At 57.7% G+C, this 56,511-nt stretch carries 57 protein-coding genes and 3 pseudogenes (1 of these 60 only partly in view); 28 read left to right on the plus strand and 32 right to left on the minus strand.

The window, feature by feature from the left end:
* Positions 1-341: 341 nt before the first annotated feature.
* From J7U39_RS31290 to J7U39_RS31310, 5 genes are all read right to left on the minus strand, one after another.
* Entirely contained in the window at positions 342-782 is a 441-nt protein-coding gene (locus J7U39_RS31290) for a thermonuclease family protein (RefSeq protein WP_210633851.1), read from the minus strand.
* A gap of 68 nt (positions 783-850) precedes the next feature.
* Positions 851-2,128 (minus strand): plasmid replication protein RepC, encoded by a 1,278-nt coding sequence (gene repC, locus J7U39_RS31295; RefSeq protein ID WP_210633830.1) that lies wholly within the window; start codon positions 2,126-2,128, stop codon positions 851-853.
* A gap of 431 nt (positions 2,129-2,559) precedes the next feature.
* Positions 2,560-2,994 (minus strand): type II toxin-antitoxin system VapC family toxin, encoded by a 435-nt coding sequence (locus J7U39_RS31300; protein ID WP_210633831.1) that lies wholly within the window; start codon positions 2,992-2,994, stop codon positions 2,560-2,562.
* Positions 2,995-3,234 (minus strand): type II toxin-antitoxin system VapB family antitoxin, encoded by a 240-nt coding sequence (locus tag J7U39_RS31305; protein WP_096771613.1) that lies wholly within the window; start codon positions 3,232-3,234, stop codon positions 2,995-2,997.
* A gap of 232 nt (positions 3,235-3,466) precedes the next feature.
* Positions 3,467-5,389 (minus strand): ParB/RepB/Spo0J family partition protein, encoded by a 1,923-nt coding sequence (locus tag J7U39_RS31310; RefSeq protein ID WP_210633832.1) that lies wholly within the window; start codon positions 5,387-5,389, stop codon positions 3,467-3,469.
* A gap of 544 nt (positions 5,390-5,933) precedes the next feature.
* Between J7U39_RS31310 and J7U39_RS31315 the strand changes: the two genes are divergently transcribed.
* The 4 genes from J7U39_RS31315 to J7U39_RS31330 all read left to right on the plus strand — a co-directional run bounded on the left by J7U39_RS31315 (position 5,934) and on the right by J7U39_RS31330 (position 9,092).
* The gene (locus J7U39_RS31315; RefSeq protein ID WP_097596244.1) at positions 5,934-6,167 is read left to right on the plus strand and encodes a hypothetical protein; all 234 of its coding nucleotides are present in this window, start codon (positions 5,934-5,936) and stop codon (positions 6,165-6,167) included.
* 91 nt (positions 6,168-6,258) lie between these two features.
* Positions 6,259-7,524: a type VI secretion protein ImpB gene (locus J7U39_RS31320; RefSeq protein WP_210633833.1), complete on the plus strand. Its 1,266-nt coding sequence runs from the start codon at positions 6,259-6,261 to the stop codon at positions 7,522-7,524.
* A complete protein-coding gene (locus J7U39_RS31325) occupies positions 7,521-7,775 on the plus strand; it encodes a hypothetical protein (RefSeq protein ID WP_097596242.1) in 255 nt (84 codons plus the stop codon). The genes J7U39_RS31320 and J7U39_RS31325 overlap by 4 nt, the downstream gene beginning before the upstream one ends.
* Before the next feature lie 483 nt (positions 7,776-8,258).
* Positions 8,259-9,092: a hypothetical protein gene (locus J7U39_RS31330; protein WP_210633834.1), complete on the plus strand. Its 834-nt coding sequence runs from the start codon at positions 8,259-8,261 to the stop codon at positions 9,090-9,092.
* 403 nt (positions 9,093-9,495) lie between these two features.
* Here the strand turns inward: J7U39_RS31330 and J7U39_RS31335 are convergent, their stop codons facing one another.
* From J7U39_RS31335 to J7U39_RS31355, 6 genes are all read right to left on the minus strand, one after another.
* Entirely contained in the window at positions 9,496-9,693 is a 198-nt protein-coding gene (locus tag J7U39_RS31335; RefSeq protein WP_097596239.1) for a hypothetical protein, read from the minus strand.
* A 492-nt stretch (positions 9,694-10,185) separates the two neighbouring features.
* The gene (locus tag J7U39_RS31340; protein WP_247241829.1) at positions 10,186-10,401 is read right to left on the minus strand and encodes a hypothetical protein; all 216 of its coding nucleotides are present in this window, start codon (positions 10,399-10,401) and stop codon (positions 10,186-10,188) included.
* 11 nt (positions 10,402-10,412) lie between these two features.
* On the minus strand, positions 10,413-10,772 hold the full coding sequence (locus tag J7U39_RS32135; RefSeq protein ID WP_247241830.1) for a hypothetical protein: 360 nt from the start codon (positions 10,770-10,772) through the stop codon (positions 10,413-10,415).
* Positions 10,773-10,783: 11 nt separating this feature from the next.
* On the minus strand, positions 10,784-11,230 hold the full coding sequence (locus J7U39_RS31345; RefSeq protein WP_210633835.1) for a hypothetical protein: 447 nt from the start codon (positions 11,228-11,230) through the stop codon (positions 10,784-10,786).
* Positions 11,231-11,263: 33 nt separating this feature from the next.
* On the minus strand, positions 11,264-12,262 hold the full coding sequence (locus J7U39_RS31350) for a hypothetical protein (RefSeq protein WP_247241831.1): 999 nt from the start codon (positions 12,260-12,262) through the stop codon (positions 11,264-11,266).
* Positions 12,262-12,717 carry a protein psiB gene (locus tag J7U39_RS31355; RefSeq protein ID WP_210633837.1) on the minus strand — a complete coding sequence of 152 codons (456 nt, stop codon included), beginning with the start codon at positions 12,715-12,717 and terminating at the stop codon, positions 12,262-12,264. Before J7U39_RS31355 ends, J7U39_RS31350 begins: the two co-directional genes overlap by 1 nt.
* A 702-nt stretch (positions 12,718-13,419) precedes the next feature.
* On the opposite strand from J7U39_RS31355, the gene J7U39_RS31360 reads away from it, so the two are divergent.
* Together J7U39_RS31360 and J7U39_RS32140 are read left to right on the plus strand one after the other, a co-directional pair.
* Positions 13,420-13,935, plus strand: coding sequence for a helix-turn-helix transcriptional regulator (locus J7U39_RS31360; protein WP_210633838.1), 516 nt, complete (start codon positions 13,420-13,422; stop codon positions 13,933-13,935).
* A gap of 95 nt (positions 13,936-14,030) precedes the next feature.
* Positions 14,031-14,234, plus strand: coding sequence for a hypothetical protein (locus J7U39_RS32140; protein ID WP_097596233.1), 204 nt, complete (start codon positions 14,031-14,033; stop codon positions 14,232-14,234).
* A 68-nt stretch (positions 14,235-14,302) separates the two neighbouring features.
* Here J7U39_RS32140 and J7U39_RS31365 read toward each other — a convergent pair whose 3' ends face one another.
* Together J7U39_RS31365 and J7U39_RS32225 are read right to left on the minus strand one after the other, a co-directional pair.
* Complete coding sequence (locus tag J7U39_RS31365) at positions 14,303-14,776, minus strand: hypothetical protein (protein WP_210633839.1); 474 nt, start codon at positions 14,774-14,776, stop codon at positions 14,303-14,305.
* Positions 14,777-14,909: 133 nt separating this feature from the next.
* Positions 14,910-15,035 (minus strand): hypothetical protein, encoded by a 126-nt coding sequence (locus tag J7U39_RS32225; RefSeq protein WP_259665404.1) that lies wholly within the window; start codon positions 15,033-15,035, stop codon positions 14,910-14,912.
* A gap of 150 nt (positions 15,036-15,185) precedes the next feature.
* Between J7U39_RS32225 and J7U39_RS31370 the strand changes: the two genes are divergently transcribed.
* A complete protein-coding gene (locus J7U39_RS31370) occupies positions 15,186-16,358 on the plus strand; it encodes a Shedu immune nuclease family protein (protein WP_210633840.1) in 1,173 nt (390 codons plus the stop codon).
* 30 nt (positions 16,359-16,388) lie between these two features.
* Here the strand turns inward: J7U39_RS31370 and J7U39_RS31375 are convergent, their stop codons facing one another.
* The 5 genes and pseudogenes from J7U39_RS31375 to J7U39_RS31395 form a co-directional block, all read right to left on the minus strand.
* Positions 16,389-17,042 carry a hypothetical protein gene (locus J7U39_RS31375; RefSeq protein WP_210633841.1) on the minus strand — a complete coding sequence of 218 codons (654 nt, stop codon included), beginning with the start codon at positions 17,040-17,042 and terminating at the stop codon, positions 16,389-16,391.
* A 91-nt stretch (positions 17,043-17,133) separates the two neighbouring features.
* A complete protein-coding gene (locus tag J7U39_RS31380) occupies positions 17,134-18,165 on the minus strand; it encodes a PIN domain-containing protein (RefSeq protein ID WP_097596229.1) in 1,032 nt (343 codons plus the stop codon).
* Between the two features lie 201 nt (positions 18,166-18,366).
* Positions 18,367-19,428 carry a non-homologous end-joining DNA ligase gene (gene ligD, locus J7U39_RS31385; protein WP_210633842.1) on the minus strand — a complete coding sequence of 354 codons (1,062 nt, stop codon included), beginning with the start codon at positions 19,426-19,428 and terminating at the stop codon, positions 18,367-18,369.
* A gap of 84 nt (positions 19,429-19,512) precedes the next feature.
* A complete protein-coding gene (locus tag J7U39_RS31390) occupies positions 19,513-20,535 on the minus strand; it encodes a dienelactone hydrolase-related enzyme (RefSeq protein ID WP_210633843.1) in 1,023 nt (340 codons plus the stop codon).
* Positions 20,525-22,134: pseudogene (locus J7U39_RS31395) on the minus strand (hypothetical protein). Before J7U39_RS31395 ends, J7U39_RS31390 begins: the two are co-directional and overlap by 11 nt.
* A gap of 131 nt (positions 22,135-22,265) precedes the next feature.
* Here J7U39_RS31395 and J7U39_RS32315 point away from each other — a divergent pair.
* Complete coding sequence (locus tag J7U39_RS32315; RefSeq protein WP_311043535.1) at positions 22,266-22,745, plus strand: hypothetical protein; 480 nt, start codon at positions 22,266-22,268, stop codon at positions 22,743-22,745.
* A 136-nt stretch (positions 22,746-22,881) separates the two neighbouring features.
* Here the strand turns inward: J7U39_RS32315 and J7U39_RS31405 are convergent, their stop codons facing one another.
* Positions 22,882-23,676, minus strand: a complete 795-nt coding sequence (locus J7U39_RS31405; RefSeq protein WP_210633845.1) for a hypothetical protein — start codon at positions 23,674-23,676, stop codon at positions 22,882-22,884.
* 554 nt (positions 23,677-24,230) lie between these two features.
* Here J7U39_RS31405 and J7U39_RS31410 point away from each other — a divergent pair.
* The gene (locus tag J7U39_RS31410; protein ID WP_210633846.1) at positions 24,231-24,455 is read left to right on the plus strand and encodes a hypothetical protein; all 225 of its coding nucleotides are present in this window, start codon (positions 24,231-24,233) and stop codon (positions 24,453-24,455) included.
* Positions 24,455-26,953 (plus strand): AAA family ATPase, encoded by a 2,499-nt coding sequence (locus tag J7U39_RS31415; RefSeq protein ID WP_210633847.1) that lies wholly within the window; start codon positions 24,455-24,457, stop codon positions 26,951-26,953. Before J7U39_RS31410 ends, J7U39_RS31415 begins: the two co-directional genes overlap by 1 nt.
* Positions 26,954-27,009: 56 nt before the next feature.
* Here J7U39_RS31415 and J7U39_RS31420 read toward each other — a convergent pair whose 3' ends face one another.
* Genes J7U39_RS31420 through J7U39_RS31440 form a run of 5 tightly spaced genes read right to left on the minus strand, consistent with a single transcriptional unit; the run spans position 27,010 to position 36,338 of the window.
* On the minus strand, positions 27,010-29,985 hold the full coding sequence (locus J7U39_RS31420) for a DEAD/DEAH box helicase family protein (RefSeq protein ID WP_210633848.1): 2,976 nt from the start codon (positions 29,983-29,985) through the stop codon (positions 27,010-27,012).
* Positions 29,982-31,253: a DUF262 domain-containing protein gene (locus J7U39_RS31425; RefSeq protein ID WP_311044008.1), complete on the minus strand. Its 1,272-nt coding sequence runs from the start codon at positions 31,251-31,253 to the stop codon at positions 29,982-29,984. Before J7U39_RS31425 ends, J7U39_RS31420 begins: the two co-directional genes overlap by 4 nt.
* Before the next feature lie 12 nt (positions 31,254-31,265).
* Positions 31,266-33,287: a site-specific DNA-methyltransferase gene (locus J7U39_RS31430; RefSeq protein ID WP_210633850.1), complete on the minus strand. Its 2,022-nt coding sequence runs from the start codon at positions 33,285-33,287 to the stop codon at positions 31,266-31,268.
* An 11-nt stretch (positions 33,288-33,298) separates the two neighbouring features.
* Positions 33,299-36,148: an SNF2-related protein gene (locus J7U39_RS31435; protein ID WP_097596282.1), complete on the minus strand. Its 2,850-nt coding sequence runs from the start codon at positions 36,146-36,148 to the stop codon at positions 33,299-33,301.
* Complete coding sequence (locus J7U39_RS31440; RefSeq protein WP_210633805.1) at positions 36,111-36,338, minus strand: helix-turn-helix domain-containing protein; 228 nt, start codon at positions 36,336-36,338, stop codon at positions 36,111-36,113. Before J7U39_RS31440 ends, J7U39_RS31435 begins: the two co-directional genes overlap by 38 nt.
* 247 nt (positions 36,339-36,585) lie before the next feature.
* Between J7U39_RS31440 and J7U39_RS31445 the strand changes: the two genes are divergently transcribed.
* Together J7U39_RS31445 and J7U39_RS31450 are read left to right on the plus strand one after the other, a co-directional pair.
* The gene (locus J7U39_RS31445; protein ID WP_210633806.1) at positions 36,586-37,212 is read left to right on the plus strand and encodes a recombinase family protein; all 627 of its coding nucleotides are present in this window, start codon (positions 36,586-36,588) and stop codon (positions 37,210-37,212) included.
* Between the two features lie 63 nt (positions 37,213-37,275).
* Positions 37,276-38,061: an NYN domain-containing protein gene (locus tag J7U39_RS31450; protein ID WP_210633807.1), complete on the plus strand. Its 786-nt coding sequence runs from the start codon at positions 37,276-37,278 to the stop codon at positions 38,059-38,061.
* Positions 38,062-38,067: 6 nt separating this feature from the next.
* On the opposite strand, the gene J7U39_RS31455 is transcribed toward J7U39_RS31450, so the two are convergent.
* Positions 38,068-38,232, minus strand: a complete 165-nt coding sequence (locus tag J7U39_RS31455) for a hypothetical protein (protein ID WP_210633808.1) — start codon at positions 38,230-38,232, stop codon at positions 38,068-38,070.
* A 548-nt stretch (positions 38,233-38,780) separates the two neighbouring features.
* On the opposite strand from J7U39_RS31455, the gene J7U39_RS31460 reads away from it, so the two are divergent.
* Positions 38,781-39,050 carry a hypothetical protein gene (locus tag J7U39_RS31460; protein ID WP_210633852.1) on the plus strand — a complete coding sequence of 90 codons (270 nt, stop codon included), beginning with the start codon at positions 38,781-38,783 and terminating at the stop codon, positions 39,048-39,050.
* Positions 39,051-39,120: 70 nt separating this feature from the next.
* Here the strand turns inward: J7U39_RS31460 and J7U39_RS31465 are convergent, their stop codons facing one another.
* From J7U39_RS31465 to J7U39_RS31490, 6 genes and pseudogenes are all read right to left on the minus strand, one after another.
* Positions 39,121-39,537 carry a hypothetical protein gene (locus tag J7U39_RS31465; RefSeq protein WP_210633809.1) on the minus strand — a complete coding sequence of 139 codons (417 nt, stop codon included), beginning with the start codon at positions 39,535-39,537 and terminating at the stop codon, positions 39,121-39,123.
* 11 nt (positions 39,538-39,548) lie between these two features.
* Positions 39,549-40,130 (minus strand): hypothetical protein, encoded by a 582-nt coding sequence (locus J7U39_RS31470; protein ID WP_210633810.1) that lies wholly within the window; start codon positions 40,128-40,130, stop codon positions 39,549-39,551.
* The gene (locus J7U39_RS31475) at positions 40,127-40,537 is read right to left on the minus strand and encodes a hypothetical protein (protein ID WP_210633811.1); all 411 of its coding nucleotides are present in this window, start codon (positions 40,535-40,537) and stop codon (positions 40,127-40,129) included. The genes J7U39_RS31470 and J7U39_RS31475 overlap by 4 nt, the downstream gene beginning before the upstream one ends.
* A pseudogene (locus J7U39_RS31480) lies at positions 40,538-41,230 on the minus strand (thermonuclease family protein).
* Positions 41,227-41,763, minus strand: coding sequence for a thermonuclease family protein (locus J7U39_RS31485; protein WP_210633812.1), 537 nt, complete (start codon positions 41,761-41,763; stop codon positions 41,227-41,229). The pseudogene J7U39_RS31480 and the gene J7U39_RS31485 overlap by 4 nt, the downstream one beginning before the upstream one ends.
* A complete protein-coding gene (locus J7U39_RS31490) occupies positions 41,760-42,368 on the minus strand; it encodes a hypothetical protein (RefSeq protein ID WP_210633813.1) in 609 nt (202 codons plus the stop codon). Before J7U39_RS31490 ends, J7U39_RS31485 begins: the two co-directional genes overlap by 4 nt.
* Positions 42,369-42,527: 159 nt before the next feature.
* On the opposite strand from J7U39_RS31490, the gene J7U39_RS31495 reads away from it, so the two are divergent.
* From J7U39_RS31495 to J7U39_RS31560, 15 genes and pseudogenes are all read left to right on the plus strand, one after another.
* The gene (locus J7U39_RS31495; protein ID WP_210633814.1) at positions 42,528-43,487 is read left to right on the plus strand and encodes a lytic transglycosylase domain-containing protein; all 960 of its coding nucleotides are present in this window, start codon (positions 42,528-42,530) and stop codon (positions 43,485-43,487) included.
* 11 nt (positions 43,488-43,498) lie between these two features.
* Positions 43,499-43,846: a TrbC/VirB2 family protein gene (locus J7U39_RS31500; protein WP_097596271.1), complete on the plus strand. Its 348-nt coding sequence runs from the start codon at positions 43,499-43,501 to the stop codon at positions 43,844-43,846.
* Between the two features lie 2 nt (positions 43,847-43,848).
* Positions 43,849-44,148, plus strand: coding sequence for a VirB3 family type IV secretion system protein (locus J7U39_RS31505; protein WP_210633815.1), 300 nt, complete (start codon positions 43,849-43,851; stop codon positions 44,146-44,148).
* Between the two features lie 2 nt (positions 44,149-44,150).
* Positions 44,151-46,610 (plus strand): VirB4 family type IV secretion/conjugal transfer ATPase, encoded by a 2,460-nt coding sequence (locus J7U39_RS31510; RefSeq protein WP_210633816.1) that lies wholly within the window; start codon positions 44,151-44,153, stop codon positions 46,608-46,610.
* Positions 46,607-47,695: a lytic transglycosylase domain-containing protein gene (locus tag J7U39_RS31515; RefSeq protein WP_210633817.1), complete on the plus strand. Its 1,089-nt coding sequence runs from the start codon at positions 46,607-46,609 to the stop codon at positions 47,693-47,695. Before J7U39_RS31510 ends, J7U39_RS31515 begins: the two co-directional genes overlap by 4 nt.
* Positions 47,696-47,706: 11 nt before the next feature.
* Positions 47,707-48,411 (plus strand): type IV secretion system protein, encoded by a 705-nt coding sequence (locus J7U39_RS31520; protein WP_173514206.1) that lies wholly within the window; start codon positions 47,707-47,709, stop codon positions 48,409-48,411.
* Positions 48,401-48,628: a hypothetical protein gene (locus J7U39_RS32145; protein ID WP_097596267.1), complete on the plus strand. Its 228-nt coding sequence runs from the start codon at positions 48,401-48,403 to the stop codon at positions 48,626-48,628. Before J7U39_RS31520 ends, J7U39_RS32145 begins: the two co-directional genes overlap by 11 nt.
* Before the next feature lie 12 nt (positions 48,629-48,640).
* Positions 48,641-49,669 carry a type IV secretion system protein gene (locus tag J7U39_RS31525; protein ID WP_210633818.1) on the plus strand — a complete coding sequence of 343 codons (1,029 nt, stop codon included), beginning with the start codon at positions 48,641-48,643 and terminating at the stop codon, positions 49,667-49,669.
* 37 nt (positions 49,670-49,706) lie between these two features.
* Entirely contained in the window at positions 49,707-50,402 is a 696-nt protein-coding gene (locus J7U39_RS31530; RefSeq protein ID WP_173514132.1) for a type IV secretion system protein, read from the plus strand.
* Positions 50,399-51,208 (plus strand): P-type conjugative transfer protein VirB9, encoded by an 810-nt coding sequence (gene virB9 / locus J7U39_RS31535; protein WP_173514131.1) that lies wholly within the window; start codon positions 50,399-50,401, stop codon positions 51,206-51,208. Before J7U39_RS31530 ends, virB9 begins: the two co-directional genes overlap by 4 nt.
* Positions 51,208-52,413 carry a type IV secretion system protein VirB10 gene (gene virB10, locus J7U39_RS31540; RefSeq protein ID WP_210633819.1) on the plus strand — a complete coding sequence of 402 codons (1,206 nt, stop codon included), beginning with the start codon at positions 51,208-51,210 and terminating at the stop codon, positions 52,411-52,413. The genes virB9 and virB10 overlap by 1 nt, the downstream gene beginning before the upstream one ends.
* A complete protein-coding gene (virB11, locus tag J7U39_RS31545; protein ID WP_210633820.1) occupies positions 52,394-53,416 on the plus strand; it encodes a P-type DNA transfer ATPase VirB11 in 1,023 nt (340 codons plus the stop codon). The genes virB10 and virB11 overlap by 20 nt, the downstream gene beginning before the upstream one ends.
* Complete coding sequence (locus J7U39_RS31550; RefSeq protein WP_210633821.1) at positions 53,413-55,515, plus strand: type IV secretory system conjugative DNA transfer family protein; 2,103 nt, start codon at positions 53,413-53,415, stop codon at positions 55,513-55,515. The genes virB11 and J7U39_RS31550 overlap by 4 nt, the downstream gene beginning before the upstream one ends.
* A 63-nt stretch (positions 55,516-55,578) precedes the next feature.
* Positions 55,579-55,923, plus strand: coding sequence for a hypothetical protein (locus J7U39_RS31555; RefSeq protein ID WP_210633822.1), 345 nt, complete (start codon positions 55,579-55,581; stop codon positions 55,921-55,923).
* 106 nt (positions 55,924-56,029) lie between these two features.
* Positions 56,030-56,445: pseudogene (locus J7U39_RS31560) on the plus strand (helix-turn-helix transcriptional regulator).
* Positions 56,446-56,504: 59 nt separating this feature from the next.
* On the opposite strand, the gene J7U39_RS31565 reads toward J7U39_RS31560, so the two are convergent.
* Positions 56,505-56,511 carry the 3' portion of a hypothetical protein gene (locus tag J7U39_RS31565; protein WP_097596258.1) on the minus strand. Its footprint extends 206 nt past the window's final position, so 7 of the gene's 213 nt are visible here — the last part of the coding sequence; its start codon lies beyond the right edge, outside the window; the stop codon is at positions 56,505-56,507.

Raw genomic sequence — 56,511 nt, forward strand, 5'->3', positions numbered from 1 at the left:
GCGGTGCGCACCGTAGGCCGGAGCGTGAGCGGAGGAGGCGAGAGGACGCAAAAATTTGTATCGCGAGGAAGCCGAAGGCGGGGAAATTTTTGTGTCGTCCGCTTTGCGCTAACCGCGTCGACGTGCGAACGAGCGTCAAAAGCAACCGCCTTGGAGGGGTGAGACCTGACCGATTCTGGCAACGCGCCTCCTGTTCGTCATCAGCCTAAAGCCGCAAAGGCTGCGCCAATATTATTCAGAAATCCGGCCAGATCAACGAAAAATCCGGCTTTTCGCCCGAATCGTGAAGCAATATGGCTCGCAACCCGTCCGATGCCATCGCGCTATGCCGGCTATTTCCGTCACGGAATTCTGGAAGATTTCGACCGGCGGTAGTCGTACGGACTTTCGATCTCTGCAGCCCACATGCCAAAACCGTGATCGCGGGCGCTGTTTTCGGCCTGGCCGTACTCGACCTCGCTGATTGAGTGGGCAGCCGGCAGATACCGTAGCATTGCTTCCGCCAGTCCGACCTTCACCATCGCAAGGCCGATATCGGTGTCCCCGATGAAGCACTGCCCCACGAGGCGGCGATACTGATCCTGGTCGATGATGTCGCAGCGGACATGCTGACCGTCGATCATTTTTCCAAGATAGCTGCGGGCCGCGGCGCCACAGCGCCAGACCTTGCCATCCTTCAAGCCGGTCTGATCGCGCTCGCAAGCATCGATGGCCGCGATCCTGATCCGCTGCTGTCTGATGCTGATGGTATCGCCATCAATCACACGGGCTCGGCCGGACATATCGGCGGCCTCGACAGTGCTGTGGCTGATCAAAAGAGTTACTAAAAACGTCGATAGGGCATTGCGTCTCAATGTGTAACCTCCATGGAATTTCGGGCGGCAAGCCCATAGATGGAGCGGGCGAGATGCAATTCGCCCGCTCTTGCGCGGTCCGTCATGGCCCGTAAATAGCCTCCCGGCGAGCTGACCTCCTGCCGCTCGTATTTCTCGAGCGTCACCGCAACTGCGACGGCCGCTTGCTGTTCGCCCATCTCCTCGACAGCGCGGCGGTGGGCATCATCGGAGATCCCGGCAAACCGGCATATCAGGGGCACGGTGCGCGCAAGGTCGGCCCAACTGGTGGGGGCAAAGCCGTAGGTCTTCAGCGCTGGCACCGCCCGCAGCACGTCTTGCAGCGCCACCAATACCCGCGGCAGCTGCTGCGGCTGGTTGCTTTCGCTCCGGCGTCGCCCCAGGCTTTCTTCAAAAGCCCTCTTGCTGGCGGAGCCAGCCTTAAGCAAGCTGAGTTGTTCGGCGGTAGCCGAACGCCTTTCATCATTACTCTCTGCAATTGGATCAGGGGTTGTAATCTGTTTGTGCATGTCGTTTTCGACATACGGGCATGTCATATTCTGCGAATGAACCGCTTCTTTCGATCGGCACGGAAGCTGCATCAAGCGCTCCACCAACCACTCCAGAAGGGCTGTTGCTCGGCGCAACATCCGGCTTGAGGCCTTGCCGGCAATCCCGACAAGATCGCTGACGCGATCAATGCGGGCGGCAAGACGGGCCAAAGCGCGTTCGGAATGCCCTGCGGCGACCGCGAGGGCCTGGCGCGCTTTGCGCAGCGCGCCCCGATAGCGCCGCAAAGCCGTATCTGCGGCCTTCTTCTCAGCGCGCGCCTGCCTGACCGATTCATCGAGTTCGGCATATCGGACGATCAGAATTCGCAGGTCAATCCCGCATCCGTCCGTGATCTCGCCTTCGCCGTTGCGTATGGGATAGCGCTTGTAGTTCCCGCTGTCCTGCATGGTGATAAGGCCAGCGTCGAACAGGCGCGACAACATGCGGCTGACGCGACCGACCGACCGGCCGATTTCAAACGCCAGTTGTTGGTTGGACTTAAACACGATCGGACGGCCCGATTTGTCGAATGTATCGGCCTGAGCCGTGTTGATCAGAGCTACCAGCAAATGGCTTTCGGTTCCATTGATCAGGCCAATGCACGGAAGGCTTTGAACAAGTACGGCCAATTGGGCGCGCGTGATCGTCCCGACTCGTGCCGACTCTGCCAGCCGGCAGAAGTGGGCACGCCGCGGCGTTATCCGGCGGCCGCTTAGCCGCTGATTCGTTTGGGTATTCCCCATTCCTTGTCTCCGTCTTGAGACCAGGGAAAGCTTCGCCGTTCACCGAAAAGGTGCTTTCATTATTGACAGGGAAGGGAGGGTCTGCGAGAAGTGACTTGGCTAATTTATCGACTCACAGACCGCTTCCGGATTTCTTCGGGAGCGGTTCTTCTTTTCTGGTCGGTGTGTCTTCTCCGTAAATATGGTCAGAATGTCAGATGCGGAATCACGCTGATTCCGCTGATTGGTAAACATAGCGCCATAAAGCATAATGGCGCAACAACGTGCTACACGCATAACCGGTTAAGGTGCGCGTCTGCAGCAGCAATGTATTGGTTTTTCGGGGTTTCGCGCTTAGTGCCGACACCGAATAGGCTGCCTCTGGCATATCATGTTGAAGCAAAACGATGCAGGATGCGACCGACTGGAGGAATCGGGGATCTTCAGTGATTCTACCAGCCTAGATCGGTCTGGCCGAAATCATCGCCCTTGTAAGCAATCCGCATGCGGTAAGCCTTGGCGCAGGCATAGGTGAAGCAATCACCCATATTCAGCTTTGCCGGATGATTCACAATTTTTCCAAACTGCTGAGCGGCATCGAGAGCTTTGCTACCTACATCGCCGGAAATCATTGCCTCTCGCGCTTCCAGATCGGCAACAAATTGATCGACCAGGCGGCGGGCGATCTCCATCATTTCGGCGGTGGCGGGCTTGTCCTTGCCGGCTGCCTCGGCCAACCTGCGCGTCAGCGACAGGGTGGCCTCCATACGGACCACTGCTGACATGTAATAAGGACCGCCGTCCCGCTCTAACCGGCCCATGAGTTCGGCGGCGTCTTGCTCCTGGGCGAGGATGGCGACGACGACTGAGGCATCAACGAACAGCATTCAGTCTTCGCCCCACATTTCATCTGTTTCGCGTTTATGGTCGCCGGGAGCGAACGGGCCAGCTTCGCGGGCCATGGCGAGGGACTTGGCAAGCCGCTCGCGCATTGGCAAACTACCTCTGTGGTTGGCGATCTCATGCTTGAGCGCGGCTTTGACTGCTTCAACCTTGCTGGATTTCGTGAGACCGATAAGCTCCTCGGTGAGCCTGTCCACCTCGGGATCCTTGATGTAGAGCGGCATGGTGGCATATCCTTTCTAGGATATTATCATATCCTCTTTTTCATATCCTCATCAACACAAATACGAAATCGCGCCGTCCGAATCCGGGCGGGAAGGGGAGTTTGAGGGGAGGGGGATTTGGGCCTCCCCTCAACATGATTGCGGGCAGGTCGATCCTGCCCGCAATCATCGGTGCGCTCCAAACAGCGGGAGGGCCGATCACGTGGGTAACGTGACCGGCCCGCGACTGACGTTACTCAGCCGCTTGGGGGAACTGCTCGTCTTCGGCGGAGCTTTTGCCATCGTCGGTCTGTTCGGGGGAGAATATCCGAACAGGGGCCGGTAGCCAGCCGCTTCCGGTAACAAGACGGTCCGCGATCGTCACCGCCTCGGACTTTTTGGTCGCGGCTCTCACCGACAATTCCGCTTCACCGCCTTTCGCCTCGGCCACCGCAAGTTCAATGGTCGTCCGGTTGACGTGCTTGAAATAGCTGTCGCCGGTCGTCTCGAACCAATCCGGCATATGCACCTTGAGCGCGTGGCCCAGCTGGTTCGCCTGCTCGATACCCTTTTTCCGGTCCGTGAACTTCTTCTCCACCGCATTGACTGCGTGCGCCGCGCCGAATGCCAGCAGCGCAAGCACGCTGTCCTGCGGCTGATCCAAGAGCCAATCGAACAGATCGGCAGGATTGCCGGGCAGGTGATGGCCGTAGTTGTCCGCAAGGTCATTGAAGGCGGCCAGCCCTTTGCAGCTTTCGGCGTCCTTGATCGACGGCTCCAAACGCTCGTGTGTCAGCGACAATTGAAGGGCGCTCTGCTCCGTATTATACGGGTAGGCCACGCGCAACAGCATCGCATGAACGACGGCAACAAGGGCGACCTCCGAATTGTTCGCCAGTTCGATGCGCAACGCGGCAGTCTTATGAGCCGTCAGGTCCTCGATCAGAGCAGCCGAATGGCTGATAGACGGGACCTTAGGCGCTTGCGTATCCTTACCGCTCGGCTGGCCCTCGCCATCATCATCCTCGTCCTCCGTCTCGGCGCTTTCGTTCGGCTTTACGAAACCGCGCTCGATGGCAAGCCGACCGTAATAGTCAAGGAAAACGAGGGTTCCCGCCTGTTCCAACGCCTCAGGGCTGTACCCTTCCGTCCGGGCGTTGAGCGCGTCTATCCGTTTTTCGGTCTCCGCCAGCTTTGTCTCTGCCTCGTCGTCGGCCACGCCGTTTTCGATCAACTCGGCAAGCTCGTCATATTCAGTCAGCGCGGCATCAAGCGCGGCCTGATCTTCCTCGGAAAGAGCAACCGGCTCCGGATAGTGGCGCTTCATGGCATGATAGCCAGCGGGGGCTGTTGCGGAGCACTCCACCCATTTCCAGCCTTCGGCGCGAACGCTGGCGGCGGTCGCCTCGAGCTTTTCCGCCACGAGCTTTTCGACCAAGGCGGCATCCGTCGCATATCCGGCGTTGCGGTCATCGAACAGGTCACGTTTGACTGCTCCCCCGGCTTCCTCGTAAGCCGCCAGTCCGCCGATGAATTGCACGCGCTTATCCGTCGCGGCAATCATTTCCTCGGTGAGTGCTCGCCGGATCGATTGCGCATCGCGGTTCCAAGAGGGAAGCGCGTTCCAAACCGCCACCTGCCTTTCGTGATCATCGCTGACTGTAAAGGCCGATAGCTGCGCAAAGCTCATGTCCTCACCACGGTAAAGCTGCAACAGCACCGGAGCCACGCGGGCGAGCGCCAGCCGCTTGCGAACGACCATTTCGGTCGTGCCGAAACGGGCCGCGATGTCAGCAACGTCCTTGCCTTGCTTGGCAAGCACGTCGAATGCCTCGTACTGGTCGAGCGGGTGCATGTCCTCGCGCAAGATGTTCTCGGCAAGGCTGATTTCCGTGGCGATCTCGCCTTCGCGCTCCTTGCAATCGACGGGGAAATCCTTGGCAATCTCCCTCGCCTCGGCCAGCAGATTAAGGGCGGCAAGGCGTCGGCCGCCCGCCGTCACGAAATAGCGGCCCTTCTTGTCGCCCTTGCGAACAACGAGGTTCTGCAACAGCCGGTAGCCGTCTTCTCTAATGTTGGCGGCCAGCGCCTCGACGCCCTCGGCGCTGTAGGTCTTGCGGACGTTCTTCGGATCGGCGTCCAGCTTGTTCAATGCGATGATGATGATCTCGGTCATAATATTTCCCTTTTCCCTTTTTCCCGCGAAGCGGTCTCGTGCCCGAAGGGGCAGGAGCCCCGCTCCTGCTCCCCGAGCTCGTGCGGAACAGCGAGGGAGAGGGGGCAAGGGGACAAATCGGAGGGGGATCACCCGCCCGAAGGGGCGACGCAAAATCCGCGGATGCGGATCCGTGTCGATCCTGCACAAAGCGAGCCGAGCGAGCGGAGGAAGGACGGGGAGGCCGATTTTCCCCTTGCAGGGGAGAGGGAGCAGAGCACCCTTTCCCCGCTAAAGGAAACAATGAGCATACCAGGCGAAGGCGGCGCAGCGGCCGAAGTCAGTTCGCGCACCGTTTGACCGGTTAAAAGGGCAGCCGCAGGAGGTTTAGCATAGCGCCGACCGCAGGGCGGAAACCGGGAACGACTGCCCCCGGCAAGCGGTTCCGTGTAGTATCGACCGAAGAGAGCCCGTTCGCCATCGCCGCCCCGAGTATGGAGCGCTCCGCGTCGCCGGCGAACTCCGCTGACAATCATGGCCTATCGTAGGAACCTGGAGGTATCGTATGAGCATAGTCGATCAATATGAAGCGCCGCCAATGACAGAGCCTCAACGCCGCGATGCCATGGCCGACATGACGGCGATCGTGCGTGGCGAAGAACTCGACGTACCGTGGCGGCGCATCCGCGTCCTGCTCGATCATAAGCTTGCGATGGTTCAGCATCCTGTGTTTACGCAAGGAAGCTTGACGTCTCTGGGGCTGACGGACAAGGGCTTGCGCTTCATGGGCGAGATCTGATCGAAAATTCATATTGCGCATAAGAAAATATTCCTCTTGACGACGAACACATGCGGGTGTTCTGCTTTTGTTCTACTCACCAGGAGCAAACATGCGCAAACCGGAGACGATCGAACGCCTCTATCTGGATTTCGATGGCTTCTTCGCGTCGGTCGAACAGCAATGCGACCGACGTTTGAGAGGTCGGCCGGTCGGCGTCGTTCCCTTCGAGGGAACGGACCGGACGGCCGTGATCGCATGCAGCCGTGAGGCCAAGGCATATGGCGTCAAGAATGTCATGCCGATCAACGAAGCGAAACGGCTTTGCCCTGAGCTCGTTCTGGTTCCACAAAAGCCGGACCTCTATCGCCGGGCGCACAATGCGCTTCTGTCGGAAATCGAAACCGTTATTCCGATCGACACGGCCAAGTCGATCGACGAGCTGACGTGCCGCCTCGATGAGGCCGGCCGGGCGGATCCTCGCGGCCTGGCCGCCGCGATCAAGGCGACGATCGCGGAGAACGTCGGCCCGTGGATCACGTGCTCGATCGGCTTTGCCGCCAATCGCCAGCTCGCGAAAATCGCTTGCAAGGAAGGCAAGCGGAACGGAGGCCAATACGGGGACGGGCTCGCCATCTGGCGGCCTGAAGACATGCCGGCGCCTTTGCTTGTGGTGGCAATGGAAGATATTCCGGGCGTCGGCGGCAATATGGCGAAGCGGCTTTACCGGTCGGCGATCTACACGACCGAACAGCTCTATAACCTTCAGCCGAAACACATGCGTAAGCTGTGGGGCAACGTCACCGGAGAACGGCTCTGGTACGCGTTGCACGGTTACGACATTCAGGCCCCGGCATCGAACCGCGGGATGTTCGGACATGGCCGCGTCCTTCCACCGGAGGCGCGGACGCTTGCCGGCGCACGCGAGATCTCGCGCCTGCTTCTGATTAAGGCGGCGCGGCGGCTGCGCCGGGAAAACTTCTATGCTGGCGGCTTGTGGTTATGGCTGTCGATCCGCGACGGCTCATGGATGGGCAAGCGTCATCTACAGGTTGTCAACGATGACCAGGCCATCCTTTCGGGACTGGCAGAACTGTGGAACCAGGTTCGCCGCGATCACCCGCGAGGAATAACGATATTCCGGATCGGGGTTACTCTTTACGATCTGTCTCCGTCGCACGAGCGGCAGCTCGACTTACTCCTCAATGACGATCGCACGCGTCGGCGCTGGGAAAACGCCAGCAAGGCGACCGATAATCTGAATACGCGATACGCCGGCACGGTCGTCAGTCTCGGCCAGTGGCGGCCGCCGGCTGGCGGCCATGTCGGCGGCAAGATCAGCTACACGCGCATTCCATCCGCGGAGGATTTCTGGTGAAAAGCTGGAAGCAGAATATCCGTGTCGGCGATCTGGCCGACAATCAAAGGCTGGAAGCGCGCTGCAAGAAATGTGGCCACGTCCATTATCTGACGCGGGCGATCGTCTGCTCGTCGCCAGAGCGAGAATTTCTCTACATCGACGAGCTGGAGCGCGAAACCGTGTGCAGGGCGCGCGGATGTCGCGGCGGAGTGCTCCTGTCGATGGTCCGCCTCGATGAGCTGACCGGGTTTGTCGGTGGACTTGCCTGATCGATCTTGCCCTCACGCCTGCTGTGAAGCATTCTCGCCATCGTGGCACCGAGGAGGAGGAGCGGGCGGAGATGGCTTTTCGACAGGATACGTTATCCGACTGGGGCGCATCGGAACGTTATGACAGGCAATAATCATTACCCCGATTGTTCATGCGGATGGTGCGTCAATTACGGGCGATCAAGGATCAACAGGATCGATCTTACCGAGAGCATTCGGTATCGAGATGCAAAAGTGCTGTTAAAGCAGAGCGGCGCGAATTCCGTCTCCGCATGCTACGTCATTCCAAACGCTCGCTGCCCCGTTTGCAGAGAACCAGTCTTTTTCTACGCAAATACCGCCGGTAGCAGGGTTTTCTTCAATCACCCTGGTCCGCCGTGGCCAAAACACGGATGCACAGATAATTCGCGGCGCAAGATATTCGCTGCTGCAGTCGAAGCACCCGCCGTTCCTACGCGGCGGGCGCGAGGCCAAGTCATCGAGTTGCTCGACGCTGCGCAAATCGTGGGTTTATCCGGGCACAAAGTCTTCGGGCGAAGAAAGCCCGAAGAGTGGACACTCGTAGTCGTTCAATCCGTCGACAGGCGCGGCGACGAAAATAAGGTTGAGGGCGAGTTTCTCGACTCCGATACAGGCGAACAGTTTCGCTTTACATGCCGATCGGCAAAGCCGCTTTTTGAGGCAGGGGACTTTGTGAGCGTTCGCGGCAACCAGATTTCATTCGTTGATCGTGACACATTGCAGCCGGTTGCTTTCCTCTCCGGCGCGTGGGTCGAAACGACAGCAGAGCCTCCTCGGCAAAACCCCACTTCACCTCCCATCGCCACGCCCAAGGCAGCGCCGAAATCGGCCAGAAGAACCGACCACGCGCAATTGATTCGAAAGAAGAAGAAGCCCGCAAGCAAAACCGAAGCTTCAAAATACGACATGACGAAAGTGGAGATGGTTCACTTTGATACCAAAAAAGTGCCGTTTGCCGCGCTCTTTGGGAAGCTCGAGCCTATCGTGAAATCCTATGCGCGGGAGAGTACCCGAAAGCCAAGGGATGTGGCAGCGCGCCTTAACATTGATGGTCATCGGACGGCCGTGGGCGAAAAATGGACCCCGCGGCTTGTCTATTTCCTGTTGGCGTTGATGTTCAACGACTCGTCTGCTTCTTCGAATGAAAATGGCCATCGGAATGACGGGGAGCGGAGGAAGCCGGCTTGCCCAAAGCCTCAGCCGACAACTGCACCCCCCGAACCGTTAACCGCGGAGATTATGGCTGAACGGCTCTCCCGATTGGGCAGGGTGGTCCGGAGCGGAAAAGCGGGCTGACAGGTACATTCGGCTAGGTCCAGGAGACGTGGGTGCCCAAGTTGGAGCCCCGTCCTCAATGTGTGCTGCTGGTTGCCGGAAGGCCCGTTAGGCGACTGAATACATTGACCCAGAACTTATAGTCATCGTCTCGCCTTTCGGTCCAAGCATCGAGGGCGCAATACGCCACTGCGGTACCGGCCTCGTTGCCAAAAAGTTCGATCGCGGCTGTTGCCGCGCTCTCGGCGTCAAATGAATTTGCGAAGATACTCTTCATACCCGCGGACCCCCGACGAATTTTTGAAGCGAAGCGAAGTTACAAATGAGTTCCTTAAGGTTGACGCATAATACTGGCCTCTTCAACCAGCAATTTCAAGCATCAGCCACCGGGGCCACCCTGCTTTTGGCAGGGCGCAGCTTGCGGTCACTTCGGCTTGTTGTCGTTGTCGGCTTTCCCCTCGAACTGCACCTGATAGCTGACCTCGACCTTGGCGAGGAACGGAAGCGAGAAGGCGACGGAGATTTTCAACTGGCCCTTATGGGACAGTTTGGCGATTTGCCGATTGATGTACTGACGAAGGCGGCGGCCGGTCTTTTGGCAGAAGGTTACGAGCGTTTTCATGAGGGTGATCCTCCTTAGTGGTTGTGCGTAATCGCGAAGCTCGAATACGGCTGGGACGGCCGAGTGCACCGCGAAGCGGTCGCAACGGAGCGAAGAGGAGAGGAGAGGAGAGGAGAGGAGAGGAGAGGAGAACCCTTTAGGGTTGCACGCCAAGGCCGGCCCTGACGTATCGTGCGCAGCATCAGATTGCGGACAGCCACCTAAGGAGAGGCCGGAAAACGCGGCCTTCGTAGCCTCAGCCGCCGCCTTCGCCGTCAATCGGCAAGTCGCCATCCGGCCTTCAGGCCGGATCTCGGTCGCGGTTTTGCTGTAGCGGGGTCCAGGTTGGCAACTGTGTTCGACGGCCGACAACGACAACAACGCGAAGTGAGCCGGCTCGTGACAGCGGGGCGGCCGCCGTGGATGGGGAGGGGAGTACGAGGGGAGGGGCTTCGGGGCTCCCCTCGTATCAGCCTTGGTCCGCTCGATGCGGATCAGGCTGATTGAGGCGCGCTAACGGACAAGTCCAAGGCGTTTACCAAGGCTCGGCGGAGAAGGCGGCCCAGCTTCCTTGATCATTGCCAGTATCATTTCGCGCGTGAGGCCGTGAACCTCGTAGCCTTGCACCCGCGCGGCTTCGATAATGGCTTCCAAGCTTGGATATTCCTCAAGAAACCCGCCCAGCCACAGGGCGCATTCGTCGGTTTCGCGGTCCGGAAACGCCTCCAAAAAGAAGGTCCTTAAAGGCCGGTCATAGCCGATCGTGGCTTCCGGGTCGGCCTTGGTCGCGGATCACTGCAACAGTATAGCGGCTCAATGCTGGCTCCTGTCGTGGCCTGTTCGGTGAAGGCCGCGCCGTCGGCGCGGCCTCGTTCTGAAAAGCGGCATAGTCCCTGGTTGGTGAGGGCGGCTCGCTCCGCCTCGAAAGTGTAGCCATCCCAATCCTTCCAAGCCTCCCAACCGAGTGCGGGTGCGCGTCCGTACCAGACGCGCACCCGCACTCTATCGGCAGCAACCTCCTCGACAACGGAAACCGTGAAGCTTCCGCCCGTACCCGACGGCATGTCGAAAACGTCGACGCTGCGGCGCTCGAGTCGCATGTCCGCGCCCCCTACAGCCGGAAGTGAGCGACAAGCGCCTGATTGGCGCGATGGCAGGCAAGGGCATAGGCGACAATTTGCGCCACCATGTCAGAATCGGTTGCACCCGCCCGTTTCGCCCTGTCGGCCATATCCTCTGCAAGGTCGCTATCGTCCTCGCCGACGTGCTTGTTGCCGACAATCCATGAAATCTGCCCGGTTGGCAGGTCGGGCCGTAGCTTGGCTGGAAGAGCGGAAATCCGCCCTTTCCGTGTGCTCGCTTCGGTTCCGGCCTGTTCTGCCTCCGTCGTGGTCGGATAATAGGCCGTGACCAGTTTCCGGCGCTGCGCGTCGGCGGCGCTGATGAAAGCGTGCCCGCCGTCCTCGGTCTTGTAGACCGCCCAATCGGCAGCGGTTCCGCCGAAATAGGGGTCGCCCGTGCCATGAAACTCCATGACGAAATAGATTGCCTGGGTCATCGGAATGTCCTTCCTTCGAATAGGGGCGGTTGATCAGGCGGCGTTGGCGCCGCTGATCGTCTTCAACACGCGCTGGGCGGCGTAGCGTCCGGACTCGTTCAAGTGCCGTTGCCAAGCTCCTTGCGACGGCGACCAGCGGAAGCCGTTCGCCTTCAACACGCGTCGCGTCGGGTCGTCCGGCTTGCCGGGAAAGATCAACTGGATACGCGCGATATCGGCGTTCTCCTTGACCTCGACGGCTCCAGCGTCCGTCTCGACCTCCTGGCTTTGGGTGCCGCGCTCCTTCATCCTTGCGAGGACAGCAAGGCGCTGCTGCAGGCGGCGAAGCTCGGCACGGCTGTTGGTCGTGGTGAAACCGCGCCGGGACTGCCACGGTGCTAGTTTGACGCCGCTGGCTGCGGTTTCGGCGGAAAGTCCGGTGTTCGCGGCGACGGTGGCAATCATGTCCTCTTCGCTGGCGAGGTCCTTTTCCATCCGCCGGATGATCGCGTTCGCGGCTTTCATCCGGTCGATGGCAAGCGCCGTCTCCTCGATGCGCGTCATGATCCTCTGCAAGGCCACTGGATCTCCGGAACGGATCGGCTCATCATCGGTGCCATGCGGGAACGCCTTCCGCTTCACTGCCTTGCGGGCCGTCGCCTCGTGCGCCTTCAGGTCGGCGCGGCGCGCATCGGCAATCTTCATCCGCTTTTCATTGCGGGCGACGGGAAAGCGGGCAGGGCCGGTGACAAACCAGTTCATGCAACGGCCTTCCGCCGCCCAATAGCGCCGCGTCAATTCGACGTGACGGCGGGCGAAAGCTTCAATATCCGGTTCCGGAATCGGAACGCAGGCTTTGTCCCAAAGCTCGGCAACGTAAGCGGCGAATTGGTTCAACCGCTCCGCAAGCTCTGAAAGCTCGGCCTTCGTGCGCCGGTCGGGAAAATGGGTGAGGGCGTGAAACTTCGCCTCGATGTCCTCCGCCGCAATGGTTGCGGCGAAGGTTCCTGCGACGATGGCTAGGATGTTGTTTTCGAGTGCTGCGATTTTCATCATGCCTCTCCTTCGACTAGGACAGGCGCGCGGCGCTCGATGCGGCATTGCAGGCCTGCGAGCGCGCCGGCGATGATGATGCCACCGGCCGAAATCTCATCGGCCTTGGCAAACACCGGGTCCAGAACCGGGCGGCAGCATTTGAAATGCTTTGCCGCATCTTCAAGGCTGATGAGGGGGGAGGTGTACGGGGTGCTGCCATCGCCCCCCACGAGCACGATCTTGCCGGCGATCGGCTGCGGGAAACCTTCAAAGATGGTGAAGGCGGTTAGCCCATCCCGCAATCCGTCCTCGTCGACGAAAAGCGTGTGCCGCTCGTCAAACCGTACGACTTCAAGCAGTCGGCAACCGATTAAGTCATAAATCGGCCGGATACCCGTATCGACCGGAAGCTCCACCGGCCTAAAAATCGTGGTCTGCGGGTCCAGCAGATAAGCAGTGTTCACGCGCATCATTGTTCTAGCCCTTTCCTTTCCGCGAAGCGGTCTAGCGTCTGCCCGAGGGGCAGGAGCCCCGCTCCTGCTCCCCGAGTTCGCGCGGAGCAGCGGGAGAGAGGGAGGCAAGGGAACAAAACGGAGGGGGTTCGCCCGCCCGAGGCATGAGCCGAAGGGGCGACGCAAAATCCGCACGTGCGGATCCGCGTCGATCCTGCACGGAGCGAGCCGAAGGCGAGGGGAGGAAGGACGGGGAGACCGTTTTTTCCCTTGTGAGGGAGAGAGGGCGGCGCCCTCTTTCCCTCCTTCAGGAAGACAGAGTCGGCCGCCGGGCCGCCATTTCAGATATGGAAAGGGCCGCCCTGCCTCATAGATCAGGACGGCCCCCGCGGTGCATGACAAGAAGGGCTAGCGACTTGTCATGCACCAACCCGTGATTGGTGTTTTCTGGCAGGCAATATGCTGATTTTGAGGGGGTCTGTAAACGGGATTTAGAGGCAAATTGATGCAGTCAAGGAGGCGACTGCGTAGCGACTCTTGCGCAACCGATCGTTACCCGCACGGGCGAAGACCGCTTTTCAGCGGGCTTCGTGCCGCAGGCATAGAGCGGGCTCGCGTCAGCGATGCGCCAAATTGATTCCGTCTGTGGCGTTTTAGGGGCTCCCCAAATACAACCGTTTGGGTTAGAGAAATCCATACCTCTAGTTATAATCGGCAGGACGAATGGCAGGGCCGTCTCTCGAGCAGTGGATTTTGGATCTCGGTTTACAGCAAATAGACGATCCTCTGATTGGCAAATCGATCTATCGCAAACCTTTCGACGGTCAGCCGAACGCAACGCCTGAGAAGATCAATCCTGTCGATGTTCACGTCGGCCGTCGCCTTCGCGCGCGGCGACTCGAAATGAAAATCTCACAGGAGAAGTTAGCCGACGCGATCGGTGTGACGTATCAGCAGGTGCAGAAATACGAAAAGGGCATCAATCACGTGGGAGCAAGCCGCCTTCAACTGATCGCAGTTGCCCTGCAAGCCCCGGTTTCCCACTTTTTCGATGAGATGCCCGACGACGCCGGCGAGATCAGCGCCGATCCGAAAGTCCTCCTCCACGCGGAAATCATAAAGTTCGCCACCAGCGATGAAGGGATTGAGCTCATTCGGACGTTCACTCGCATTGAGGATGCCACCGTTCGGAAACGGGCTCTTGGGGTCTTGAAGGCCCTCGGCGAAGGAATGGGATGAATAGATCATCCCCTGCCTTTGCGACGAGCGCGCCGACTCCAAGCTTGCATGATTCTACAATTGCCGGCCGCTGCAAGGGGTGATTTTATCGCCGCATGGATACGAAACTCTCAGACTTGAAACTTAAACCTTGGCTCCTCACTGAGCTCAACCAGCTCGGATACGAGGTCGTTGACGACATGCAACACCTGTCTACAGTCGAGATTCTGCGGATACCTGGCATGGGCGGACTGGCCTGGCGGAAGATCGCAAAGGCAATGGGGCGGGACCCATTTCCTGACCTGAAAAAGCGCCGATAAACGTTGTGTGAGCCTGGCGCCCAAATTTTCGCGCGACCGAGCGACATTTTCGAACGCGAGCTGACGGCTCACGGTACCTGTCGAAGCCTATCCGTCACGTCCATGACACCGGCAACTTCCCAGACGCCATCCCTTGCCAGGAATTTGTGGCTGTTGGTGTGAGCTATGTAGACGGCCTTTTCCTTGACCGTGGCGGCCGGAATCAGCGCTGCCCTGACGATCTGGTAGTCATCGTCGAATAGAACGACGGCGAGGACGTCGAAACCATCCAGGTCGCGGATCGCGGAGAGCTGCCGGGATTTGTTGCGCTGATGGATACGGCGGCCTTTCACCTGATATCTGATTCCAGCGCCGTCGAGCGCGTCATACCCCTTGACTGAATTCGCGGCCTGCTGCCAGCCGAAAGCGGCGCAGAAGAGGTATTCGGCCAGGTCCCCGGTCGGGTTGTTGGCGCTTCTGAGGACATTTCGGCCGCGCAGCTCTTCCATGATAGCCGCATGCATCGTCAACAGCTGGGCCGTGGTCTTTCCCTCGAATTCCATTTGCTCCCTTTCCGTCGCCTTGACACCCTGCCCGGATGCGAACAAATGTGGAACGATGAAACACCGTCGCGGTATTGAGATCGGTCGGCCGAGAAGGGACGCGATCACCTATATCGGGCCTGTGCAGGACCCGCTAGGGATGGCTATCGACGATCTGCCTCAGTGGAATGTCCTGGGTGGCAATTGCCCAGCTTGCGAGCGGGAAGGGTGGATTGACCGCCACGAGCTTCGTCGGAAATGGGGCAACGCCATTCTTCATTCCCTGCAACCCCGTTTGAGGTGTCTTGGATGCGGCAATAAGCAGGGAAACCGGTGGATACTGGGGCATCTACCACGATAGCGCTGGTTTTAGGCGGCAAAATCACCGGGCGTATGCTACAACCAGAGATAAATCCATTGGGTCTACATCATGAGCAGTGAAGAAGAAATATTTCACAACTCCCGCCCAGATAAGACGTATGCCAGTCCGGCTTTCAAGGATTATGCTGGGCGTAAACTGCGAATTGCGAACAAGGTGATAGACGGCGAGCCAGGATACGAGTTTGCAAAGGTAAAGGACGAACTTGTTCTGCGGCAGACCGAGGGTGGTCGATTTCAAATTAAGGCTAGTTTCCTAGAGGATGATCGGTCGTTCAGATCGGTTACGATCCAGAAGTTTACGTCGAAGGGCAATGCAAAGGAATATTTCGCCTTTGGCCCGCACGAGATGACTGCTCTCCTCAAGTTTATGGCGAACATAAAGCGCATCCATTTTCCGGATGATGGTCGTCTCAACATATCCGACCGCGACCTTGAGAACCTATTGCTCAAGCCGGATCAGATGCGCAGGATCGCAGCCGACAATCAGCAGCTTTTAGCGGCCATTGCCCGGAACGAGATCACAACCGAGGACGTTGTCGCTCTCTCTTATAGGAAGAAGCAGCTCGCGCTTTTTCGGCGGCTGCTTGGAGATGATGCCTATTTCGATCAATGCGTGGCTCAACACGGTAAAGGACCTGAAACACTCTGGCAGCATTTCTTGGAGAGAAACCCTTGGATTCTCGGATACTCTCTGAGCCTGATCAATTTCGGCCCGCTGGACAATCGCAAGCTGGAACAGACCGTTCGCGGGCACGACCTGGAGGGGCCCGGGAAGCGGGTCGACGCCCTGCTTCGATCTCGGGCGATCCTCAACACTGCCGCATTCGTTGAGCTGAAGCATCATAGGACAGAGCTGGTATCGCCCGACCAATATCGGTCAGGAATTTGGACACCCTCGAAAGAGCTTTGCGGGGCGGTCGCACAGGTGCAAGGAACAGTCGCTGCGGCACTAGAGCGTTGGAGTTCCACTGTCCATGTGACCGATAGAGATGGGGAACCGACGGGGGAGACAATTTTCACGACCGAGCCTCGTTCCTTCGTTGTTTGCGGGCGGCTTGCCGAATTCGAGAACGAGCACGGCGTCAATGAACGAAAGTTCGGATGCTTTGAACGGTTCAGGCGAAATTTGCTCCGACCGGAAGTGGTCACGTTCGATGAGCTGTACGAGCGAGCGCGGCTAATCGTTTCCGCCAGCGATCAGAATCATTCCAACCAGCCATAAAGCCCAGCCGAGGATTCGAAGTTATCCGCCTTATCGGGTGGGATATGTGAAAGCGTTTTTCTTGCCACACGAATGACAGACAAGGCGATTCTTCAGGCTTTCCAGGGAGTGACCTATGCCGCGAAGTTGCTCCAATGCCGCTTGATCGAGCTGTCTTCGGGTGGAGCATCCACGGCAATAAACACCCATATTAAACCCAGAGTCGACCCAGGCTCCCAGCGATGACGTGGCTTCGTCCGCCCGCTTATAATGATCGTTCAGCGCCAGCAGCTCTCGATAGGCTTCCTCGCTCACCTTGCTGGAGGCAAGAGGATAATTGCAACGCTTCAACTTGAACTTGACTTCCTCTGGCGTGCCCGGGCGTCCCATTTTGTATGCGGTGGTCGTGCTCCTGGCATGACGCTCGATAAAATCGAAGTCATCCCCTTGAACTGACTCGTAGTGAATGCCGACCCGCCAAGGTGACTCAGCCCCGAAATTTCCACTTGGTCCGCGTTTGTAAACTGTAATATCGATCTCAAAGGGGTAACCATCGGTATCGACCGACTTAGTAATAAAGAATTGCTGAACATACAGATCAGGAAATCCTTCATAAACAAAACCACTGTAGCGATAGCAACGCTGGATGATTTCCTCGATTTCTCTGAGGGTCAAATCCCCCCAAATACGCTCTTCCTCGTTCATCGCCCCAAACTTTCAATACACATTTCGGCTTGCGTTTTCGTTAGGTAGACAAGCTGCTTGTAGACCAAATCGGAAAACCAGTAGTCCCCATTCAGGTGTCGAGGAAATCCCAGTCTGCCCCCAACACCCATCGGATCGCGCTTAGCTTCCCGTTGATCATGCCCCATTCGAAGTCATCCCATGGGCCAAGATTTTCCACGCCGACCTCATCTTCGGTCCGCTTTGCTGCTGCCAGTGCTGACGCCCAGGTGTCGCGAGCAATAAGGCTCTGGGCGGGTCGCTTTGATAGATCGATCTCGTCCACCACCTTGGTTTCGCCGATGCTGATGCGATGGCGCAAGTTGTGGTGGCGATTGTACCAGACCTGGCGATATAGCAGGTTCTCCGCCTCCAGCAGCTCAGACAACGTCCGAGGCTCTTCCAGGAATTCGTCTCCCAACGTGAACTCATCGAGCAAATCGCTGGCGATGTCGCGGATTACATCTGCGATCTGTGTTGCATAAGCCGACTTTGGCTCAGTGAAGTGCGTCTCCAGATCGGGATGCGGAAACTTCTTGTTCCCAATTGCAGTCGAGAAATCAGTTGTGTTGGAAGTCACGAGCACGAACCGTTTTTCCGGGTCGCCCTCCGCCGTCATCGCCTCAAGGTAAGTTTCTAGAATGATGGCGTCGGCGATGGAATTTTTTGATTGATGACACGGCGCCGTACGTGCAAGCGACCGATCAGCAGCGCGGAGCTTAACACCGTCCGTCGTCGCAATAACTGGCGCTCCAACCATGAGCTTGAAAATGCGTTGGATGACGCTTTCACTCGTATCCGTCGACAGCGCCAGTTTGTGATTTATCGCGTCGACCGCTTCATAAGCCTTGTCACGGTCTGGGCCGGAATTGATTTGCGATAACGCTTCTCGAAAACGCTTGGCGGTGGAAAGGAGGCTAGCCTTCCGCGCGTCCTTTACCCTTCCCAAGTTCTTTTCGAACTCGAACATGACCTGCTCGGGCACGATGAGGGATACTTCCTCGCGAGAGACTAGCTCTTCGACAGCAGTTAGAACTGGATCGAGACGCTGGTCCTTGAGGATATCCAGCCAGACGCTCGTGTCGATTAAAACGCGATAGATCATTTCACCCTCAAACTGCAGTCGGCCGCGAGTGTGACATTGCCACCTACATTTTTGGCAAACAATGATCCGACTTATTCATCCACGCAGAAGATTTCGGCACGCCGGATGGCGCACCCTGCCGCCAATGGACCAAGAGCCGCTCGGACGTTGGTGAGGTCTTGAGGCTGGTTCCCATGACATCAGTTGGCGAGCCCGCAATTTCTATCCCTCTAACTGGAAAACGTCTGCATTATCCTGGTGCTCGCGCAACCCTTTATAGGACGGATGCCGCAGCTTGCTGTCGGTTGTCCAACCCCGAAATTCGACTTCGGCAATAAGCGTCGGCTCAATCCACACGACCTTGCGCTCGCCTGAATATGGCACCGGCGGCTGCCTTCGCTTCCACGGCAGCTTGTCCATGGACGTGCGCAACGCGAGCGACGCCCGCTCTTTGAATCCAGTTCCTACGCTGCCCACGTAGCGCAGATCATCGCCTCGATAGGCCGCAAGTTGAAGAGAGCGGAAGCCGCCGAAAGCGCCGACGGAAGGCTCATACCCGACGATGAAGAATGCTTCGCTTTGGACGCATTTGCATTTGATCCAGTCGTCCGTTCTGCCGGATCGATAAACGCTGTCGCGTTTCTTCCCTACGATCCCTTCCAAGCCCAACCTGCAAGCGTGGTCCAGCAGCTCGACAGGATCAGCGTCGATCTCCTCAGAAAGCCGGATCGCGCTTTCCTTCCCCTGCAGCAGATCTTCGAGCAGATGGCGGCGAGAGCCGTATTCCAGCCCTCGCAGATCGTGGCCGTCGAAATAGATCAGGTCGAAGGCCATCATGGTTGCGGGCGATACGAGGTTGCCGCTCCGTCGGCCGACCGCACCCAGGCTGGATTGCAACAAGTTGAAATCCGAGCGGCCTTGTTCATCGAATAGGCAGGCCTCGCCGTCCAAAATCATTGACGCAGGTCCCAGTTCTCGAGCCGCGTCAACAATTGTGGGAAATCGATGCGACCAGTCGTATCCGCCTCTGGTTAGAACACGGATCTGACCGGCCTCGACGTGGACGTGAATTCGATATCCGTCCCATTTGATTTCCCAGTTATAGCCTGTTGCCGGTGGGCGTTGCTTCAGCAAAGCCAGGGCGGGTTCCACGCGATCCGGCATGGGATCGAAGGGCAGGGCGGGTTGCGCCGGGTTCCGTTTCCAGACACGGCGACTTTGAAGCTGGCCGCTCTCATCGGTGAGGAGCGGTTTCGAGCGAGGCGGACGCGTGCCTTTTGCCATGCTCTCTATTTCAACAGCATTTGCTTAAAAGTATCCATATGAAAGTCCGGTTAGCCGCGGCCTAAACGGACGCGGACGCCCAGATCATGTTCGTCGGCAATTATCAGGACTCGATAGAAACCGCTTCAGGCTCAAACCGGCCAACAGAATGTAGGGCGGCATGGCGAGCGAATAGTGCCCACAGTTTAATTCCAAAATATTTGGCCGAGCGCCGATGTCCTCCAGCTTCTGCATGAAACTCGCCGATAGCTCTGGCAACACCACCTTGTCTCTCTTGGCCAAGACAACGTGCAGAGCGAGATCCGACCGCGCCAGACGCTGTGCGCAATTCCCCAAATTGAGCGGCCCCCAAGCCCTTCGGAGATCGGTCAGATCAATCTCAGGCGCAAGACTGTCGCGTATTGCTCGTGTCGCGCGACCCGTCCAAACCATGTCGGCCAGGCTTCCCGCCGTCAGAAACAACGAGGCTTTTGACACGGCCGCGTCATGCGCTGCGATCAATCCAGCGACCCACGAACCCAAGCTCATACCGAGGACCGAAATGTCTCGATAGCCTTCGAGCTTCAACCAACGAATGAGCTTTCGGCCGTCCAATACTGCCTGCCTTACGGATTGGATCGTTCGACCAAGGTTGGCGCTAAGCATATAATCGGCATGCACGGAGCCTGGCCGGGCGCGCTCGAAGTGATAGGGCATAGCAATCTCGACGACCGTGATGCCGCGCTTCGAGAAAAAGCTGGCGATCTGGCGATTTCGGGAGCTGGCATTCCAGTGGTGAAAAATCACCAATGCGCGATCGAAGGACCCGCTATCTGCTATTTTTGCCCAGACGATGTTGTTCTCTTCAACGTCCGTGGAAATGTCCGATGGAAATTTAAGCCATTCGCCTTGTTTTTCGAAACCCTGATCGCCGCCCTCCGGACAGTCGAAAAAGGCTGAGCCAGCCACGGCGTGGCCCGCAAGGACACAAAACTCCTCGAGACTTGTTATCTGCTCCGCACCTGGAAAGGCGCGTTCCGCGTCAAGGACGAGGGCCGTTCTTTCCTTTCCTTCTTCGCCGCGCCGCGCCCGCCGCTCGTCCCAACGATCAAGCCAACTATGATACACTCTGATTTCCTACCTCACTCGTTCGCCATGCCCAAACACTGGGTCAAAGAGGCCATATACCGCGAGGAGCACTCCGATACCTAAAAGGATCGAAAAGCCAGCGAATGCGCCGATCAAGAGATAGGCAACAACGAGCAAGCCTACGACCGCCGACATCTTCCACAAAAGCATACGATATCGACGTCCGACACTTAAACGGATGGAAGCAACGAGGAAGACGACGCAAGTTGAAATAGCAACAAGAAGGCTGCTGTAGTGTGTCGGCATTCTATAACTGAACCCGTTGCTAACATCTTTATGCACATACAAGGCTGATGACATATCGCCGACCAACCAATCCACGATGTTCTCTCCATTCGATGTCAGGTAAGAGCTTTGGGCCTTCATGCACATGGCGACTAGAATACCCAGCACAGTGCACCGAAAAATTTCGCGCATCACCCTGAGACCAAGTTGATCGAGCTCGTGTCGATGTTCCACCTCCGGCCAGGCCTTCGATGCTTCCCCAATTTTCCAGAGATCATGGACCATCGTGTGAAGCAAAATGAGGCCTGCGAAGAACAGATAAAAGCATAGGCACATGTATAGATATGCGAGAGCCGTGAACACGATCGACATTGGCACCGATATAACTTCAGGGCGCACAATAGCCAACGTGCCCCAACTCGTCGCGTAGTCATCACCACCGTTCATCAATGGGATCAAGCACACGCCGATCCACTGAAAAAGGCCGGCAAACAATACACAAATCAAGAAAACCGCCCAAAATGTATACGAAGAAGCTTCGACGTTTCGCGCCCAATCATTTTCGCTTTCCATCATGCCGCCCTGGGCCATAAGCTCTAAGCGCGCCTCGTATCTCCAGAAGACCAACAGCTCTATTACGATCGCAAAAAACAGTGGCAAAAGCACCATGAAGAGGAATGTCCAATTCGGTGCCCAAAGAAACCCAACCTGCTTCACGACGCCATCCGCCCGGACGTACGTGGCGCTGTGAATGCCCGTGATGTATGACAAGAAGCCAAGAGCGGTGGCGCCCGCAAATACCGACGCCGGTAAATTTAAGGGAGATCCGCGAGAAAAAAGCGCTTCCGATCTCAGCGCCAAGCCGAAACGCCGGTCCGGCCGCTTGATATCGGTCTCCCGTGCCAACTCAGCTCCCGAGCCAGTCACATCATCGACAGTCGCAGTCAATGGCCCTTCCGGAACACCGGGCGCAACGCTGCTTCTAGCATTCTTAGATTCTCGTCTCCTTGCCGCGAACCGGGATTGCGCATCGCTAAGCTCCATCTGCCATTCACTGGTGGCGACTGGATCATCGCACCCAAAAATCCTTGCCAGCCAACGAATATTGGCTGTGCTGATGCCCTTCTCGTTCTCTTGAAACCAAAGCTGAACCGTTCGCAGATCCACGCCAGCCCGGTTCGAATCAATCTGTGAAATCGCCTCTGCAAGAAGCTCCGGCGTCCACGGCCCTGCAGGAAAACCATCGCTACCCAATGGTCGACCTGCTCCAGCCGCAGCCAATCGCTTGAATAATTCTTTGAAATCACTTCCGTCGTTTGGCGGGGGGATAAAAAATTTTCCATTTTTTAACAAAGGCTTACCAGATTCGGTTTCGTTTGGTTTCGTTTGATTTCTTACCCTATCGTGCCTCCGGCCTCAATCAATGCGTTTAATGCAACGAAAAAGCGCCTCTAAATTGGCGCGGACAACAGGTGGATATTGGGATGTCAATTTCAAATTCGCTTCGATCCCGTCGTAGCGAAATCTTGTCTTCCGGACTTCGCACGGCTTTGAGTGCGTTGGCTTCCGACGGTATCTCTTGTGTAGAAGTCGAGGGGCCTTCGGATCGGGCGCCACACGAAGTAGAGAGTAAGGCGGAAACTGCGGTTTCCCTGGATGAATTGATGGAACGGCATATCGCCGCGCATCTGGCGGCCGCAGATGCCATTCGTTTCTGGGATCAACGGAGGATAGTTGGTGGGGCTGCGAGTGTCGCCAAAGCCAAAGGACTGCTGGATGTTGCGCGACACGAACAAGCTGGCCGGCTGGCGATCGTCGATTACTTGCCGCGGACCAATCGGGAATCAAGGCAAAAGCTGACCTACATGGCGGCTTACCTGATCGCGACTCGGGGTACTTTGGCGCCGCATGAGATGAATTCCGTCTTGGAGGGCCCTCGCGATTGGCCCGTATCGGTCTCCTGAGTCCCTTCGTATTCCGACTGCACAATGATGTGCTCGACCATAGTGCTGTCGGCTTTAACGGCGCTGGCGCAGCGAGCGTTTTGGGCCGCGGCAGCGGCGATGGAAACCGACGCTACCACGGCCTTAGTGCCAAGCTTCATTGAGCTTCAACACACCCTTCATTGTGCCAAGCCACCTGTTCATCTTCTGCCGGGTGGATGTCCATCGGCGAGGCGCTGCAGGCGGGGCAGTGCCAAAGGTTTTTGGAGATCTGTGTCCCGGTAATTATCTGATCGCAATGGAAGCAAAACCACCGATCGGAACATGACTCGAATAACGGATGCTGCACTTTCCCATTGGCGTCAGGCACCGTTGATCGGCGAGGCCAGTCCGATGCAATCCGGGCGCGCACCTGCTCAGCGCGGATCTGGGCTACCCTGAGGGCCTTTTCTACAAAGCCCTCGTTTAGGATTGGGTTCGACTTAATCCTCCTATCGGTAACACTGGTTTCGGGTTTCGCTGACGGCGCCTCGGGAACAACTACCCGCCATCCGCGGCCTCGCATGAACACATCGTCACAGTCGACGCTGAGACTAAATTTGTGGCCATCGAGTTCGCCCAGTATCTCGTCAGCCGAGAAGGGGTCCTCTGGATCTCTCGCGATCGACGCAACTATCGTAGTACCTGGTACGGAATAAAGTGCGTCCAAACCCGCGGTGAAAGATTTTTGGGCTCTTAGAGGGTTCGCGGCGTCGACGATCGCCCTTATCGCGTCGATCTGCTCCAAACTCGGTCGCCACCCCTTCTTGTGAGCTGACGTTAGAGCGTTCCAGTGTGGATAGCCCATTTGCTGGGCAGTCTCGTCGAGAGCAACGAATTGCTTAATACGTCGCGCGCGTGCGAGTTTCTTCGAAAGGGCCCTTATGAAGTTGAGGGATTCTGCCGTATCCATGATCCATTCCTGAAAGACACGGATTCGACCATGTGCCCACTGCTAGTCAAATCCGCCCAATTGGGAACGGTTCAAAGTTGACCAGAATCGACGCACTGTCATTGCTTCGCATGGGTGGGCACACCGGCCTGTGCGCTAAGGCCACTGCTACTGTGAGCAAAAGCGAATGCCCCGTCAAGTCTCCTTGATGCGTCTCAAGTAGACGTAAACGTTTGAGTGCTATTGCATCATCGGCAGATTTGCAAAAACAGAGGACGTTATATATTTGCGGCATCAACTTACCGGCAACTGTGACCTTTAATCACGTCGCGTGTGAGCTGTCGCGGCGAGGTTGGCATGAAGCGCCCTACACAACGCGGGAAACCGCGCTCCAGCCCGCGACGCCGGCGCCTTAGATCTCAAGGGGTTCACGATCTCGACGGGACCGTTCAAGGTTTCGGTCTGTGTTGATGAATCGCTGCTGCGTCGTTAAGCGGGACTTCCCCGGTTCAATTGAGCCAAGAGCATCGGTCATATAGCATGGCTGACGAGCATCGTTTTGGGGGAGGTGAATATTGGTTAGTTTTGATTTTTCACTCGATGAGGACTGGTCGACAAACATCGGCCAGCTGAGGGCGCATCTAGAGACAGTTGACGCCGAGTGCGCCAAAATCCTCTTCGAGAACCTCGCCATCTTGGAAGCCGGCGACAACAACGCGCGGCGGGATTTCAATCAGAAGGTCCTTGAAGCCTTGGAGGTCGCCGCGGAGGCGGAGATAGACTCTCAGGGGGGCGAGTGATGCCCCGCTACTACCTGACCAAGCTCGGCGTCGAAGGGTTTCGAGGCATCAAGAATGAGGGAGATCCACTCACCCTTCGCTTCAGGGCAGACGCGGTCAATTCCATATATGCCCAGAACGGTATCGGCAAGACCTCGCTGTTCGAGGCCATCAGCTACGCCATCTTCGACAAGTTACCCAAACTCGACGGGCTCCAGCGGAGCGAACGGCCGGAAACATATTATGTGAACCGCTTCCATACGGGCGGAGTCGGCTCCATCTCTTTGGAGTTCACACCTGACGACGGCACCACACCAGTCGAAATCCTCGTCCGGCGCACCGCCGTAGGTCAGCGTACCGTGACGAGCCCGACAGGACATGGCGATCCCGAAGCTTTTCTCGCCACGTTGGCCGAAGATTTCACGGTCGTGGATTACGCTAAATTCACCCGCTTTATCGATGATTCGCCCCTCGATCGAGGGCGTACCTTCTCCTCCTTGATCGGACTGGCCCGCTTCGCGCACCTCCGCCAACGGTTTGATCAAGCGAGCAACACACGGGCTTTCAACACCGATTTCCAGATGGCCGCGTTGAAGGCGAAGCTTGAAGCCGCAGAAAAGCTCGTGCGGGACCATCGGGCTGCGGCGTTGTCGTCTTATGAAGCCGTGACGGGAACGGCAATCCAGGACCTGTCGGCGGAAGTACAACGGGTCGCCGAAGTCACGGCTGCACTTGCTGACATTCCAACGCTCGCGCCTGTCTTCGCCGGAAAAGACATCCTCACGGTGGACATGGACGCCGCCCGCGCCGCCATCGTCGCGGCGGAGGGTGGCCCCGCGAAGGCCGAGTATCAGAAGGTGCTGCGCAATATCGAGGCGCTTTCCCAAAGCGCCCCCACGCCGGAAGCGGCGGCCGACATCGGGACGCTTCTCGACCTAGCACGCCGCCATGACGCGGCGGTCGCCTTCGCCGGCAGCAAGAGCCGGCAGGATCTTTTCGAGGCCGCCAAGGGCGTGGTCGAGGAAGCGGACTATAGCGATCCTCAACAATGCCCGGTCTGCGACACGCATATCGAAGAGCCCATTGCCACGCGGATGGAGCGGCTGCTTGAGCGCTACCGTGAGGCGGACCAACTCGGCGAAGACCTCAAGCAGGCCATGACCGCAAGCACCTGGCTTGATTGGCTCAACAAGCTGGAAAGCTGTACCGCCCTGACCGTCCCAGACGACAAGAAACACCGGGCGAGCGTCCGACAGTTGGCGAGCGAAAGCCGCCTGACCGAGGGTCGCCTGCGGGAAGCCGTTGATAACGCGCAGCAGCTTGAAGAAGAGCGAAAGTCTATCCTAGAGGCGGCGCAAAAGCGGGAACAGGAGCTTCAGGCGGAATTGCCGCCGTCACTGGTCGCACTAACCCAGCAACTCGAGGCCGGAAGCCGATTCCGTGAAGCCATCCTTGGACATCGTACGGCGGCAAAGGAAGCAGGCGCCTGCCGGTCGCACAAGAAATGGCGAGAGCGGTGGCAAACCTTCATCGGCGCCGCCGCCAAGACCGTGGGCGAGGCGGAAAGTCGGCTGGCGACCCAGCGCATCAACGCGATCGAGGCGAGCTATCAAGACCTGTTTCGGGGTCTGGTGAGGGGCGGCGTGGATATGCGGCCCAAACTGGAGCGGTCGGCAGACAGCGAAGACGTGGATCTGAAGTTGGAGAACTTCTACGGCGAGACTGGTATCTCGGCACGGGCCGTCCTTTCCGAGAGCTACCGGAACGCCATAGCCGGCTCAATCTTCTTTGCAGCGGCCGTCAAGCAGAGCGGTCCCGCCCGCTTCATGGTGCTCGACGACATCACCTCCAGCTTTGACGGCGGCCACCAGTTCGCCTTGATGGAGGCCTTGCGCACCAAGTTGCAGGCTTCCGCGGCAGCCGACGGCCTTCAATTCATCGTGCTCAGCCACGACACGCTGCTGGAGAAGTATTTCGACAAGACGGCGAGCGAGCAGGTGGGTTGGCACCACCAGCGCCTGCAAGGCGCCGCGCCGACGGGGAACGTGTACGCCAGCCAACTCGATGCGAACCGGCTAAAGATTCTCGCGACGACACATCTTCAGGCCGGTCAGGTGGACATCGGCCAGCCGTTCGTGCGGCAGTACCTGGAATTCAAGCTGTCGCAGATCATCTCCAAGCTGAAGATTCCCGTGCCGCCCGACTATGCCATCCGGAGCGACAACAAGACCGTCGGAAACGCCCTTGATGCCATTACATCGGCCATCGACCTTTTCGATGGCGCCGGCAAGCTCGTACTGAGTGCGCAGCAGAAGACGGATTTCCGCAATCAGCATGTGCCGGCGATCATCTCGAACTATGTCAGCCACTACGAGACCGGTGGCGGAACGCCAATCAACGCGCATGTGCTATTGGGCGTGCTGCAATCCGTCGACGATGTCGCCGAGTGCTTCCGCTACGATGATACCTCCAAGACTCCTCCAGAAAGGAGGTGGTATAGGAACCTCGGGCAGCGCTAGTTTGGTTGCCGATGCGACCGGTCAGGGGCAGAACCACGAGTTTGACTATTCGGGCATCACATGCTCACCTCGGCCAGAGAGGTGACGACGGCGTAATCGACTCCAATCGATTCAAAGTGCTTGCGGCCACAGGCGATCTTCTGGTTTTCCTTGGTGCGGCGCTCCTCGGAATCCACGGTGCTCTTGGTTTCGCGCACAAAGTAGAGTTTCTCCTCGCGCTCGGTGACGAAGGCCCAATCTGGATTGTAGGAGCCGATGGGCGTGTCGATCTTGAACCAGGACGGCAGCTTGACGAACAGCTTGACGTTCTCGTTGCTATCGAGGTCGCGGGCAAACTTCTTCTCGACTTCCGACTCGTACTCAATCGCATCAAACAGGGATTTCTCTCGGTTCTGCACCTCGTAGAGATTGCTCAGGTAGCGAACGATCCCTTCCTCGGCGTCCTGCTCGATGCGGCTTTGCTCCCAATGAGCCCCGGCAACCTTCTCGTACTTGATGCCCTCCAGCATCAGGTCGTGAAGTGCGCGCGAGATTTCCTTCGCGACCGCCGCCATAAATGCCTGGGGATTCATCTTGAACTCGCCGAGCCTGCCCGAGCGCTTCAATATCTCCGCAAGGGTGTGCCGGGTCAGCTCCGTTTCCTTTTGCAGGAAGGCGAGGATGTCCGGCAGCATTTTGACCGGCTCGGCCTCGCGAACGCGGGTCGCGATCTGTCTGTCCGCCGAGACGCCCGCGTCAGTGATATCCACCTCGACGACAGTCGTCGCGACGCGCGGCCCTTTGATCGGCTCGATCTGCTTGATGCGGGCGAGCGCCCTTTCGATGAGGTCGGGCGTAGCAAAGGTCACGCGGTAACGGGTGCGGTGTTTGATCTTGTCCCACAGCTTCTGGAAATCCTCGCTCAGATGGACTTCCTTGCGGAATTTCAGCTCGCGCCGGTCGCGGGCGTTGACGATGCGATTTTTGAAGACCTTGCGGTTAACCTCATCGACGATCTCCGCGCGAAGATCCGCGAATGCGTCCGACACTTTCAATTCGAAATGCGGGTTCTTGGGGTCGAACTTGTCCAGGATGTCGCCGACGGTGTTGAGATAGCCGCCCGCCACCAGCTCGGCCCAGATCTTGGCCGATTCATCCTGCCCGATCTCACTTTCCGTCCCGTCTTCGGCCTTGCGCACGAGCTTCGCGAACGCGATCTTCTCGACCTTGCCGAAGCGGATGCCGAAATCCTCCTCGAACTCACTCTGAAGCGCCCGGGCGAAATCCTCATACGATTCATTGGCGATGACGGTCAGCCGGTTTACGGTTTCGTCGTGAACGCGCTCACCCCGCTTCTCGCCCATGCCATAGACAGGAAGCCGCAATCCGCGACCGATTTCCTGGCGTTTCCTGTCGGCGGACTGCGTTTCATTGAGGGTGCATATCTGGAAGACGTTGGGATTATCCCACCCCTCGCGCAGGGCGGAGTGCGAGAAAATAAAGCGCAAAGCGACTTCAGGATCGAGCAGCCGCTCCTTGTCGCGCATGATCAGATTGAAAACGTCTTCGTCTGCGGCTAGCTGCGTCTTGCCGGAATGCACATCTTCAAAGGGAGTGACTACCTTCTTGTCCTGCGAGAAATACCCGTTGTGCACCTCCAACACATTGAAAGAGATCAGCCCCTTGTAGATCGGCTTCGCCGTCAGCTCGCGGTAGGCCTCTTCAAACCACTGACCGATCTTGCCAAGGCTGGTCGTGCCGTCGTCGTTGTAGATGCGGTAATTGGCGACGCGGTCGATGAAGAAAAGCGAGAGCACCTTGATGCCCTTGCCCTTGAGCGCGCGCTCCTTCTTGAGGTGTTGCTCAACGGTCTCATAGACCTGTGCCTTCATGATGTCGTCGGCAAGGCCACCGGTTTCCTGCCCAAGTTCCAGGAAGCGGCCCTGATTGAACTCGACATATTCGGAGCCGGGAGTGCAGTCGATGTTTTGGACAATGTAGCCGTTGCGATACGCGTCACGCTCGTCGGACTTCACATACAGGTCATCGCCCTGCTTGACCCATAGCTTGGTAGCTTTCGGCCCCGCCTTGCCCTCTTTGTGAATCTCAAGCCGCGCCCTGATGCCGTTCTCGTTGTCCGTCGCGATCAGCTTCACATAGGCGTCGTTGAAATTCTCGTCCGAGCGGACGGAAGCGACTTCGATCCGCTTCACAAGCCGGAGATCATAGGCCCTCACCGGATCCAGCTTATAGACAAGATTGTACGGGTTCTTGTGCGTCGCGCTGTAGCGCAGCGTCACCATCGGGTTGAGATTGCCGATCGCCTTACGCGATTTCTCGGTCGTATCGACGCTCTGCGGCTCGTCGATGATGACGATGGGATTGGCGGCCTGAATGAACTCGATGGGCCGCCGCCCGGACATGCGGTCGTTTTCGCGGTTTATAACGTTGAGCTTCTTCAGCTCGTCCTCGGTCATCTCCGACAAATCCTTGTCCGCAACATCCTTCTGGAAGGACTGGATGTTGATGACCATGATCTGAATCTGGTTGCTGGACGCGAACTGCCGCACCTTTCCGAGGCGCTTGCTGTCATAAACAAAGTGATCGAATGGCGCCTTGTCGTAGAGCGTCTGGAAGTGCTCTTTCATCGTTTCGATGCTCTTAAGCACGCCCTCTCGGATGGCGACGCTCGGCACGACGATGATGAATTTCTTGAAGCCGTAGGTTTTGTTCAGCTCGAAGACCGAACGCAGATAAACATACGTTTTGCCGGTGCCGGTCTCCATTTCGACGGAGAACTCGCGGCCCGCAAGCGCCGCGACCTTCTCGATGTCGTTGGCTTCCTGAATCCGGTTGACGTTCTTGAGAAGCTCGTCATCCGGCAGGCCAAGCCGGTTTCCCATGCCCAGTTCGGTCTGGAACAGCCCGCCGATCTGGAGCGACTGGAAGGCCATTGCCCCCGTCTGCGCGAATGGCTGCCCGTCGAACACGCCGACGACTGCATTGATGGCATCCTGCTGATATTGAAGGGAGGGGTCGAACTTGAGCTTCATCCGGCGACCTCGGCAAAATCAGGGTGCGTGTTGTTTTTGATCAGGTTGCAGGTCGGGCAAGCGACCTGTCCGTTCGACACGGTGGTCTGCCCGCCTTTGGAATGCGGCACCTTGTGGTCGGCATGCCAGTCGGCCCAGCCGAGCTTCTCCCCGCCGCAATGCGTACGGATTTGGCAGCGTCCGTCGTCCTTGCGGTAGATCGCGAGCCTCTGCTCCGGCGTGAAAACGCGGATGACATCGATGGTCGGAATGTCGGGGCAAGCGAGGAAGAAACGCTTTTGCAGATATTCGAGCCTTCCCCTGATCGATTCCTCGCCGTCCGTCGAATAGCTCGTGAGGCGGCGATATTCGACCAGCGTAGCGTCCCGCTTCTCCTCATCGAGTTCTTCCTGCGCCCGGCGCTCTGTCTCGAAGGCAATAAACCATTTCGCCAGCGCCTCTTCCGTGCCCGCATGGACATAGTTTTCAAGAAGCGTCGAGGCGAGGCAGTACAGTGTGATGACGTTGTACCGCTCAAGCTCGGGCGTTTTCTCGGGGAACGCCCGCAGCAGGTAGTCGAGGACGCGGCGAACCTTTTTCGCCACCTTGCCGCCGGCGTCAAAGGTAACATGGTCGTCGTACATGCGGTTGAGGTCAGCATCGCGGACGCTTGTCGGCCCGTTTGCCATCTCAAGACACACAATCTGCGCCGCAATCTGGTCGAAGGTGAATCGCTTGTTGCTGAACTTGCAGTTCTCGAAGAATTTGTGCTGGGCAAGCGCCTTCACAAAGTCGCGCATCTGCCCCGGCTTCGCATTGCGCTTTTCCTGCGCTTTCAGGGTCGTGCCGTTCTGAAGCCGCAGGAACATATCGCGGACTTCATCCTCCTCGTCGTTCTGCACGGCGTCATCGACGATGACCACGTCCACCGGATACGCATCGAAGATCGTGCTGACATCGAGGTCGAGCTGATCGTAGGTCTTCCCCGCGCAGGGGAACCCGTTCACCGGATCGGTATCGCGAGCCAGGGCAAACTCGCCCGACCGGAACTCCCAGATCGTCCGCAGACGCTGCTGCCCGTCAATGACCTCGTACCTCACACCATCGTCACGATTGACGGCGCGCCAGTACATCTTCGGAATGTCGAATTCGCGAAGAATGGAATCGATCAAAAGCTGCTTCTGCTTCCGCGACCAGGCGGGAGGGCGCTGATAATCAGGCGTGGGATCGACCTTCTTCTGCCAAGCGCAAATCGTCGAGATCGGAAGGGGTTTTTTGCTCATTCTCATCGGTCAGCCCCCTCAAACCGTCTTGAAGACGATTTCGGATTCCTCGGCCTCGGCCCTCGCCCGGAAGGTCTGAACCGCGTTCGCCTTCAACTGATCATTGCCCCTGAAGCCTTCGTCCAGGCAGATGACCTGCAACGGGTCGGCTTCCGCCAGCGCATCGATCAGTTCCGGGGTGATCTCCTTCTCAAGGCAAATGAGCAGCGCGCCATCCTCGATGGAAAAAACTTCGTTGCCCGCAAGCTTTGTCGCCTGAACCTTCGTCGTCAGAGGGAATCCCGCCTTGAGCAGCAACTCGTAAAGCACGTCTTCGGAGCTACTGGAGCCCGACAAGTGATCGACGTGCATCTCAAGCTGCTCGGCGATGTCTTCTGCCTGCCCAAGGTCGCCCGTCCAAACTCGGAAATTTGAGCGTTGCAGGGCAAAGGCGCGAAACCCCATGACCGGAATCTGTGCGTCGTCGAGTAAAAGCTCGTCGTCTTTCGTGGGCTTGGCCATCGCCTGACAGGCATTCTTTAGGCGTGTTCTCCCAATGTCAGAGATCGCGCGAAACCCGGCTTTGTAAGCCTTTGAATCGACATCTGTTCGTTCGGGTAGTTGGACAATAATGAAGTTCACGGCCTTACCTAGTTGCGCTGAGAGATGCAGCGCCGCATGACCGGTAGTGGCTGATCCACCAAAGAAGTCGAGGACGGTATCTCCTGGTTTGCAAACCAGAGAAATTAAATCGGCGATTACCTCTTTGTTTTTTGGGAACGGGAAAATTCCCTCACCGACCAGCTCTTCGACTTCGAGCGTGGCAGAGCGTCCATCGACGTAAAAGACGGACGAAAATGGCTCCTCGGCAATTTCGTGAAGATAGCTCTTTCGGTTCGGTATAGTTGTTTCATCCGGGCCGAAATGAATACGTGGCGGATCCTCCGCCAATGCCCATTTGGTCTTTTTCTCATCCCACCGCCAGCCGGTGGAGGGCTTTTGGCACGGCTTCTTGGTCACTGGATGGAAGATGTCATGGCGCGGCCGGTTCTTCCGACCGTCGTCTGGGCCGGCAAAGTTGTCCGGGAAGTACAGGCCGCGATTATCAGACCAGTTGTAGTGCTTGTGGGCTTTGCGCGGGTCGGAATTAGGCATCTTTCGATACCACTCCATCATGTGCTGCCTTATCAACTCATGATCGTTGTTTAGCGTCTCGCGAAGGCGCTGGTAGTGAGCCAACACCTCGTCCGCTCCGGGCTTTGGTTTACGCCACGGGCCGGCTGCGAGGCTGTCCTCTTTGCTCTTCGTATATACGAGGATGTACTCGTGAATGTTGCCGATCGTCTTTGAGTCGCCTTTCTTTGATCGTTGCCATACGATCTGAGCTATGAAGTTCTCCTCTCCGAAAATTTCGTCGAGGAGATTGCGGAGATGCGGCGCCTCCACGTCGTTGATGCTCACGAAAATCACGCCGTCGTTCTTCAGGAGATTGCGAGCGAGATATAGCCGTGGATACATCATGCTCAACCAGCGTGTGTGATACCGGCCAGCAGTGTCCGAGTTCGTAGAGAAGCGACGCCCCTCTTCGTCCGCCTGATTTGTATATGAGAGATAGGTTTCGAGCGTCTCTGCGTACTTGTCCGGGTATATGAACTCGTTTCCGGTATTGTAAGGCGGATCGATGTAAATCATCTTTATTTTGCCGAAATACGCCTTCTGAAGAAGCTTCAGCACTTCAAGGTTGTCACCTTCGATAAACAAATTATCGGTTTCATCAAAGTTGACCGACTCCTCCCGCGCGGGTTTGAGCGTCGCCACGCTCGGCTGCTGAATGATCTTCATGCACTCGGCTTTGCCGGGCCAGTTGAGGCCGAACCGTTCCTTGCCCGGATCGACCCATTCGCCGAGGACGCGCTTGAGCTGATCGAAGTCGATAGCTCCTTCGGCAAATACCTCCGGGAACGCTTCTCCAAGGCGGTGTTTCAACTCGTCCCGCTTCTCCTGCGCCACATCCATGGAGGCAAGATCAAACTTCTCCGGTTTGGCTTCCGGCTTATTCATTTGCTGCCCTTTCACTGAATTTCAAACCTTATTGCGAACAGCTCCTCGTCGGTCACGCTCTGACCGAGCCGTTCTTCCACCTGATCCAGAAGGCCGTCCTTCTGAACCTCAATCTCTTTCGCGGCGGCGTCATAGGCGCGCCACGCTTCATCCCGCTTCGTTTCCAGCGTCCGCGCCTGCCGTTGCAGCGCGAGCTTGGCCGGCAGGTTGCCGGTCTGGCGGATTTCCTTCTTGAGCGCCTTGATCTGCTCGTCCAGCTCCTTCAAATCCGCCTTGAGCCCCGCGCGCTTGTCCTCGGCCCAGTTGTCGAGCTTTTCCATTTCCTCGTCGAACCACGCGGACTGCCGCGCGGCCATCTCGTCGAGGATGGACTTGCGCTCCTTCTCCACGGCCTGTTTAACCGGGTCGGGCAGTGTCAGCTCTGCCGTTCCGTCCATGCGAGCAGGAAGCTCGAACAGGCGCATCGCGGCCTTCGGATCGAGGCGCGCGCCGTCATCGGTCATCGCGGCGAGGATGATATGATCCTGGTCATCGGAACCGCGCACCGAGAGCTTGTGCGCGACAAGCGTTCCGGCCTTGCCGACAAGCGGCTCGATGGCCACTGCCTTCTGCCGCCATGCTGTGTAGTCGAATGCGATCGACGCGCCGTTCAGCTTGCGCGATCCGGCCATCGAGAGGAGGTGCTGTGCCAGCGGATGCCCCAGCCGATAACGATGCCCGTCAATGCCATGGCGAGACATGAAATAACTGCCGGGCGCGACATTGATGCCGGCAGGCGCATCCTTCAGCATGAAGGTGAAATAATCGTCGTCGAACTTCGCCTGCTTGCAGAGTTCGTGCTTGGTGACCGCCCAAAGCATCCGCGCATAGCGGTCGAGATATTCCTTGCTCTGGGACATGTTCACCTTAAGGCGGTCATGCACCTCGGCGTCGAAATTCTCTAACAGCTTGCGACGCGTGTCCTCCATCGTGACGGAGATGTTCGTTTCCATTTCCTCGCGCAGCCGCTCGAACTGCTCCTCGATCTCTTCGGTCGAGCGACAGTTCTGATAGATGGAAACGATGCGTTTTTCGAACTCGACGCCGGATTCGATAGCGCCGAGCACCTCGTCACTCGCTCCGAAGACGCCTGAGAAGAGCTTGAACTTTTCGGCAAGCAGTTCATAGACGCGCTGATCGGCGGCGTTGTTCTTGTTGAGGAAGTTGACAACGACCACGTCGTAGCGCTGACCGTAGCGATGGCAGCGCCCGATGCGCTGCTCGATACGCTGCGGATTCCAGGGTAGGTCGTAATTGACCACCATGGAGCAGAATTGAAGGTTGATGCCCTCGGCGGCAGCCTCGGTCGCGATCATGATCGAGGCCGTCTCTCGGAAATAATCGACGAGCGCCGCCCGCATATCGGCGGTACGCGATCCGGTCACGCGGTCGGTGCCTTTGTGGTGTTCCACCCACGCCTCATAGATGGCCTTCGATTGCGCGTCCGAGTTCGATCCGTTGAAGAGGACGAGCTTGCCGTCGTAGCCGTTCGCGCAGAGCAGGCGGACGAGATATTCCTGCGTACGGCGGGATTCCGTGAAGATGATGGTCTTCTCGGCGCCGCCCAGCTCCATTGCCTTCGCAAAGCCGGCGCGGAGCGCACTGAGCAGCGCCACGCCCTTCGCGTTTTCCGAGATTGAAACTGCAAGGTCGCGGAAAGCCCGCAGGTCGGCGATTTCCTGCTCGATGTTGGCTATGTCATCGGCGGTGAGAAGTTCCTGCTCGCCGCCGTCCTCTTCCCATTCGTCGGCGATTTCCTCGAATTCTTCGTAGTCCTCGGCGATCTCCTCCTCCAGCTTCTGGCGAAGGTTCGTATCGTCGCGAAGCTGGCGCTCCAGCTTGCGAGCGAGGGAATCGAGCGCCCCGGCGATGGCGAAGGTCGAGGATGCGAGCAGCTTGCGCATGATGAGCGTCATCAGCGTGCGCTGGCTTGAGGGCAGCGCCTGCAACGAGGGCCGCCGCAGATAGTCGGACACCATATCGTACAGGGTCTGCTCGGCGTCGGTGGGCACGAACTCCTGCGTGATCGGAATGCGGTTGGTGTAGCGGATATATTCGAGCACCTGCCGCCGCAGCGTCCGGTGGCAAACGGGCTTCAGCCGGCCCTTCAGCTCGTCGAACTGGCCGTCTCCGGAAAGCCGGGCGTATTGGGCGCGGAAGCTTTTCGCGTCGCCGAAAGCGTAATCGTCGATCAGGCTGACAAGCCCGTAAAGCTCCATCAGGGAGTTCTGAAGCGGCGTGGCCGTGAGCAGCACCTTGGGCGCATTCGCAAGCGCCCCCTTGAGCGCCCTGCCGATGCGGTTATCCGGCCGATAGACGTTGCGCAGCCTGTGCGCCTCGTCGATGACGACCAAATCCCACGGAATCACCATCAGCTCTTCGGCATGGCGCGCGGCGAACTGAAAGGAGCAAATGACAAGCGCCTTTTGTTCGAACGGGCGGCGGATGCCGTCCTTCGCCATCTTGTTGTAGTTGCGGGCCTCAAGGATGACCGTGGGAAGGAAGAACTTTTCGGCGATCTCCTGCGCCCATTGCTTGCGGAGGTTGGCGGGGGTGATGACAAGGATGCGCCGGCGTCCTTCCGTCCATTTCTGGGCGAGCACCAGCCCGGCCTCGATGGTTTTTCCGAGACCTACCTCGTCAGCGAGGATCGCGCCTTTCGACAGCGGCGACTTGAAAGCGAACAGGGCTGCCTCGACCTGATGCGGATTCAAATCAACCTGTGCATCGAGAAGTGTGCCGGCCAACTTCGCGGCATCCGCCACAGAATGCCGCCTGCTCAACTCATGAGCGAATAGCTTGGCGTGGTATTCGGTGATCACCGCTGCTGCCCCCCCGTTGCTCCTCGACCTTCCGCTTTATCCAGTTTGCAATTTCTTGTCGCTCAAAACGCCACGACCCTCCGACCTTGAAGCCGGGAATTTTTCCGGCAGCGGTTAGCTTGTAGGCCGTCTTCTCATTGATCTTGAGAAGCTCGGCCACCTCCCGCACTGTCAGAATTTCGTCGGTCATTCGCTTTCCAGGAATCGCCCCCAACTGTCTTATAGGGGAGAAATTGGAGAAAATCAGAGAGAAAGTTGGAAGTGTCCAAAAGGAACTTGCTTGCAAGGATCCTATTTGGGGCCAATGGCGGTGGTGAGGTGGCTCATTTGGGTAGGTTCGCGCGGTATAGCTCATTAGAGTTGTCGATTGCTTTTTTGAGCTAGGCGCATAAGCTAGGCTTCATGAAGTATACTCTATTTGGCTACAGGGAGCGGCAATGAGGATCGCCCGGGTTTATCTGCGCGTGAGTACACAAGGGCAGGATCTCGATCGCCAAGAGGCGATCATCGATCAGGCGAAGCAGGCGGGCTATTACGTCGCCGGCGTCTACCGCGAAAAAGCGTCTGGCGCTCGCGCCGATCGGCCGGAACTACTGCGCCTGGTCGCCGATCTTCAACCGGGCGAAGTCGTGATTGCCGAAAAGATCGATCGCATTAGCCGCCTGCCATTGCCTGAAGCCGAAAAGCTGGTCGCGACGATCCGGGGGAAGGGCGCCCGTCTCGCCCTGCCCGGCGTGGTCGATCTCAGCGACCTGGCCGCCGGCGCAGACGGCACTGCCAAGATCGTGCTCGAGTCGGTGCAGGACATGCTCTTGAAACTGGCGCTGCAAATGGCTCGAGACGATTTCGAGGATCGGCGCGAACGCCAGCGGCAGGGCATCGATCTGGCGAAGTCGGGTGGTAAGTACGTCGGCCGACAGGCGGACACCGCGACACACGAGCGAGTAATCGCGTTACGATCGGGCGGAAATAGCATCGCCCGGACAGCAAAGCTGGCCGGCTGCAGCGTCAGCCAGGTCAAGCGGGTTTGGGCCGCGTTCGTGGCGCAAGCGACGGCTCAATGAAGAAGGCAGCGTCTACAGCTCAGTGATTGCAACTTCGGCGGTTGACTGGCACAAAGTCAAACTATGGCAACTGACAACGTACCGGCCCTCGCACTGCTGATCGATGGCGACAACGCGTCCCCAAAGGTCGTCACCGGCCTGCTCGCCGAAATTGCCAATTACGGGGTGGCGAGCGTCAAGCGCATCTATGGCGACTGGACCGGACCAAATCTTAAAGGATGGAAGGAGTGCCTGCTTGAGCACTCCATCCAGCCGATCCAGCAATTCGCGTACACGACCGGAAAGAACGCCACCGACGGTGCGATGATCATCGATGCCATGGACCTTCTTTATACCGGCCGTTTCTCAGGCTTCTGTATCGTATCCAGCGACAGTGACTTCGCAAGGCTGGCGGCCCGCCTGCGGGAACAGGGCGTTACCGTCTATGGTTTCGGAGAGCGAAAAACCCCTCGTCCATTCATCACCGCTTGCGACAAGTTCGTCTATTTCGACGTGCTCAGTGCCGCTACACCGGAAGCGTCTGAGCCGGCCGTCCCGGCGTCGAAACCGAAGAAGCCTGTTGTTGATGCCGCGCCGGCTAACAAGTCTGCCGCGACGAAGCCGGCGCTGGACAAGGCCGCGCTCGATATGTTGGTCAAGGCCGTAACCGCCTCGGCCGATGAAGACGGACGCGCCAATCTTGCTCGCGTCGGCGCACATCTGGCAAAGCAAGCACCGGATTTCGACGCTCGTAATTATGGCTTTCCTCGTCTTAGCGACTTGGCCGAAGCGTCTGGCATCGTCGACGTCGAGCGCACCGGAGAGAATCCCAAGATCGTCATGGTGAGACTGCGGAAAGATCGCCGTTGATAAACCCTACTGAGGCGGATCTGCGCTGATCAGCGCATCGAATGCAGCCTCTTCCTGCTGGTGCTGCGCAATTGCCCGCTCCAGCTCAGCCGCGATCTGCTGACGCTCGCCGGCGTCGATCGATGCCGCCAACTCGGCGCGCAATTCCTGAATGTGATCGTATGTGGTCATCGTCAGCTCCTCTGATTGAAAACAGAGGCTCAGCCCCGAGCTGATGGGATTGGGTCAATGACCGCCTTGGCGGCCCGAAGGGCAGATGGGGGAACCGATTTTGTCGCTTGCGGCAAAATTGGGGGAAACCGTCTGTCGTTGATGCAGGCCCGTCAGCTCGGTACGCTCGACTTATGTTGAGAGAGAGAAAATACCTGTCCGTATGGCACCGTATTTCGGCCGAAGGCCAATAGATTCAAGTCACTGAGAGGGGAGAAAGAGCGCTGCCCTCTCTCCCCCACAAGCACTAAACCGGTCTCCCCATGCTTCGGCCGATGGCCTGCAGCACCAGCCGGCTGTCCCGACTGGCCCTGCGGGTGGGTGATCCCCCTCCGGTTTAGCGCTTGTCCCCCTCTCTTCCGCTGCTCCGCGCGAACTCGGGGAGCAGGAGCGGGGCTCCTGCCCTCCCTTTCGATTTGGGAGGCCAAGGAGTGACCGTGGAACCTGGGATTGAGGTTGCTATGACGGAAGAGAGCTGGGCGGAAACTGCGGTTTCCCTTGATGAGTTGATGGATCGGCATATAGCGGCGCAACTGGCAACCGCGGATGCCGTTCGTGTGTGGGATGAACGCAGGGCGGCCGGCGAGGCAACAAGCGTCACCTATGCAAACGGACTGTTTGGTGTTGCGCAAGACGAAGAAGCCAGCCGACTGGCGATCGTCAATTATAGGCCACAGGGAGACCGGGAATTGAGGATGAAGCTGACCTACATGGCGGCTTACCTGATCGCCACATGCGGCACCCTGGACGCCAATGAGATGAATTCGATCTTGGAATAGGGTGGCTCCTTCAGTCGCCCTTTCGAGATCTAGGAAGCGAAAAGCCCGCGTTCAGCGGGCTTTTCTATGACTAGTTTATTGTCGCGATCCACTCGCCGGATGCTGATTTGGCAAAGCCGACAATCCTTTCGATGGGCTGCGCCTCAGGCGACATTTTGACTGAGGTCATGCAGGCTACGCCTGGGCCTGAACCGGCTTTGTCGCATTGTCCGAGTGCCACGGAAATTTCCGGCATATTGTTCCTGTCCCAAACGAGGGGAGACGCCGCGTGAGCTTTGCGGTAGGCCGCTGTTGCTTCGGCCTCCGACGGCGCCTCGACTGTCGGGATCGGGCAGAGGGATGGGTCGGCGGAGATAGCGGCGACCAATTCGGCCTTTGAAATAGCCTGAGCTTCCACCTTTGGCTCTGCTGTCGCCAGATAGGTGCCCCCAGCTCCGGCCACGAGGCCGACGCTCGCCGCGGCCGCCAACAGAATATTTTGGTTCATAGGCCTCCCCCTTAGGTTCTGAGATTAAACCAGAAGCGCTCTTTGACACCCTTGTCGTTTGGAATGTCAAAAAACCAGGGATCTGCCCGACGGGGCCGGGGCGAAGTAATTCTTACCTTGCAGCCGTTGTCGCGGCGCCAGGAATCGTCAGCGCGGCCGTTGCGAATGACCTCGAGCGTGATTCGGCTCTGCTCATTGGCTTCATCGTTTCCATATAGGCGATGGAATTCGGAGCGATCCTTGCACTTGTCTACGATCCGGATGCACAGATCCTTTTCATCGCGGAAGGCATGATCATCTCCATTGCTGCTCGAGGCGGGTTGAGAGCCGGCAGGGCATTCCTCGAAGACTTCCCGGCCAGGTTCTCCGGCTTTCGCCTCGTGGCAAATAGGCCAATCGAACCCAGGCTTTGACATTGCGGAGATGAGCTTTTTCATTGGCGGGACGCAGTAGGGAACGCCTTGCCACGACGGGTTTTGTGAGGCGGCGCAAAGCAGCACTTGGCAGCCCCAGGAAGCATCCTCAGCCTTTGCACCTGTTGACCCGAAAGCGAGAGCGGTAAGACCGGCAGCGGCATAAAGCAGACGTTTCATATCAGTTGGTCCTCATTGATCGTTGCGGCTGAAGAAGCCCGACCGACGAACAGCTTGTCGGTCGGAGCGACGTGTTGCACCTGATCCCCGGCGGCATAGATGACGGCAGCGATGAGCGCGAAGACTGAGAACCAGAATATCCCGATCCGAAAGAGAAGCGGCTGATTGGGGATGTCCCGGCATAGCGGCGGAAAGGCGAAGAGACCGACCAGGAAGCAGTCGAGTGCCATATGACGTTGATCGAGAAAGAGGATTGATACGATCAGAAGCCCCACGGCCAATGGTGCGTGCACCCACCAGATTTTTTCCGAGACGGCGATCAGCGCGAACGACAGCGGAATGGCGAGCAGCAGGCTCGCCAGCGGATCCGTTGCGAACGAGTTCGCAATATGAACCAAGTCGGGCAACTATCGGTCTGTCCTCTTAGGCTTCCTGCGTGCGTCGATGAAGGGAGGTGAAATCTCGCTTTCGCGCTCTGCGAGGAGGTTGGCATCGGCGATCGGCTGGCGCTCCAACGTTTTGTCCACAGCCTTGCGTCGCCATTCGTTCATGTCGAGGACATAGGTGGCCCACATGCCATAGCGAGCCGCCATTGCGTATCGCTGCTAGGCTAGATACTGGCTGTTGTAAGAGTGAGGGGACGCGACACGCGCCCAGCCGACGCGAAGCATTTCCACCGCGACGTCGCGCCCGCCTGATGTGCAACGCGCCTGCGGGATTCCGTCATTGCCATAAGATACAACGCTGCATTCGACCGGTTTGTTACCTATGGTCCTTTTTAGCCAGGCTTTGGCGAGCGGGCCGCAGGGGACCGGCGAAGGTGCCTTCTGCCGTTCGCGGTTCAGCCATTTTGGATCAAGAGCCCATTGGGGGAGCTCGCACGCATCGATGTCGACGAGGCGCACGCGCTGCGCATATTGAGGATACCATAGGGTTCGGCCATCCATGACCGCAACCCGTCCTTTGTAGACGGGATATGCCGGAACATCGGACCAATCCTGCTGCTGCCTGGTCGCGGCCGGATTCTCGACGAGATCAGCTGCCGTAGCGGGTTGGACGATCGCTGTAAGAACCGCGGCTGCGGACAGGTATCGCTTCATGGGCTTGCCTTCTTGTTTCGTGCATTCACCTCACGGCTCAGGAGAATGGCCGGGTGCTGCACGTCTTCAAATTGCCAGAGGCCTGCTCGCTTATCCCGAGCAAGTTGTTCGGCCACGGCATAAGGTACGTGATAGGGCAAGCCCTCACCGTTGAGGGCTGCGAAGGCGTATCCACTTGTGATCAGGACGTTCGCGAGGTCGAGCCGTTGTTTTCCGACGGTGGCGTAGCAGACGACGTAGGCGGTATCATCCTTCTTCGCCACCGGGGCGCAAACAGGTTTGGTGTCCTTGATGTATGCAGCAAACACGGCAAGGGAGGCATCGCCGCAATCGCGCTTCTGCCCGTGTTTGTCGGTATATGAAGTGCCGCGCAAACATGATTGAACTCCATAGAGCCGGAAGCGCTTGCCGTCCGAGGTCCACGTATCGCCGGTTTCCAAGGTGACGCCGGGCAGCAGATCAAAATATCCATCGGGCGCGGCCATGGCGGTAGTTGTCAAGAGAGCCGAGAGAAGGAGAAGAGCCCTTCTCATTGGCCCTTAACCCTCGGATCGGCCCACATTCCAAATGAGCCCTCCCGGCCGATTTCCTCGGCCTTGGTGAGATCTGGACGAACAGGCGTTCCGTCTGGCTTCTTTGAGAGGCGGAGTGCACCGAGTGACAGAAGCTGCTCTTCGAACATGTCGACGGAATCGAGACTACCGGGAAAATTATAGTAGCCGTAGCAAGTCGCGTTCTGGACCGGGGCACCTTGCTCGCTCACGAAGGCGCGGCAAAATACGACCTTGGGGTTTTGCAGCATGATTTGAAGCTGCTGCTGCGCAAAGTCAGTGCAGGTCCCGGCGAAGTCTTCGCTGCGATTGACCATCTCGCCTTTGCAAGGCTCAAGCCCGTAAAGGTGCAGTGTCGTTTTCTCGTCTACGCGGAAGTCAGTCGGCGAAACAGCCTTGAAGCCGGCTGTTGTTGCATAGCCTTTGCGGTCGCCGACTTTGCCGCTCCCGTCATAATACTCGATCACCAGCACGGTCTTTCCCGGTGCTGCCAGGGACTTGATGTAGTCCTTGTTGATGTCCGTAACGGACAAGGCGGGTGTTGCCATTAAGCAACTTGCTACTGCGGCAATTATCATCCGTTTCATTTTCTAGCCCTTACCCATATTGCTTCCGTCTATTGCCCCGCGAAAAGGGGTTTAAGTGTGCAGCCAAAAAGTGTATCGCTGAACCAAATCGATGTCACACGTTCACCAACTTAATCAGTTTTTGTGTCAATCACAACACCGCAAGTTTGGCGGGGACCGATGGAAAAAAGGGCTAGAATTGCAGGCAGTTCGGGCAAGGCCGCGTTGGCGGGGACTGCCCTTTTGACCATGTTCCTGGGCGGGATAAGTCACGCCCAAGACGGTCATAAAAATGGAAATATTGCTGATAATAAAGGCACTTGGCAAACTAAGAGTAATGCTGAGTTTGCAACGAACTTTGAGGAACGATGGAATGGGCCTGAAAAGGAGTTCGTTCTTGGCTTTGATGGGGTCGTAAAGCAGACCGACAACGCAGATGAAAACCAACCGAAATTTAGGGGTTTGAATCAAATTGATGCAGCCTTAGGCTATTCTGCTACCAGCAGTGGCGCAGCACAAAATGCTGAAAATGTGCAACTTCCGACAGGCTCAATAACGCAATTTGATGCAGATTTTCAGGCGAACAGCGGCACCAAGGAAGTGCATGAATGTGGTCCGTCTCCGCTAAACACTGACGAAATTAAGTCTTTGGTCGTCCAGACGGCGCGGAAGTACAGCGTCGATGAAGTCTTCGCGGCGGCAATCGCCTGGGCAGAGAGTGGCTTTGATCAAAGCCGCAACTCGCCCAAGGGTGCTCGCGGGCCGATGCAGCTCATGCCGGCTACGGCCGCTCGCTTTGGCGTCAAGGATGTCTGTGATCCGGCACAGAACATCGAGGGTGGCATAAAGTATCTGCGGGTACTGCTCGACGAGTTCCAAAACCCCCTACTCGTCGCGGCCGCCTACAACAGCGGCGAACAGCGGATCTATGAGCACGGTGGCATCCCGCCCTTCCAAGAAACGGTCGGATACGTCGCCAAGGTCGTGAACTATCAGCTCGGGCTGCCCATGCCGGCGGCAAAAGGCAAATCCAGAAAGCCCGCTCAGCAAGCGGTCTCGGATGCGAGTGACAGCGGGGACGCTGGTGTCATCGCTGTGAAGAAAACCGGCGCGTTTGTCGGCGGTGTGATGCACTTTTGAAGGAGAGAAGTATGCAGATTGCAATGCAAACGGGGAAGTCTCAGGCTGTAAAGCTTGCGGCTCTGTTCGGTCTCGTGGCCGCTATCCAAATCGTTGGCGCCGATATCGCCTTTGCGCAGGCTGCCGGAGGAGGCGCCTTCGCGCCGCTTCAAACCGCGGTCCAGATGATCGTCGATTTCATCACCGGTCCCTTCGGCCGCCTGATGGCGATCATTGCCGTCATCGGACTTGGCTTCCTCGCCTTTGCCGGCCGTCTTTCATGGTTCACGGCGGGCGCGGTCGTCATTGGCATTGGTCTTGTGTTCGGTGCGCCGTCGATCGTTGACCAAATGATTTCGTCCGTCGGCGGCGGCAACTGATCATGAGCGAGTTTCAGGACGAAAAGCCATCTCTGACGCCGCTGGTGATCGGGTTAACCCGGTCCCCAACGCTTTGGGGTGTGCCTTATATGGCGGTAGTGCTGATCGTTGGCATCACCATCATCGGCTGGCTGGCAACGAACCATCTTTTGGCGTTGCTCATCGCTCCAGTCGCCTACCTTGTCCTGTTCTCGCTCTGCGCCTGGGACAACAAGATCCTCGAGGTGCTGCAGGTGACGTCTCGCAAGACCCCGCGCACGCCCAACAAGCGCTTTTGGGGCACTAACTCCTACGGACCGTAACCATGCTGAAAGTTGTCAAAGAAGAGCTTGGGTTTGGCCGGGTCGCTGGAAACGAGCGGCCCATGTCGACTCATATTCCGTATCTGCGCCACGTCTCTGATACGGTTATCGGGCTGGAGAACGGCTCACTTATGAGCGTCATCAAACTTGATGGCCTGTTCTTCCAAACGGAAGACCAGGCTGAGCTCAACATGCGATCGGTCGTACAAAACACGATGATCCGAGCCTTGGGATCCAGCCGCTATTCTCTTTGGTCGACCGTAATCCGCCGAGAGGTCGAAACGGAGATTGGCGGCGCCTATGACTCATCGTTCTGCGATCTTTTGAACAAGCGCTATATGGAACAGCTGCGCCATAAGCGCATGTTCACGAACGAGATTTACCTGACCATCGTGCGCTCCGGCATGCGGGGTGCACTTGGCGTCGGCGACACGCTGAAAAGGATCTTCGACCGGGCCAACAAAGACGCTCGGGTCCAGCAAACGCGCGAAGACGTTACAGAGCTTGAAGAGCTGATCGGCAACATCGTGCGCGATCTCCACAAATATGGAGCCCGGGCGCTCGGCATTACCTATCGTCGCAGGAACGATCACGAGGCCAAGATCGAAGGACAGGAGGAGACGGAAAGGGGCGAGCCCTACTCCGAGCCCTGCGAATTCTTCAATACGATCCTGACATGCGGCGTGCCGCGTAAAATGCGCCTACCACGCATGGGTATCCGCAATTACGTGGGCACGTCGCGACTGCATTTCAGCAAACGGACCATGCAGGCTCAAGCGGCGGTAGATGAAGACAGCCGCTTTGGCGCGCTCCTGTCGATCAAGGAATACCCGCCCTTTACCGGCCCGGGCATGCTCGATGGCTTGTTGCAGGTGAACCACGAATTCATCCTGACGCAATCCTTCACCATCGCCGACAAGCCGATTGCGCAAGAGCGTATTAGCCGCCTGCAGCGGCAAATCCGGGCATCGGACGAATCCGGCAGTTCGGTCGAGCAGGATATCGACTTTGCGCTCAATAGCCTGATGAACCAGGAAGCCGTGTTCGGCTTCCACCATCTTTCGCTTTTGTGCTTGTCCCGCGATTTGCAGGGCATAAGCCGCACGGTTTCCGAACTCGGCGCCTGCCTCACCGACATGAACATCAACTGGCTTCGTGAGGATTTGAACCTCGAGGCCGCGTTTTGGGCGCAGCTCCCCGGCAACCACAGCTACATTTCCCGCAAGGCGATGCTTTCTAGCGCAAATTTCTCCGGCCTCTCCTCAATGCACAATTTCGCGACGGGGCAGGCTGATCGCACTCATTGGGGACTGCCGATCACCATTCTCGAAACCACGTCGCAAACGCCGTATTGGTTCAACTTCCATCGCCGCGACATCGGCCACTTCCTTGTTACCGGCCCCACTGGCTCCGGCAAGACGGTCGCGTTGACGTTCTTGTTGGCGCAGGCGATGCGAGTTTCGCCCACGCCAAGGGCCGTGTTCTTCGACAAAGACCGAGGGGCGGAAATCTTCGTAAGGGCGATCGGCGGTTCGTATGAGGTGCTGTCGCCGGGGACGCCAACCGGCTTCAACCCGCTTCAGCTCGACAATACCGGCCCCAATCGCGAATTCTTGCTGCGGCTCTTGAAGGCAATGCTGCGCTCAGGTGATCGCAACGACTTTACCCAAGAAGACGAGGATACGCTTGAAAGAGCGATCGTTCGTCTGATGCAGGAACCTGCCGCGGAACGCAATTTGCCAAATCTCGCCGGTCTGCTGGTGGGCCGGTCGCGGGCGGATGCCAATGACCTTCATTCCCGCCTCCGCCCTTGGATCGACGGCGAAAAGGCGTGGCTGTTCAACGCTCAGCATGACGTCCTCTCCTTCTCTGGTCGCAGCGTCTTCGGGTTCGACATGACGAACATCCTCGGCAACGAGGATCTTCGCACGCCGGCGCTGATGTACCTCTATCACCGTTTGGACGAGCTGCTGGACGGCAACCCGGTCATGTTCTTCATGGACGAGGGTTGGCAGCTCCTCATGGACGAGACCTTTTCGGCCTTCATCGTCGATAAGATGAAGACCATCCGTAAGCTCAACGGCATTGTCGGTTTCGGCACTCAGTCCGCCGCAGATATCGCCAAGGCGAAAGCTTCGCATACTCTGATCGAGCAATCGGCGACCAATATTCATTTTCCAAACCCTCGGGCCGATGAAGACAGCTACATCAAGCGCTTCGGCCTGACGGTGAAGGAATTCAACTTCATCAAGAACACCCCGCCCGAAAAGCGAACCTTCCTGATCAAACACGGCAATGACTCGGTAATCGCCCGGCTCGATCTCTCCACTATGCCCGATCTCGTGAAGGTGCTTTCCGGACGAAAGGAGACTGTCGAGGAGTGTGCGGCACTTCGGGAAAAATATGGCGACGAGCCCGAAAAATGGCTGGCTGATTTTTGCGGATGGGAGAAGGCCGAATGAGGAAAAGTCCTGCATTAGGGGCAATTTCAGCGCTGTGGCTTGGCGTTGCTGGACCGGCTGTTTCTCAGGTGCCCGTCATCGACGGAAAAGTGCTCGAGACCGACATAAAACGCGACGCGACAACCACGGAAATCGAAAAGACGGACAGCGACCGTCACACGGTCAGCAAAAGTGTGACCTGCTCGATGTATCGCCCAGGCCGAAGCGGCGATGCAGCCTCAGCGGCCACGGCAAATCCGGAGATTACCGGTCTGGTGAAGCGTGTCGCCCAAGAGGAAGGCGTCGATGAAAACCTCTTCATGGCGCTTGTCTATCAAGAAAGCCGCTTCAATCCTTGTGCGAAATCGCCGGTCGGCGCGATCGGGCTTTCTCAACTCATGCCTGGTACGGCAAAAGATCTCGGGGTCGATCCGCACAATATCGAAGACAATCTCCGCGGCGGGGCGCGCTACCTGAAGCAACAACTTCGCCGGTTCAACGGCAACACCAATCTGGCGTTGGCCGCCTACAATGCGGGACCCGGCAACGTACAGAAGTATGGCGGGATTCCTCCATTCAAGGAAACGCAAGGGTATGTCGCGAACATCACCCAAAAGTGGCTCCCGGCCTTCGGGGGTTCCGATGTTGCCAATATCCCGGTGAACTATGGCGGCGGATCGACGTCCTTTACCGGCATGCGGGATTCTACCATCAATTCCATGGCGACGTCGCAGGCGATCGGCGAAGGCGGCGGCAACGTCGCATCGTGGCTGCAACAGTTAGGTGCGATGTCCAGCGGCACTATCCAGGACAGTTGGGACCACAACTCCGGTGCCCGCAACGCCAATCTCGAAATGATGAACCAAGTCATCCGCCTCGGCACAACGATGGCGGATCTGATGAACTCCCGTAACGCGGTTGATCTCAGCGGCCTGTCCGGGTCCTCGCGCACCAGCGATTTCAAGGATGATGACGATAAGGAGGATCGCGAAACGACCGGTTTGTGCGATCCGCGCCAGGAGCTCGAATGGAGCCCGGTGGAGAAGGCTTGCGTCCAAAAACGGGAACGCGAGGACAACGTAGAACTGATGTTGAACGCTCAATGAGGAGAACTGCCATGAAACGTTTGATTTTGACGGCGTATTCGGTGGCCGCCCTTGCGTCCTCGGCTTTGGCGCAAGTTCCGGTTATCGACGGTGCCAATCTTGAGATTGCGCAGCGAACGTCGAAGACGACCGATGATATCCTTGGCACTAACAAGGAAGTGCTGAAAACGGTCCAGGAAACCCTTCAAGCGGTGACCGGCGACCGCGGAAGCGATGCCAACCAGATGCAAAATCTTGCCGTTGGCAATGGCTTCAGCGTCTCACAGATGCCGTCGTTCGATAGCCTGATGTCGGGTGGCGTTCCAAACTTCGGCGGTATGGGCGGCGATGTCGCCAAGGTCGCAACGACCTTCATCAACGGCCTGCAGCTAGTGAAAAATCTGTCCGGCCAGTCGGGCAGCTCCTTTTCCGGCGACAAGTCCTATGAGGAGATGGTGAACACCGTTCTTGGCGTCGCTGCTCTCGTCACCGGTTCACAGCAGGCCGTCCAGACTCGCCGCTCGTCTTTCGAGCAGGCTGGCGCAAATATCGGCCAAGCCAAGGACATTAAGGGCTCGATCGATCAGAACACTCAGCTTCAGGTGCAAGCCGGGCTGACGATCAACGAGCTGATCGGCGTGATGAACGGGGCCGTATCGTCGCTCCAGGCCGACAACCAAAGACGCCTGACCGACATCTCTAATTCTAAGAAGGCTCTCAGCTACAGTGACCAGTAAAATCACCATGCCAGCAAAGGTGCTTTTTCCTTTCTTGATCGTAGCCGGTCTCGCCGGCTGCGGCACGGCGGCGAAGGAAAAGACCGCTCCTTGCAAGAGGCCTGCGAACCTGACCTCCTATGCGTCAGATCCTCGCCTCGAATGTGGGCCGATGACAAGTGTCAACGGCAACGCAGCCGACGCCTTCGCTGCTATTGACGCCATGACGGCGAATTAAGGACGGTTGGCGATGAACGACTTCCTTGGAGCGTTGCTGGAAAGAATTGAACAGACCGGAGCGAATTTCTCGTCGCGAGCCTACGGGATCGTCGGCAATGAGGTCGTGCCGCTGCTGACGATCATGTTCATCGCATATGTGGGCTTTTACGGCCTCCAACTGTTCATGGGAACCGCTCGCGTCAGCGTCAGCGAGATTATCGGTCGGGTGGCGCGTATGTTGATCATCCTCGCGCTGGTGAGGAATTGGGACTATTTTAACACCCTCTTCTATTCTTGGCTGAACGACACTCCGGAGGACGTTGGCCGAGCTATCCTCACCGCCACAGGGACCGGTATCACGGAACCGACAAACGGCCTGTCGATGATCTGGAGAACTGCCAACGAGGCAGCTTCAGCCTTCGCGGAACAGTCAGGCTATTTTTCGGTGTTGCCCTCGATGGTCGGTTTTCTGATCATGTTCGCCGTCGCTGTTTTTATTGCGGTAGCATTGGCCATCCTTCTGCTTGCAAAGGTGATGATGTGGGTCTTGATCGGGACGGCTCCCATCTTCATCGGTTGCATGCTTTTCGACCAGACGAGGGGTTTGGGCGTCGCCTGGTTCCAACAGGTGCTGATGTATGCATTGATCCCGCTGTTCGTTTATGTCGTTGCGGCATTCCTTATTGCAGCAATGGACCCGGAACTGACCAAGGTCAGCAGCGCTGCAAGCCAAAGGCGCCTTCAGCTCAGTGACATTTCCGCTTTTTTGCTGCTCTGCGCCGCCGGCGCTTTTGTCCTCTTTAATATTCAGGTTCTCGCGCAAGGGATTACCGGTGGTGTGGCTGCCGGTCTCGGCAATGTCGCGCGCGCAGTCGGGCGATTTGCTGGCATATCGGCACCCATTTCGGCCTTGTCCGGAGGGCAGCGCCTCACGGGAGCAGCAGGCAACGCGGGAATGCAAGCCAGGGCGCGCACGCAAGAAGGCATGCGAGCCAACATACGAAACGCCAGCGCTGAGGCGATGCAGAACCGCATCAGCAACAACAGCACGCCTCGTTGAGGCGCGAAAGTAAGGGCTAGGTTTAAGGGCTAGACGAATGGCAGAAACAAATGAAGCAGTTCTTCGGAGCTATTTTCAAGACGGCGATCGGTGGGAACAGGAAATCGTAAAGAAGGCCAAGCGGTCTCGCACGCTCGCATGGTTCGTCACCACGATTTTCGGCGCGATAACCTTGCTTTCCTTAACCGCGCTGGTGATGCTCGTACCGCTGAAGAGCTTTGAACCCTACATCGTCGAGGTCGACAAGAACACCGGATACATGGAGATCAAAACCGGTCTCACACGCTCGGCGAATCTCACAGATCAACAGGCGGTCACCCAGGCCAACGTCGTGCGCTATATTCGCTCGCGTGAGGGATACGACCCCTTTGCGATTGAGCAGAATTTCGGCATTGCCGCCCTGCTCTCCACGGGCGACGCTGCCCGTGAGCTGCAGGAACTCTATAGCGCGGCAAATCCCAACAATCCTGCACGGGCTTTGGGGAAGAACAAGAGTGTGACCGTCGATATTAAATCCGTCACCTTTTCTAATGCCAGCACGGCCCTAGTGCGGTTTTCGACTACAGAGAAAACGGACACGGATTCTATCACCCGGCATTACATTTCGGTCGTCCGCTATCGCTATACGGACACTCCATCGACCAATGAATGGCGCTTCGAAAACCCGCTGGGCTTCCAGGTCTACAACTACCGTCGCGATCAAGAGACGGTGACGCCTGGAGACGAGAAATGATCAAACGCCTCCTGCTTTCTGCGACCGTCATGGCCGCGACGATGACTCACGTCCACGCTGCGCAGGCGCCACGGCCCGGCTCGCTCGATTCGCGTGTCACCAGCGTCGTCTACCAGCCGAACAATGTGGTGAAAGTTTCTGCCACCTACGGCATCTCCACCATGATCATCTTTGATGAGGACGAAAAATTCGAAACGATATCGCTCGGCGACACAGATAGTTGGCAGGTTGCCCCGTCTGAAAAGGGCAATATCCTGTTCGTCAAGCCGATTGCGAAGAGCGTCGCCACCAACATGAACGTCGTGACCACCAAGAGGATCTATTTCCTCGAGCTCAACGACCATGCTCCGACCGATGGCAAGGAGATCTTCGGAATCCGGTTCGTCTATCCTGAGAAGGATCTGAATGCTTCGCTGCGCAAGGAAGCGGAGTACCGGGCTGCAAACCCGAATATGTCAAATCTCGACAAGGCCAACGTCAATATCGACTATTCGTTTTCAGGCGACCCAGCGCTGAAGCCTACGATGATTTTCGATGACGGGAAAAAAACCTTCTTCAAGTTCGGCAGCCGCGTTCCCGCGATTTTTGCCGTGCAGTCGGACTTCTCCGAGACGCTGCGCAATTTTCGCAAGGAGGGCGAATACATCGTCGTCGACGGTGTGGCGACGCAATATACGCTCCGCGATGGCAACCAGTGGACATGCATCTTCAACCTTCGCAAGCCTGACTTCGGCGCTCCGGATCCGGACATTCTCGGTCCGGCTCATGACACCAAGGCGACGGAACGTAGGAGGAGCGGCAACTAATGAAGCGCAGTCCCGAACTTGAAGCCATGACGACGGCCGACGAAACGGCGGTCAGCAATCGCAATGCTGGACGAAACCAAACTCTCGGTATGGCCGCCCTTCTCCTGGGCGGCGCCGTGGCCGCCTATTTCGTTCTTGCGACCGCGAACGAAAAGCCACGCGATGTTGCTGACAGCGACGAAGAGTTTCAGACCACAACATTCCGGCCGCCGTCCTTTGTTCGCGACGAACAAAAGCGGGAACCGGAGCCCGAACAAGAAGTCATCAAACTGCCGACGCCACCTGAAGCTGTTGAGGAAACCGTCGATACGACTGAGTTCAAGGTTCCAGCGCCGCCAGAGGCCGTTGAAGAGACGCCCGAAGCTGCGCCGGTGGAAGTGTTCCCCGAGCGTTACAAGTCGGGCCTGATCAAGCTCGATCAAAAAGGAAACGGAAGCGGAAACGGAAGCCTGACAGGCGAGAGCGATTCCGGGCTGAGCGTTGCCGGTGAGGACCGCAACAGCAAGTACCTGGCTGCGGCCGCGGGCCTTGCCGATCGGAGCGCCAAGGCCCGGCAGATCGAGCGTATCGACGCGATGATACCGGAGGGAACCTTGATCCCCGGCATCCTCGAGACGGCTATTAACAGCGACCTGCCCGGCCAGATTCGTGCCATTACCTCCCAAGATGTCTATTCCTTCGACGGCCGGCGTATTCTGATCCCGACCGGAACGCGCCTCATTGGCGAATATCAGTCGGAGGTGACGCGCGGACAAAAGCGCATCTTCGTCATCTGGACCAGGCTCATTCGCGATGATGGCGTTTCCGTGCGCCTTAACTCGATCGGCACGGACAGCCTGGGCCGATCTGGCTTGACCGGGCATGTCGACAATAAGTTCCGCGAACGATTTGGAGCGTCGATCATGCTTTCTATCGTCGGCGGCGCTGCCAGCTATCTGACCGGATATGGCAGTCAGGAGGCCTCCAACAACAGCGACGATGCCGCACGAGGCGAAGAGATCGCACGGGAGACGATCGCGCAGACCTTTAGCGACATGGCGAATACGGTACTCAGTGAAAACCTCCGTATTCCTCCCACCATCAGCGTCAGCCAAGGCGAGCGAATCTTTGTCTACGTGCGCCAGGACCTCGATTTCAGTGCCATGTACGACGATCCGGTTACCGAAGCGATGAAGGAGATTCAACGTGAACGTCGCGGCAAGTAACACGATCAAACGCGATCCGCACTACTTCCTCAATCGCGCGCTCGAACCGATCAAACAGTTCCTTGATGACCCAAAGGTGGTCGAAATCGCCGCCAATAAGCCGGGCCACGTCTATGTGGAGCGGTTCGGCGCCGATCATATGGAACACCATTTCATCGACGCCCTGACGACCGATGAAATCCAGAACATCGGCGAGCGTGTTGCGGCGGCGACCAATCAATTCATCAGCCGTGCCAAGCCGATTCTGAGCGCGGCGCTTCCGACTGGCGAACGTATTCAGATCGTCCTACCGCCGGCGGCCCCTGACGGTGGCTCGATCTCGATCCGCAAGCAGGTCGTGAACAACTTCACGCTCGAGGAGTATCGCGACAACGGTTCGCTCGACAAAGTATCTGTGGCCGTCGGCGGCCTCAGCGACATCGACCGGGAATTGATCGGACACCTGCGCGCAGGCCGGATTTACGATTTCATCCACACCGCTATCACCAAACGAGTCTCTATCCTCATCAGTGGCGGCACCTCATCCGGCAAGACGACCTTCCTTAACGCCTGCCTGAAAAGTGTGGATCCTCATGAGCGGATCATCACGCTCGAGGACACACGCGAGCTATTCCCGCCGCAGGCGAACACGGTTCACCTGATCGCGTCGAAGGGTCATCAGGGCACTGCAGACGTGACCATTCAAAACTTGCTCGAGTCGTCGTTGCGCATGCGTCCCGACCGTTTGTTCGTCGGCGAGATTCGTGGCGCGGAGGCATTCTCCTTCCTGCGCGCGATCAACACCGGCCATCCGGGCAGCATGTCCACCGTTCACGCCGATACGCCGATGGGCGCCTATGAACAGCTCGCAATGATGATGCAGCAAGCCGGCATGTCAGCGGGTTTTTCCAAGCAGGATCTCATGTCGTATATCCAGATGGTGATCCCGATCGTCATCCAGCTCCGCCGTGACGGCGGCAAGCGCGGCGTCTCCGAAATCTTCTTCGCCCGGGATGAACCATGACCAAGGAGCTCCAGGCGTTCTATCTGCTCTTTTGCGTCGGGATAGCGTTCGTTGTCTGGATGCTTGGCTACGGCCTGGGTCTTCAGCTCTTCTACAAGGATGGACGGGTTCTCGAAACGACGATCACGAGCAACCCCTTTGTTCCAATTCAGCAGTTCTGGATTTATCGCTCGAGCCCTGCTCTGCAGAAGGTCGCGCTTGGTTCGATGGTTCCGGCACTGATCGTCGCCGGCCTGGTCGCATACATCGGCCTGAAGCCGACGAGCAACCCCTTGGGCGACGCGGCGTTTCAGGACATCGCCTCGCTTAGGCGCGGCAAATGGTTCCGCAAACACGGCCATATTTTCGGCCGCGTAGGGCGCAACATTCTCCGCACGAAGGACGATCGGCATCATTTGATCATTGGTCCGACGCGCTCCGGTAAGGGCGCGGGCTATGTCATCCCCAATGCGCTCATGCACGAAGGCTCGATGATCGTCACTGACCTCAAAGGCGAGGTTTTCAAGGCAACCGCGGGCTATCGCCGACAGAACGGCAGCCAGGTCTTCCTGTTCGCGCCGGGCTCGGAAAAGACCAATCGCTATAATCCGCTCGATTTCGTTCGGACGGAGCGGGGCAACCGCACCACTGACATCCAAAACATCGCTGGCATTTTGGTGCCCGAAAACACGGCATCGGAAAACTCCGTTTGGCAAGCGACGGCGCAACAAGTCCTTGCCGGCGTGATCAGCTACATCACCGAAAGCCCCTTCTATCGTGATCGCCGCAACCTCGGCGAGGTCAATTCCTTCTTCAACAGCGGCGTCGATGTGCAGGCGCTGATGAAGTACATCAAGGAAAAAGAACCCTACCTGTCCAAGTTCACACTTGAGAGCTTCAATTCCTATATCGCTTTATCCGAACGCGCGGCCGCTTCCGCGCTTATGGATATCCAGAAGGCCATGCGGCCTTTTAAAAATGAGCGGATCGTCGCGGCAACCAATGTCACCGACATGGATCTGCGGGCGATGAAGCGTCGGCCGATGTCGATCTATCTGGCGCCGAACATCACGGACATAACCCTGCTTCGCCCTCTCCTCACCCTGTTCGTACAGCAGGTAATGGATATCCTCACTCTGGAGCACGATCCCAATTCTCTTCCAGTCTATTTCCTCCTCGACGAATTCCGGCAGTTGAAGCGGATGGACGAAATCATGACGAAGCTGCCCTATGTGGCAGGCTATAACATCAAGCTCGCCTTCATCATCCAGGACCTGAAAAATCTCGATGAGATCTACGGCGAAACCTCCCGGCATTCGCTGCTCGGTAATTGCGGCTATCAACTCGTCCTTGGTGCCAACGACCAGGCCACTGCCGAGTATGCGTCGCGGGCCCTCGGAAAGCGCACGATCCGCTACCAGTCGGAATCCCGCACGATCGAGCTGATGGGTCTGCCACGCCGCACCAAGGTAGAGCAGATTCGCGAACGTGATCTGATGATGCCGCAGGAGGTCCGGCAAATGCCGGAGAACAAGATGATCCTGCTCATCGAAGGGCAAAGACCGATCTTCGGGGAGAAGCTTCGGTTCTTTAAAACGAACCCGTTCAAATCGGCTGAAGAATTTTCGCAGGCCAATATCCCGCAGGTGCCGGAGGTCGAATATCTGCCCCCGAAAGCCATTCCCGCAACCACTCCGGAGTATGCCAAGGGCGGAGTTCCTTCCATCGCAACAACCTCGGCGGCGCCCACAATAGAAGAGAGGCCGGCCGCGGCCGCGATGATTACGTCTGCTCCGGCAAACCAGGACGCGACCGTAGCTGAGGAGGAAACGACTACTACCGCCAGACGAACCGTCAACAAAAAGGCGCTGCAGCCGAAGCCGAAGCCGAAGCCGGCGACTGCGAAGGCCGATGCGGTAGCATCCGCAAGCCTTGCCGCCATGGAAGCTCGGATAAAGGCGATTGAGGAAGGCCTGACTCCAAAGGCTGCGCAGCTCAAAGCAACTGTCGAAGCGAAAGCCGAAAAGCTCGGCGATAAACCAGCCGCGCGCCGCAATTTCATGGACATCTTCAACACGACGGTTCCTGATCCCGTCGAGGTTGGGGTGGCAGCCGTATAGCGATCAGGAACTAAAACCGAATGACAGCGGGCTTCTGTAGGGTGAACAAATGGGGAAATGGGGTTGCAAAGAAGACTCTGGAACTCTTTGCATTTGCGGGCGAACACAGCGAAGGCGTTGCATGCGTACCGGCAGGCCGAGGCGCGCTTTCATGAGCTTCAGCAACAGAAGGATGCGCTGGACGCCGAGGAGCGGGTCATTCTGCATATATGGACGGAGAAGCTGTCGAGGGCTTCACTCAGGCCGGGCGATCACGAAGGATTCCAATCCGCATACCTGTCGCTTGGTCAGCGACGCGCTGAGCTGTTCGAGTCTTGGCAGATGGCAAACGCGAACCTGGCATCGGCCTATGAACAGGCGCGACGTGTGTTGCGGGAGTTTGGGTTCACGTCTCCGCTTGACGACTGATGTACTACATTGCGCATTCACAGATGAAGTCGTAACGCAGAGCCGACCATAGTTTACCTTCTCACTGCGCTGTGCATTCCATTGGCTGCGCAAACAATTTGAGGCCATGATGCTCCATAAACCGCAGACCAAAACTCCGAATGCTATCGATATTCATGTCGGCAGCCGCATCCGCTTGCAACGAACGCTAATGGGATTCAAACGACCCTGGCAGCAGGGCTCGGGATCACTTTCCAGGAGGTACAGAAATATGAGAAGGGCACAAATCGGGTCGGCTCTAGCCGGCTCCAAGCCATCGCAAACATTCTCGGCGTCCCGGTTGCATGGTTTTTCGAGGAGGGGCATGGGGGCTCTTCCAGTCCGCTAGAGCCGGAGCCGGGAGCCGGCAGGGAAATCACGCAGTTCCTGAATTCCGTCGAGGGGCTGGCTCTCAATCGCGCCTTTGTGAAGATTGAGGACGAAAAGATCCGGCGGAAGCTCGTCAACCTGGTGAAAGCGCTGGCAAAAGAGGCTTCGGAGTAAGACCCCGCTGATACGAAGTCAGCATGTTTTATGCCGGCCTCTTAAAATGAGCCCCGCCATTAGAAG

Origin of the sequence: Rhizobium sp. NLR16a (genome assembly GCF_017948245.1) — a bacterium.
GTDB lineage: Bacteria > Pseudomonadota > Alphaproteobacteria > Rhizobiales > Rhizobiaceae > Rhizobium.

Coding starts and splice junctions, on each gene's coding strand:
- J7U39_RS31290 (WP_210633851.1), bottom strand. CDS start 782: ATGTCCGGCCGAGCCCGTGTGATTGATGGCGATACCATCAGCATCAGA.
- repC (WP_210633830.1), bottom strand. CDS start 2,128: ATGGGGAATACCCAAACGAATCAGCGGCTAAGCGGCCGCCGGATAACG.
- J7U39_RS31300 (WP_210633831.1), bottom strand. CDS start 2,994: ATGCTGTTCGTTGATGCCTCAGTCGTCGTCGCCATCCTCGCCCAGGAG.
- J7U39_RS31305 (WP_096771613.1), bottom strand. CDS start 3,234: ATGCCGCTCTACATCAAGGATCCCGAGGTGGACAGGCTCACCGAGGAG.
- J7U39_RS31310 (WP_210633832.1), bottom strand. CDS start 5,389: ATGACCGAGATCATCATCATCGCATTGAACAAGCTGGACGCCGATCCG.
- J7U39_RS31315 (WP_097596244.1), top strand. CDS start 5,934: ATGAGCATAGTCGATCAATATGAAGCGCCGCCAATGACAGAGCCTCAA.
- J7U39_RS31320 (WP_210633833.1), top strand. CDS start 6,259: ATGCGCAAACCGGAGACGATCGAACGCCTCTATCTGGATTTCGATGGC.
- J7U39_RS31335 (WP_097596239.1), bottom strand. CDS start 9,693: ATGAAAACGCTCGTAACCTTCTGCCAAAAGACCGGCCGCCGCCTTCGT.
- J7U39_RS32135 (WP_247241830.1), bottom strand. CDS start 10,772: ATGCGACTCGAGCGCCGCAGCGTCGACGTTTTCGACATGCCGTCGGGT.
- J7U39_RS31345 (WP_210633835.1), bottom strand. CDS start 11,230: ATGACCCAGGCAATCTATTTCGTCATGGAGTTTCATGGCACGGGCGAC.
- J7U39_RS31350 (WP_247241831.1), bottom strand. CDS start 12,262: ATGAAAATCGCAGCACTCGAAAACAACATCCTAGCCATCGTCGCAGGA.
- J7U39_RS31355 (WP_210633837.1), bottom strand. CDS start 12,717: ATGATGCGCGTGAACACTGCTTATCTGCTGGACCCGCAGACCACGATT.
- J7U39_RS31360 (WP_210633838.1), top strand. CDS start 13,420: ATGGCAGGGCCGTCTCTCGAGCAGTGGATTTTGGATCTCGGTTTACAG.
- J7U39_RS32140 (WP_097596233.1), top strand. CDS start 14,031: ATGGATACGAAACTCTCAGACTTGAAACTTAAACCTTGGCTCCTCACT.
- J7U39_RS31365 (WP_210633839.1), bottom strand. CDS start 14,776: ATGGAATTCGAGGGAAAGACCACGGCCCAGCTGTTGACGATGCATGCG.
- J7U39_RS32225 (WP_259665404.1), bottom strand. CDS start 15,035: ATGAAGAATGGCGTTGCCCCATTTCCGACGAAGCTCGTGGCGGTCAAT.
- J7U39_RS31370 (WP_210633840.1), top strand. CDS start 15,186: ATGAGCAGTGAAGAAGAAATATTTCACAACTCCCGCCCAGATAAGACG.
- J7U39_RS31375 (WP_210633841.1), bottom strand. CDS start 17,042: ATGAACGAGGAAGAGCGTATTTGGGGGGATTTGACCCTCAGAGAAATC.
- J7U39_RS31380 (WP_097596229.1), bottom strand. CDS start 18,165: ATGATCTATCGCGTTTTAATCGACACGAGCGTCTGGCTGGATATCCTC.
- ligD (WP_210633842.1), bottom strand. CDS start 19,428: ATGGCAAAAGGCACGCGTCCGCCTCGCTCGAAACCGCTCCTCACCGAT.
- J7U39_RS32315 (WP_311043535.1), top strand. CDS start 22,266: ATGTCAATTTCAAATTCGCTTCGATCCCGTCGTAGCGAAATCTTGTCT.
- J7U39_RS31405 (WP_210633845.1), bottom strand. CDS start 23,676: ATGGATACGGCAGAATCCCTCAACTTCATAAGGGCCCTTTCGAAGAAA.
- J7U39_RS31415 (WP_210633847.1), top strand. CDS start 24,455: ATGCCCCGCTACTACCTGACCAAGCTCGGCGTCGAAGGGTTTCGAGGC.
- J7U39_RS31420 (WP_210633848.1), bottom strand. CDS start 29,985: ATGAAGCTCAAGTTCGACCCCTCCCTTCAATATCAGCAGGATGCCATC.
- J7U39_RS31425 (WP_311044008.1), bottom strand. CDS start 31,253: ATGAGAATGAGCAAAAAACCCCTTCCGATCTCGACGATTTGCGCTTGG.
- J7U39_RS31430 (WP_210633850.1), bottom strand. CDS start 33,287: ATGAATAAGCCGGAAGCCAAACCGGAGAAGTTTGATCTTGCCTCCATG.
- J7U39_RS31440 (WP_210633805.1), bottom strand. CDS start 36,338: ATGACCGACGAAATTCTGACAGTGCGGGAGGTGGCCGAGCTTCTCAAG.
- J7U39_RS31445 (WP_210633806.1), top strand. CDS start 36,586: ATGAGGATCGCCCGGGTTTATCTGCGCGTGAGTACACAAGGGCAGGAT.
- J7U39_RS31450 (WP_210633807.1), top strand. CDS start 37,276: ATGGCAACTGACAACGTACCGGCCCTCGCACTGCTGATCGATGGCGAC.
- J7U39_RS31455 (WP_210633808.1), bottom strand. CDS start 38,232: ATGACCACATACGATCACATTCAGGAATTGCGCGCCGAGTTGGCGGCA.
- J7U39_RS31460 (WP_210633852.1), top strand. CDS start 38,781: ATGGATCGGCATATAGCGGCGCAACTGGCAACCGCGGATGCCGTTCGT.
- J7U39_RS31465 (WP_210633809.1), bottom strand. CDS start 39,537: ATGAACCAAAATATTCTGTTGGCGGCCGCGGCGAGCGTCGGCCTCGTG.
- J7U39_RS31470 (WP_210633810.1), bottom strand. CDS start 40,130: ATGAAACGTCTGCTTTATGCCGCTGCCGGTCTTACCGCTCTCGCTTTC.
- J7U39_RS31485 (WP_210633812.1), bottom strand. CDS start 41,763: ATGAGAAGGGCTCTTCTCCTTCTCTCGGCTCTCTTGACAACTACCGCC.
- J7U39_RS31490 (WP_210633813.1), bottom strand. CDS start 42,368: ATGAAACGGATGATAATTGCCGCAGTAGCAAGTTGCTTAATGGCAACA.
- J7U39_RS31495 (WP_210633814.1), top strand. CDS start 42,528: ATGGAAAAAAGGGCTAGAATTGCAGGCAGTTCGGGCAAGGCCGCGTTG.
- J7U39_RS31500 (WP_097596271.1), top strand. CDS start 43,499: ATGCAGATTGCAATGCAAACGGGGAAGTCTCAGGCTGTAAAGCTTGCG.
- J7U39_RS31505 (WP_210633815.1), top strand. CDS start 43,849: ATGAGCGAGTTTCAGGACGAAAAGCCATCTCTGACGCCGCTGGTGATC.
- J7U39_RS31510 (WP_210633816.1), top strand. CDS start 44,151: ATGCTGAAAGTTGTCAAAGAAGAGCTTGGGTTTGGCCGGGTCGCTGGA.
- J7U39_RS31515 (WP_210633817.1), top strand. CDS start 46,607: ATGAGGAAAAGTCCTGCATTAGGGGCAATTTCAGCGCTGTGGCTTGGC.
- J7U39_RS31520 (WP_173514206.1), top strand. CDS start 47,707: ATGAAACGTTTGATTTTGACGGCGTATTCGGTGGCCGCCCTTGCGTCC.
- J7U39_RS31525 (WP_210633818.1), top strand. CDS start 48,641: ATGAACGACTTCCTTGGAGCGTTGCTGGAAAGAATTGAACAGACCGGA.
- J7U39_RS31530 (WP_173514132.1), top strand. CDS start 49,707: ATGGCAGAAACAAATGAAGCAGTTCTTCGGAGCTATTTTCAAGACGGC.
- virB9 (WP_173514131.1), top strand. CDS start 50,399: ATGATCAAACGCCTCCTGCTTTCTGCGACCGTCATGGCCGCGACGATG.
- virB10 (WP_210633819.1), top strand. CDS start 51,208: ATGAAGCGCAGTCCCGAACTTGAAGCCATGACGACGGCCGACGAAACG.
- J7U39_RS31550 (WP_210633821.1), top strand. CDS start 53,413: ATGACCAAGGAGCTCCAGGCGTTCTATCTGCTCTTTTGCGTCGGGATA.